Source organism: Clostridium sp. ZBS15 (assembly GCF_023845705.1).
GTDB classification, from domain to species: domain Bacteria; phylum Bacillota; class Clostridia; order Clostridiales; family Clostridiaceae; genus Clostridium; species Clostridium aquiflavi.
In genome coordinates this window covers 174,337-232,007 of sequence record NZ_JAMQHY010000009.1, presented here as the reverse complement: position 1 = coordinate 232,007, position 57,671 = coordinate 174,337, and the positions used below count along the sequence as shown (strand labels likewise).

The 57,671-nt window shown below is 28.2% G+C and carries 49 protein-coding genes and 1 other RNA gene (1 of these 50 running past the window's edge); 47 read left to right on the top strand and 3 right to left on the bottom strand.

Annotation, left to right across the window (positions count from 1 at the left end; genetic code table 11):
- The 25 genes from NG904_RS04905 to ppdK all read left to right on the top strand — a co-directional run.
- A protein-coding gene (locus tag NG904_RS04905; RefSeq protein WP_252230240.1) for a sporulation-related protein NgaS crosses the window boundary here: on the top strand, window positions 1-380 show its 3' portion. Its footprint begins 1 nt before the window's first position; only the last 380 of its 381 coding nucleotides appear in the window; its start codon straddles the left edge of the window (only 2 of its three bases are visible, at window positions 1-2); its stop codon occupies window positions 378-380.
- Between the two features lie 143 nt (window positions 381-523).
- Entirely contained in the window at window positions 524-2,326 is a 1,803-nt protein-coding gene (lepA, locus tag NG904_RS04900; RefSeq protein WP_252212605.1) for a translation elongation factor 4, read from the top strand.
- A 261-nt stretch (window positions 2,327-2,587) separates the two neighbouring features.
- Window positions 2,588-3,727, top strand: coding sequence for a radical SAM family heme chaperone HemW (gene hemW / locus NG904_RS04895; RefSeq protein ID WP_252212604.1), 1,140 nt, complete (start codon window positions 2,588-2,590; stop codon window positions 3,725-3,727).
- 184 nt (window positions 3,728-3,911) lie between these two features.
- Entirely contained in the window at window positions 3,912-4,943 is a 1,032-nt protein-coding gene (gene hrcA / locus NG904_RS04890) for a heat-inducible transcriptional repressor HrcA (protein WP_252230238.1), read from the top strand.
- A 38-nt stretch (window positions 4,944-4,981) separates the two neighbouring features.
- On the top strand, window positions 4,982-5,602 hold the full coding sequence (grpE, locus tag NG904_RS04885) for a nucleotide exchange factor GrpE (protein WP_252230236.1): 621 nt from the start codon (window positions 4,982-4,984) through the stop codon (window positions 5,600-5,602).
- 78 nt (window positions 5,603-5,680) lie between these two features.
- A complete protein-coding gene (gene dnaK, locus NG904_RS04880; protein WP_252230234.1) occupies window positions 5,681-7,531 on the top strand; it encodes a molecular chaperone DnaK in 1,851 nt (616 codons plus the stop codon).
- A gap of 103 nt (window positions 7,532-7,634) precedes the next feature.
- Window positions 7,635-8,753: a molecular chaperone DnaJ gene (dnaJ, locus tag NG904_RS04875; protein WP_252230232.1), complete on the top strand. Its 1,119-nt coding sequence runs from the start codon at window positions 7,635-7,637 to the stop codon at window positions 8,751-8,753.
- A gap of 219 nt (window positions 8,754-8,972) precedes the next feature.
- Window positions 8,973-10,523 (top strand): nitrite/sulfite reductase, encoded by a 1,551-nt coding sequence (locus tag NG904_RS04870; protein ID WP_252230230.1) that lies wholly within the window; start codon window positions 8,973-8,975, stop codon window positions 10,521-10,523.
- Window positions 10,524-10,783: 260 nt separating this feature from the next.
- A complete protein-coding gene (gene trmB / locus NG904_RS04865; RefSeq protein ID WP_252230228.1) occupies window positions 10,784-11,443 on the top strand; it encodes a tRNA (guanosine(46)-N7)-methyltransferase TrmB in 660 nt (219 codons plus the stop codon).
- Between the two features lie 31 nt (window positions 11,444-11,474).
- On the top strand, window positions 11,475-12,416 hold the full coding sequence (prmA, locus tag NG904_RS04860) for a 50S ribosomal protein L11 methyltransferase (RefSeq protein WP_252230226.1): 942 nt from the start codon (window positions 11,475-11,477) through the stop codon (window positions 12,414-12,416).
- 80 nt (window positions 12,417-12,496) lie between these two features.
- Window positions 12,497-13,261, top strand: a complete 765-nt coding sequence (locus NG904_RS04855; RefSeq protein WP_252230224.1) for a 16S rRNA (uracil(1498)-N(3))-methyltransferase — start codon at window positions 12,497-12,499, stop codon at window positions 13,259-13,261.
- Complete coding sequence (gene mtaB / locus NG904_RS04850) at window positions 13,261-14,565, top strand: tRNA (N(6)-L-threonylcarbamoyladenosine(37)-C(2))-methylthiotransferase MtaB (protein ID WP_252230222.1); 1,305 nt, start codon at window positions 13,261-13,263, stop codon at window positions 14,563-14,565. The genes NG904_RS04855 and mtaB overlap by 1 nt, the downstream gene beginning before the upstream one ends.
- A gap of 217 nt (window positions 14,566-14,782) precedes the next feature.
- Complete coding sequence (locus NG904_RS04845) at window positions 14,783-15,127, top strand: histidine triad nucleotide-binding protein (RefSeq protein ID WP_252212593.1); 345 nt, start codon at window positions 14,783-14,785, stop codon at window positions 15,125-15,127.
- A 136-nt stretch (window positions 15,128-15,263) separates the two neighbouring features.
- Window positions 15,264-15,440, top strand: coding sequence for a 30S ribosomal protein S21 (gene rpsU, locus NG904_RS04840; protein ID WP_003371500.1), 177 nt, complete (start codon window positions 15,264-15,266; stop codon window positions 15,438-15,440).
- Window positions 15,441-15,469: 29 nt separating this feature from the next.
- Entirely contained in the window at window positions 15,470-15,919 is a 450-nt protein-coding gene (locus NG904_RS04835; protein WP_035784011.1) for a GatB/YqeY domain-containing protein, read from the top strand.
- A 336-nt stretch (window positions 15,920-16,255) separates the two neighbouring features.
- On the top strand, window positions 16,256-16,534 hold the full coding sequence (gene yqfC / locus NG904_RS04830) for a sporulation protein YqfC (RefSeq protein WP_252212592.1): 279 nt from the start codon (window positions 16,256-16,258) through the stop codon (window positions 16,532-16,534).
- A 2-nt stretch (window positions 16,535-16,536) separates the two neighbouring features.
- Complete coding sequence (yqfD, locus tag NG904_RS04825; protein ID WP_252230220.1) at window positions 16,537-17,667, top strand: sporulation protein YqfD; 1,131 nt, start codon at window positions 16,537-16,539, stop codon at window positions 17,665-17,667.
- A 34-nt stretch (window positions 17,668-17,701) separates the two neighbouring features.
- Window positions 17,702-19,762 carry an HD family phosphohydrolase gene (locus NG904_RS04820; protein ID WP_252230218.1) on the top strand — a complete coding sequence of 687 codons (2,061 nt, stop codon included), beginning with the start codon at window positions 17,702-17,704 and terminating at the stop codon, window positions 19,760-19,762.
- A gap of 12 nt (window positions 19,763-19,774) precedes the next feature.
- On the top strand, window positions 19,775-20,275 hold the full coding sequence (gene ybeY / locus NG904_RS04815) for an rRNA maturation RNase YbeY (protein ID WP_252230216.1): 501 nt from the start codon (window positions 19,775-19,777) through the stop codon (window positions 20,273-20,275).
- 24 nt (window positions 20,276-20,299) lie between these two features.
- Window positions 20,300-21,001 carry a diacylglycerol kinase gene (locus tag NG904_RS04810; RefSeq protein WP_252212587.1) on the top strand — a complete coding sequence of 234 codons (702 nt, stop codon included), beginning with the start codon at window positions 20,300-20,302 and terminating at the stop codon, window positions 20,999-21,001.
- Window positions 21,002-21,436: 435 nt separating this feature from the next.
- Complete coding sequence (gene era, locus NG904_RS04805; protein ID WP_012425102.1) at window positions 21,437-22,324, top strand: GTPase Era; 888 nt, start codon at window positions 21,437-21,439, stop codon at window positions 22,322-22,324.
- Between the two features lie 24 nt (window positions 22,325-22,348).
- A complete protein-coding gene (recO, locus tag NG904_RS04800; RefSeq protein WP_252230207.1) occupies window positions 22,349-23,098 on the top strand; it encodes a DNA repair protein RecO in 750 nt (249 codons plus the stop codon).
- A 6-nt stretch (window positions 23,099-23,104) separates the two neighbouring features.
- The gene (locus NG904_RS04795) at window positions 23,105-23,722 is read left to right on the top strand and encodes a DUF4342 domain-containing protein (protein WP_252212584.1); all 618 of its coding nucleotides are present in this window, start codon (window positions 23,105-23,107) and stop codon (window positions 23,720-23,722) included.
- Between the two features lie 42 nt (window positions 23,723-23,764).
- The gene (ccpN, locus tag NG904_RS04790; protein WP_252226220.1) at window positions 23,765-24,397 is read left to right on the top strand and encodes a transcriptional regulator CcpN; all 633 of its coding nucleotides are present in this window, start codon (window positions 23,765-23,767) and stop codon (window positions 24,395-24,397) included.
- An 88-nt stretch (window positions 24,398-24,485) separates the two neighbouring features.
- Window positions 24,486-27,113, top strand: a complete 2,628-nt coding sequence (ppdK, locus tag NG904_RS04785; RefSeq protein WP_252230200.1) for a pyruvate, phosphate dikinase — start codon at window positions 24,486-24,488, stop codon at window positions 27,111-27,113.
- Window positions 27,114-27,302: 189 nt separating this feature from the next.
- Here ppdK and NG904_RS04780 read toward each other — a convergent pair whose 3' ends face one another.
- The gene (locus tag NG904_RS04780) at window positions 27,303-28,370 is read right to left on the bottom strand and encodes a CotS family spore coat protein (RefSeq protein ID WP_252230197.1); all 1,068 of its coding nucleotides are present in this window, start codon (window positions 28,368-28,370) and stop codon (window positions 27,303-27,305) included.
- 186 nt (window positions 28,371-28,556) lie between these two features.
- Here NG904_RS04780 and NG904_RS04775 point away from each other — a divergent pair, with 186 nt between their 5' ends.
- The 7 genes from NG904_RS04775 (at window position 28,557) to rnpB (ending at window position 35,091) form a co-directional block, all read left to right on the top strand.
- Window positions 28,557-29,585, top strand: a complete 1,029-nt coding sequence (locus tag NG904_RS04775; protein ID WP_252230195.1) for a deoxyguanosinetriphosphate triphosphohydrolase — start codon at window positions 28,557-28,559, stop codon at window positions 29,583-29,585.
- Between the two features lie 250 nt (window positions 29,586-29,835).
- A complete protein-coding gene (dnaG, locus tag NG904_RS04770) occupies window positions 29,836-31,614 on the top strand; it encodes a DNA primase (RefSeq protein ID WP_252230193.1) in 1,779 nt (592 codons plus the stop codon).
- Window positions 31,615-31,619: 5 nt separating this feature from the next.
- Complete coding sequence (gene rpoD, locus NG904_RS04765) at window positions 31,620-32,744, top strand: RNA polymerase sigma factor RpoD (RefSeq protein ID WP_252212571.1); 1,125 nt, start codon at window positions 31,620-31,622, stop codon at window positions 32,742-32,744.
- A gap of 92 nt (window positions 32,745-32,836) precedes the next feature.
- Window positions 32,837-33,523 carry a tRNA (adenine(22)-N(1))-methyltransferase gene (locus tag NG904_RS04760; protein WP_252230191.1) on the top strand — a complete coding sequence of 229 codons (687 nt, stop codon included), beginning with the start codon at window positions 32,837-32,839 and terminating at the stop codon, window positions 33,521-33,523.
- Window positions 33,524-33,557: 34 nt separating this feature from the next.
- On the top strand, window positions 33,558-34,349 hold the full coding sequence (locus NG904_RS04755) for a Nif3-like dinuclear metal center hexameric protein (RefSeq protein WP_252230189.1): 792 nt from the start codon (window positions 33,558-33,560) through the stop codon (window positions 34,347-34,349).
- 57 nt (window positions 34,350-34,406) lie between these two features.
- Window positions 34,407-34,643 carry a hypothetical protein gene (locus tag NG904_RS04750; RefSeq protein WP_252212568.1) on the top strand — a complete coding sequence of 79 codons (237 nt, stop codon included), beginning with the start codon at window positions 34,407-34,409 and terminating at the stop codon, window positions 34,641-34,643.
- Between the two features lie 103 nt (window positions 34,644-34,746).
- Window positions 34,747-35,091: RNase P RNA component class A (gene rnpB, locus NG904_RS04745), an RNA gene on the top strand.
- Window positions 35,092-35,388: 297 nt separating this feature from the next.
- Here the strand turns inward: rnpB and NG904_RS04740 are convergent.
- Both NG904_RS04740 and NG904_RS04735 read right to left on the bottom strand, forming a co-directional pair.
- Entirely contained in the window at window positions 35,389-35,862 is a 474-nt protein-coding gene (locus NG904_RS04740) for an ImmA/IrrE family metallo-endopeptidase (RefSeq protein ID WP_252230187.1), read from the bottom strand.
- A 5-nt stretch (window positions 35,863-35,867) separates the two neighbouring features.
- On the bottom strand, window positions 35,868-36,236 hold the full coding sequence (locus NG904_RS04735; RefSeq protein WP_252230185.1) for a helix-turn-helix domain-containing protein: 369 nt from the start codon (window positions 36,234-36,236) through the stop codon (window positions 35,868-35,870).
- 137 nt (window positions 36,237-36,373) lie between these two features.
- Here NG904_RS04735 and NG904_RS04730 point away from each other — a divergent pair, with 137 nt between their 5' ends.
- From NG904_RS04730 to NG904_RS04655, 15 genes are all read left to right on the top strand, one after another.
- The gene (locus NG904_RS04730; RefSeq protein WP_252230183.1) at window positions 36,374-37,420 is read left to right on the top strand and encodes an acyltransferase; all 1,047 of its coding nucleotides are present in this window, start codon (window positions 36,374-36,376) and stop codon (window positions 37,418-37,420) included.
- A gap of 565 nt (window positions 37,421-37,985) precedes the next feature.
- On the top strand, window positions 37,986-38,522 hold the full coding sequence (locus NG904_RS04720) for a hypothetical protein (protein WP_252226974.1): 537 nt from the start codon (window positions 37,986-37,988) through the stop codon (window positions 38,520-38,522).
- A 237-nt stretch (window positions 38,523-38,759) separates the two neighbouring features.
- Window positions 38,760-39,806 (top strand): phosphodiester glycosidase family protein, encoded by a 1,047-nt coding sequence (locus tag NG904_RS04715; protein ID WP_252230181.1) that lies wholly within the window; start codon window positions 38,760-38,762, stop codon window positions 39,804-39,806.
- Between the two features lie 18 nt (window positions 39,807-39,824).
- Window positions 39,825-40,862, top strand: a complete 1,038-nt coding sequence (locus NG904_RS04710) for a hypothetical protein (RefSeq protein WP_252212542.1) — start codon at window positions 39,825-39,827, stop codon at window positions 40,860-40,862.
- A 152-nt stretch (window positions 40,863-41,014) separates the two neighbouring features.
- Window positions 41,015-42,124: an ABC transporter ATP-binding protein gene (locus tag NG904_RS04705; protein ID WP_252212541.1), complete on the top strand. Its 1,110-nt coding sequence runs from the start codon at window positions 41,015-41,017 to the stop codon at window positions 42,122-42,124.
- A gap of 21 nt (window positions 42,125-42,145) precedes the next feature.
- Window positions 42,146-43,087: a PucR family transcriptional regulator gene (locus NG904_RS04700; protein WP_252230178.1), complete on the top strand. Its 942-nt coding sequence runs from the start codon at window positions 42,146-42,148 to the stop codon at window positions 43,085-43,087.
- A gap of 161 nt (window positions 43,088-43,248) precedes the next feature.
- Entirely contained in the window at window positions 43,249-44,268 is a 1,020-nt protein-coding gene (locus NG904_RS04695) for a LacI family DNA-binding transcriptional regulator (protein ID WP_252212539.1), read from the top strand.
- A 146-nt stretch (window positions 44,269-44,414) separates the two neighbouring features.
- A complete protein-coding gene (gene malQ, locus NG904_RS04690; protein WP_252230177.1) occupies window positions 44,415-45,902 on the top strand; it encodes a 4-alpha-glucanotransferase in 1,488 nt (495 codons plus the stop codon).
- Entirely contained in the window at window positions 45,902-48,262 is a 2,361-nt protein-coding gene (locus NG904_RS04685) for a glycogen/starch/alpha-glucan phosphorylase (protein ID WP_252230175.1), read from the top strand. The genes malQ and NG904_RS04685 overlap by 1 nt, the downstream gene beginning before the upstream one ends.
- A gap of 452 nt (window positions 48,263-48,714) precedes the next feature.
- Complete coding sequence (gene kdpA, locus NG904_RS04680; protein WP_252230173.1) at window positions 48,715-50,454, top strand: potassium-transporting ATPase subunit KdpA; 1,740 nt, start codon at window positions 48,715-48,717, stop codon at window positions 50,452-50,454.
- A 15-nt stretch (window positions 50,455-50,469) separates the two neighbouring features.
- Window positions 50,470-52,536: a potassium-transporting ATPase subunit KdpB gene (gene kdpB / locus NG904_RS04675; protein WP_252230171.1), complete on the top strand. Its 2,067-nt coding sequence runs from the start codon at window positions 50,470-50,472 to the stop codon at window positions 52,534-52,536.
- A gap of 17 nt (window positions 52,537-52,553) precedes the next feature.
- Window positions 52,554-53,159, top strand: coding sequence for a potassium-transporting ATPase subunit KdpC (gene kdpC, locus NG904_RS04670; RefSeq protein WP_252230169.1), 606 nt, complete (start codon window positions 52,554-52,556; stop codon window positions 53,157-53,159).
- 21 nt (window positions 53,160-53,180) lie between these two features.
- A complete protein-coding gene (locus NG904_RS04665) occupies window positions 53,181-54,071 on the top strand; it encodes a hypothetical protein (protein ID WP_252230167.1) in 891 nt (296 codons plus the stop codon).
- 108 nt (window positions 54,072-54,179) lie between these two features.
- Window positions 54,180-56,882 carry an ATP-binding protein gene (locus tag NG904_RS04660; protein ID WP_252230165.1) on the top strand — a complete coding sequence of 901 codons (2,703 nt, stop codon included), beginning with the start codon at window positions 54,180-54,182 and terminating at the stop codon, window positions 56,880-56,882.
- The gene (locus NG904_RS04655; protein ID WP_252230163.1) at window positions 56,875-57,582 is read left to right on the top strand and encodes a response regulator; all 708 of its coding nucleotides are present in this window, start codon (window positions 56,875-56,877) and stop codon (window positions 57,580-57,582) included. The genes NG904_RS04660 and NG904_RS04655 overlap by 8 nt, the downstream gene beginning before the upstream one ends.
- The last annotated feature ends 89 nt before the right edge of the window (window positions 57,583-57,671 follow it).

The window sequence follows — 57,671 nt, the reverse complement described above, 5'->3', positions numbered from 1 at the left end:
TGAGAGAAAAAAAACACGGGATATTTAGAAGAATGTTACCAGTAATTATGCTGATCTTAATTGTATTAGGTGGACTTATAAAAGTGAATATCATTAATACAAAATCATTATCTCCACTTGGAAATACAAAGCAAAATTACGAATTAGTTAGTGAAGAGTTTGGAGAAGACTTTTCAAATTTTATAAAAGACAATTCAACAATTAAAATTTATAAAGAAGAAGATAAACAATTGTTGATCAGAATAGGTAATAAGGACTTAAGAATTAATGAAGAATCTATTTTTACACAGAAGTTAAAAAATTTATATAACAAAATTAGTATTAATTTTACTGGTTTAAAAGAAAATGCGTATAATTTTACTCATAAATCTAAAGAATAATATTTAGATAAAAGGGTTTGAAAAAGTTTTATATAGAAATATTAAATACATGTATGATATAATTTAGGCACTTGAAAAAAATAAAAGGTTTTATTTAAATACAATGGGGGTGACTAAACTGCCTTATTAAGGTAGTTATATATATGAGTGAAAGACAAAAATATATACGAAATTTTTCAATAGTAGCACATATCGATCACGGTAAGTCAACACTTGCAGATAGATTGTTAGAAACAACAGGAACATTAACTAAGAGAGAAATGGAAGAACAAATCTTAGATAATATGGAGATTGAAAGAGAAAGAGGCATAACAATAAAGTCTCAAGCAGCTAGATTAGTCTATAGGAGAGAGAATGGAGAAGAGTATATATTTAATCTTATAGATACTCCAGGACATGTGGATTTTACATATGAAGTCTCTAGAAGTTTAGCAGCATGTGAAGGTGCTTTATTAGTAGTTGATGCAACTCAAGGGATTCAAGCTCAAACTTTAGCAAATTGCTATTTAGCTTTAGATAATGACTTAGAAATTTCACCAGTTATAAATAAAATTGATTTACCTTCAGCTAGACCAGAAGAAGTAAAACAAGAAATTGAAGATGTAATAGGAATAGATGCAGGAAGTGCACCTATGATTTCAGCAAAAACAGGTTTAAATATAGAACAGGTTTTAGAAAGTATAGTTGAAACTTTACCTCCACCTGATGGAGATGAAGAAGCACCTTTAAAGGCTTTGATTTTTGATTCTTATTATGATAGTTATAAGGGTGTTGTATCTATTGTAAGAGTACTTGATGGTAAAGTAAAACCAGGTGATAAAATAAAACTTATGGCAACTAACAAAGTTTATGATGTAACTGAAGTAGGTGTGTTTATTCCAAGCGCGCTTGCAGTTCCAGAATTAAGCGCAGGAGACGTTGGTTACATAACAGCATCAATAAAGAATGTTAGAGATGCAAGAGTTGGTGATACTATAACAGAAGCTAGTAGACCAACAGGAAAGGCATTACCAGGATATAAACCAGCAATACCTATGGTTTATTCAGGAATATATCCAGTAGATGGAGCAAAGTACGATGAATTAAAAGAAGCATTAGAAAAATTACAAATAAATGATGCAGCATTAAACTTTGAACCTGAAACATCTATCGCATTAGGTTTTGGTTTCAGATGTGGATTCCTAGGATTATTGCATATGGAAATAATTCAAGAAAGAGTTGAAAGAGAATTTAATTTAGATATAATTACTACAGCACCATCAGTTATATATAAGGTTACTAAGACAAATGGTGAAGTATTGGATATTACTAATCCAACTAATTTGCCACCAATGACAGAAATAGATTTTATGGAAGAACCAGTGGTAAAAGCATCTATAATTACACCAACTGATTATGTTGGAGCTGTTATGGAATTATGTCAAGAACGTCGTGGAATTTATATAGACATGCAATATATAGAAGAAACAAGAGCGGTAATAACTTATGATATGCCGCTAAATGAAATAGTTTATGACTTTTTCGATACATTAAAATCTAGAACTAGAGGATACGCATCTTTAGATTATGAATTTAAAGGATACAAGACAACTAAGTTAGTTAAGCTTGATATTTTATTAAATGGAGATGTAGTTGATGCATTATCAATGATAGTTCCAGATGAAAGAGCTTATAGCAAAGGAAGAGGCATAGCTGAGAAGTTAAAAGAAATAATTCCAAGACAAATGTTTGAAGTTCCAATTCAAGCTGCAATTGGCTCAAAAATTATAGCAAGAGAAACAGTAAAAGCTATGAGAAAAGATGTATTGGCTAAATGTTATGGTGGAGATATTTCAAGAAAGAAGAAATTACTTGAAAAGCAAAAAGAAGGTAAGAAGAGAATGAGACAGGTTGGTTCTGTTGAAGTACCACAAGAAGCATTTATGGCAGTATTAAAAGTAGATTAAAAAATTAGGCTCTGTTTTAAATGTGTGTTGATATATACAATAGGTAAAAGTTCAATTACTCCGCCCACTTTGCTTATGCATATATCAACACCCTGCTAAAACAGAGCCAAAAATTAACATAAGAAAAAAGCTGACAAATACGTCAGCTTTTTTTGTCTAAAGGCTATGTTTTAAATATTTGTTGATATATGCATATATCAACATTCTGTTAAAATATAGCCTATCTAAAAGTATTAAAAGTGTTAATTAGGAGGAGAAAAGATGAAAGAACTATTTTTAAAAGAAATATCTTTATATATACATATTCCGTTTTGTAAGCAAAAATGCTTATATTGTGATTTTCCCTCATATTCAGGAAAAGAAAAATTTATTAGTGAGTATGTAAATGCACTTAATAAGGAGATTAGAACTAAATCTAGCAATTATAAAATTAAAAGTATATTTATTGGAGGTGGTACGCCCTCTTATTTAAATGAAATAGAATTAGAGAAGCTTTTAAAATGCATTAATACTTTAAGATTAGAAGAAAATTTAGAATTTACTATGGAATGTAATCCTGGTAGTTTAAGTGAAGATAAGCTAAAAATTATGAAAAAATATAATGTAAATAGAATAAGTATGGGACTTCAATCTACAAAATCATCTCTTTTAAAAGAAATCGGGAGAATTCATACTCTTGAAGAATTTGAAAATAATTATTTATTGGCAAGAAAAGTAGGATTTACAAATATAAATATAGACTTAATGTTTGGATTGCCAAATCAAAGTGTAGAAGATTGGAGAAGAACATTAGAGAAAATAATAGAATTTAATCCAGAACACATATCTGCATATAGTCTAATAATTGAAGAGGGAACTTGTTTTTATAATTTATATAATAAAGATAAATTAAATTTACCATCTGAAGAAGAAGAAAGAGAAATGTATTTGCTCACAAAAGAATTTTTGAAAGATAATGGATATAATCAATATGAGATTTCTAATTTTGCAAAAGATGAAAAAGAATGTTACCATAATACAGTTTATTGGAAATTAAATGAATATTTAGGACTAGGAGCTTCAGCAAGTTCTTATATTGATGGGAAAAGAATAAAAAACATAGATGATATAGAACTTTATATTAAAAATATAAATAATAATAAAAATGTTGAAAATGAAATTTATAAAAATAATATAAATGATAACATGGAAGAATTCATGTTTATGGGGCTTAGAATGATCAGCGGAATAGAAGAAAGCGAATTTAAAGAGAGGTTTAAAAAAGATATAGACGAGGTATATGGAACCATAATTGATAAAAATATTAAACAAGAATTATTAGTTCGTAATGGGGGTAGAATATATTTGACATCTCGTGGAATAGAAGTATCAAATAGTGTTATGAGTGATTTTATAATATAACTTTTATAGTAAATTAGAGTAAAAATGAGAAAAATGGAGAAAAGTCAATAAAAAATCAAATAAAAGAAGTGAAGATCTTTATATTAAATATAAATAGAATTGACAAAAAACATGATAAATACTATATTAAAAACATAGTCATTAGCACTCGAACATAGTGAGTGCTAACAAAAGAGGTGAGATTATGACTATTGATGATAGAAAAATAAAAATACTTCAAGCTATTATCAATGATTATATTCATACTGGAGATCCAGTTGGCTCTAGAACTATTGCTAAAAAGTATAACTTAGGGGTAGGGTCTGCAACTATTAGAAATGAGATGGCAGATCTTGAAGATATGGGTTATTTAGAACAACCTCATGCTTCGTCAGGAAGAGTTCCATCTAGTAAGGGATATAGATTATATGTTGATAATTTGATGGAAAATCAATTGCTAACACCTGAAGAAAATTTGAGAATAAAGCAATATATTATAGATACGGCTATGTTAGAAGTAGATAAAATAGTTAGACAAACAAGTTCTTTATTATCAGAACTTACTAATTTAACTTGTGTAGTTCAAACTCCATCAGTAAATAAAAGTTTTATTAAATCACTTCAGTTGATGAAAGTAGATAGTACTACATTAGTATCAGTAATAATAACAGATGCTGGAGTAATGAAAAATCATATAATAAGAGTTAATTCAACGCCTACAATTGAGGAATTGAATAAGATAAATGCAGTTATTAATAGGAGACTCGTAAATCTTTGTATAGAACAAATAAATTTACAAGTTATCAATCAATTAAAAGAAGATTTACAAGGATACGATGAATTATTTAATGCTCTGTTAACTCCATTATATGAAACGTTAAAAAATGCAGCAGATTCACCTGATTTAATTATGGAGGGCACTACTAATATATTTAACTATCCAGAATACAACGATATTGAAAAAGCTAAGGAAATGTTATCTCTTTTTAATGATAAAGAGTCATTAAGAGATTTACTTAAAACAAATGAAGATATAACTATTAGAATAGGTGAGGAAAATTATAAGCCACAAGCCAAAGAATGTAGCATAATAGCTGCAGAATATTCTTTTGGAAATAGACCAATTGGAACCATTGGATTAATAGGCCCTAGAAGAATAGATTATTCTAAAGTAATAGCAATAATGGCTGAAATTGTAAAAGAATTAAACAATATGTTAAATAATCAGAATAAATAATTTTTATAATCAATAAGAGAAGAGGTGTAATTTCAGAAATGGAATATAATGGTGAAACTTTAAAAAATGAAGAAGTAGAAGAGGTAATTGAAGATGTTATCGAAGAAAATGAAAAAAAAGAAGATGACATTGAAAATAATGATAAGGAAAATCTAAATGATGAAACTTCTGAAGAATCTTTAAATGAAGAAGAGGATGAACTTAGCATGATGAAAAAGTATAAAGAAGAAAATGAAAAATTAAAGCAGGAAATGGAATCTTTAAATGATAGAGTATTAAGAATTACTGCTGAATATGACAACTACAGAAAAAGAACAACTAAAGAAAAACAAGGAATATACTCAGATGCATGTGTAGATGTATTAAAAGAATTAGTTCCTGTTTTAGATAATCTTGAAAGAGCAGTTGCTGCAGAAGGAAGTCTTGAGGACCTAAAAAAAGGTGTAGAGATGACAATAAAATCTTGCCAAGGTTCTTTTGAAAAACTAGGAGTTGAAGAAATAGATGCATCAGCAGATTTTGATCCAAATCTTCATCAAGCAGTAATGCATATAGAAGATGAGAATATGGGAAAAAATCAAATTGCAGAAGTTTTCTTAAAAGGATATAAAAAAGAAGATAAAGTAATTAGATATACAGTTGTTAAAGTAGCTAACTAATTAACTAGCCTATGAAAAGAGGCTAATATTTAAATAAAATATACAAATAAATTAAACCAAATTTAGGAGGAATATATTATGGGAAAAATAATAGGAATTGATTTAGGAACAACTAATTCATGTGTTGCAGTTATGGAAGGTGGAGAACCTGTTGTTATAACAAATTCAGAAGGAGCAAGAACTACTCCATCAGTAGTATCTTTCCAAGCTGGCGGAGAAAGACTAGTAGGTCAAGTAGCTAAAAGACAAGCGATAACAAATCCAGACAAAACTATTATCTCAATAAAGAGACATATGGGAACTTCTTATAAAGTTGACATAGATGGTAAGAACTATTCACCACAAGAAATTTCAGCTATGGTACTTCAAAAAATAAAAGCTGATGCTGAAAGCTATTTAGGTGAAAGTGTAACTCAAGCGGTTATTACAGTACCAGCTTACTTTAATGATAGCGAAAGACAAGCAACAAAAGATGCAGGTAAAATTGCTGGTTTAGAAGTATTAAGAATAATCAATGAACCAACAGCAGCAGCTTTAGCTTATGGATTAGATAAAATGGATTCAAATCATAAAATATTAGTTTATGATTTAGGTGGTGGTACTTTTGATGTATCTATCTTAGAATTAGGAGATGGAGTATTTGAAGTATTATCTACTAATGGTGATACAAAACTTGGTGGAGATGACTTCGACCAAAAAGTTATGGATTATATAGCAGAAACATTTAAGGCAGAAAATGGAATTGATTTAAGACAAGATAAAATGGCTCTTCAAAGATTAAAAGAAGCAGCAGAAAAAGCAAAGATTGAATTATCTTCATCAATGCAAACAAACATCAATTTACCATTTATAACAGCTGATGCAACAGGTCCAAAACATATAGACCTAAACTTAACAAGAGCTAAATTCAATGAAATTACTAATGACTTAGTTAAAAGAAGTATTGAACCTATGAAAAAAGCATTAAGTGATGCTGCAATTTCTATAGATGAAATTGAAAAAATAATCTTAGTTGGTGGATCAACAAGAATACCTGCTGTTGTAGAAGCAGTTAAAAACTTTACAGGAAAAGATCCATCAAAGGGAGTTAATCCGGATGAATGTGTAGCAGTAGGAGCTGCAGTTCAAGCAGGAGTATTAACAGGAGAAGTTAAAGATGTATTATTATTAGATGTTACACCATTAACTTTAGGAATAGAAACAGCTGGTGGAATAGCAACTCCATTAATTGAAAGAAATACAACTATTCCAACTAAAAAGAGTCAAATATTCTCAACAGCAGCAGATAGTCAAACATCAGTTGAAATAAATGTAGTTCAAGGTGAAAGACAAATGGCTATGGATAATAAATCATTAGGAAGATTTACTTTATCAGGAATAGCTCCAGCACCAAGAGGAATTCCTCAAATTGAAGTTACTTTTGATATTGATGCTAATGGTATTGTTAAAGTATCAGCATTAGATAAAGGAACAGGAAAAGAAGCTAATATAACTATTACTGCATCTACTAACTTAAATGATGAAGAAATAGATAAGGCTGTAAAAGAAGCAGAAAAATTTGCAGAAGAAGATAAGAAGAGAAAAGAAAAGGTAGAAACTTTAAATAATGCAGATCAATTAATCTATCAAACAGAAAAAGCCTTAACTGAACTTGGAGATAAAGTATCAGCAGAAGACAAAGCTAAAGTTACTGAAAAATTAGAAGCTCTTAAAGCTATAAAAGATGGAGAAGATTTAGAAGCTATAAAGAAAGCTACAGAAGAATTAACTCAAGAATTCTATGCTGTATCTTCTAAAGTTTATGCAGCAGCAGGTGGAGATCCATCTCAAGCTGGTGGATTTGATCCAAATGCAGCAGGTGGAGCAGAGCAAGCACCACATGATGACAATGTTGTAGATGCTGATTTTAAAGTAGATGATGATAAATAATTTTACTATATTCTAGTTATCTAATATAATAATTCAGAGGGAAGGCAATGCTCGTCTTCCCTCTTTAAGGTAGAAAACAAAACTAGGTGGTGAACATTAATAAATGGCAAATAAAGATTATTATGAAGTTCTTGGACTTCAAAAAGGTGCAAGTGATGATGAAATAAAAAAAGCTTTTAGAAAATTAGCTATTAAGTATCATCCCGATAAGAATAAGGGAAATGCAGAAGCAGAAGAAAAATTTAAAGAGATAAATGAAGCGTATCAAGTGCTTTCTGATCCGGAAAAAAAATCTAATTATGATCAGTTTGGAAGTGCTGATTTTAATGGCGGTGGATTTGGATCAGGTGGCTTTGGTGGCTTTGATATGGGCGGCTTTGGAGATATTTTTGATATGTTTACTGGCGGTTCAAGTACACGTAGAAGAAATGGACCAGTTAGAGGAAATGACATTGAATATACATTAACATTAACTTTTGAAGAAGCTGTTTTTGGAGTTGAAAAGGAAATTACAGTTAATAGAAGCGAAAGTTGTGAACACTGTAATGGTTCAGGTGCTGAACCTGGAACTTCTAAGAAGACTTGTCCAACTTGTGGCGGCTCAGGTCAAGTAAGAGTACAAAGACAAACTCCACTTGGAAGTTTTGTATCAACATCAACTTGTGATAGATGTAGTGGTACAGGAAATATAATTGAAAAACCTTGTACACATTGTAGAGGAAATGGAAATGTTAGAAAGACAAGAAAGATAAACGTAAATATTCCTGCGGGAGTTGATACTGGAAATGTTATGCCTCTTAGAGGACAAGGTGAACATGGCTTAAGAGGGGGAAGTCCTGGAGATTTATACATTAGAATAAATGTAGCTCAATCAAAGGAATTCACAAGAAAAGGAAATGATATTTATATAGATACTCATATATCAATGGCTAAAGCAGCTCTTGGTACAGAGATTACAGTTAAAACAGTAGAAGGAAATGTGAAATATACTATTCCTGAAGGAACACAATCAGGAACACTATTTAGATTAAAAGGAAAAGGTGTTGCTAGAGTTAATTCTACTGGAAAAGGTGATCAATATGTAAGAGTTATTGTTGATATACCAAAAGGATTAAATCAAAAGCAAAAAGAAGCGTTATATACGTTTATGGAAGCTTGCGGTGAAGAAATGAATGAAAATACTCATAATTCTAAGAAAACATTTTTCGGAAGAAAAAAATAATTTTTAAATAAAAAATCGTTTCAAATTTTAATATAATTTGAAACGATTTTTTTGCATAATAAAGTGAAATATATATAAAGATAATACTGTAATATAAGCACTATTTTAATTTTAGGGATATTTTAAAGATGGGTTATATTATAATATAAAGCTAGTGAGTAGAGGAATTTATAAATGTTTGTTTATTGTTAATCTTAAAGCAAAGGTAGGTAGGTTTTAATGGATAGGTTGAAAAAAGTTTTGTTAGATGAAATAGAAGATTTCAGAAAAATAGGTCATGATTTTTGTGAAGGTAAAATGTCGGCAATGGATTTTAAGAAAATATCTGGTGGCATGGGAACATATGCTCATCGTGGCGGTGAAAAATTTATGGTGCGTCTTAGAATACCATCAGGAATAACACATGTAGATGAATTAAAATTTATATATGATATGGCTAAAAAGTATAATTTAGAAAAGATACATTTAACTACAAGGCAAGCTGTTCAATTTCATGATATATCTATAGATGATGCATGTGAAATAATGAAAGAAGGATTAGAACATAATATATATACTAGAGGAGCAGGTGGAAATTATCCAAGAAATGTTGCAATGTCTCCACTAGCAGGTGTAGATAGGTATGAAGCTTTTGATGTTACACCTTATGCATTAGCGGTAAATAATCATTTTTTAAGAAAAATAAATACATATAATCTTCCAAGAAAAATTAAGGTTTCATTTTCAAGCAGTAATATGGATTGTGGACATTCTACTGTTACAGACTTAGGATTTTTAGCAGTTGTAGAAAATGGTAAAAAGTATTTTAAGGTATACATAGGCGGAGGGTTAGGAAGAAATCCAAAGTTAGGAATTGTGTATGATGAACTTATAGATCCTAGTGACGTCTTATATCATGTTGAAGCTATGACAAATCTATTTATGGCAGAAGGTGACTATGAGAATAAAAACAAAGCACGTATAAGATATATAATAGATCGAATGGGACCAGAAGAATTTTTAAATTGCTATAAAAAACACTTGAAAGAATTAAAGGACAAAGAAGATTTGACTTTACATTTACATGTATCAGAGTGCAACAAAGAAGGTATAGAAATTGATTTAGAACATAATAGATTGTATGAGCAAAAGCAAAATGGATTATATAGTGTATACTTCCATCCCATAGGAGGTCAATTATATCTTAAAGATTTAAAATTAATTATTGATGAAATTGAAAATATTAAAGATGTAGAAATAAGACTTACTATGACAGAAGGCATGTATATTAGAAATTTAAATGGAGAAGAAGCTAAAAGGCTTTTAGAAGCTACAAAAGATTTAGGTGGAGAAACTACATTAGAACAAAGTATATCTTGTATAGGAGTACCTACATGTCAAATAGGCATATTAAATAGCCAAGGTATATTAGATAATATACTAAAATATTTTAAAGAGAAAAATTATAGAAAGGATGTATTGCCTAGAGTTCATATATCCGGCTGTGGAAATTCATGTGGTATTCATGAAGTCGCTTTGATTGGATTTACAGGAAAGAAGAAGAGAGTAAATGATGAAACTAAAGATGTATTTGAACTTCATATAAATGGATCTTTTGAAGAAGGCAATGCAAGACTTGGTAAAATATATGGAGACATTTTAACAGAAGATATTCCAAAATTTCTTTATGAATTAGCATTATTATTGGAAAAATATAATGTTAATTTTCATGATTATCTAAAGGATCATGAAGAGGAATTTGAAGCATTAGTAAATAAATTTAAAAAATAAGTATAGATTAGCTATTTATTTCTTGATTTTTTGGGAAATAAATAGCTTTTTATATTTTATAAAACCAATTAAATAGAAGTGTTTCAAATTTTATATAATTGCAATATATTTCGATATATGTATAATTATTATGAATGATAAAGTGAATTTTAATGCTAAAATAAGCAAAAGAATTCTTTTTTTATTAAGGAAATACATAGGTCTTATTGGTTTGATATTAAACTTATAAGGCATTAGATAAAAGATGGAGTGAATTAACAATGAGAATGAGAAAAAAGCCATGGGCAAGACCAGAACTTGAAAGTTGTAATTTTTTTATTGTAAATCCTAAAGAAAACAAAGGTAAGTGGAAGGAATCATTTAACAATGAAAATCCTATTTACTTAGAACTTGGATGCGGTAAAGGTGTGTTTGTAGCTGTACATGGTTCTGATAATGAAAATATTAATTATATTGCAATTGATATAAAAGACGAAGTGCTAGGTTTAGCTAAAAGAAATATAGAAAAAGCATATAACGAGAAAAACAAAGAATTAAATAATATTAAATTGATGGCTCAAGAGATTGGTCTTATTAATGAAATGTTAGGTGAAAATGACAACATAAGTAGAATTTATATTAATTTTTGCAATCCTTGGCCTAAAAAGAAACATAAGAAGAGAAGATTAACTCATACAAGACAGTTAACTCAATATAGAAACTTTTTAAAAGAAAATGGAGAGATTTGGTTTAAGACAGATGATGATGAATTATTTGAAGAATCTCTTGAATATTTTAAAGAAGGTAAGTTTAGAATTGAATATATAACTTATGATTTACATACTAGTGGCTTTGAAGGAAATGTTCAAACTGAACATGAAAGAATGTTTACGGAACAAGGAATAAAAACTAAATTTTTAATAGCAATAAAAGAAGACTAAAAAATTAAAATAAGTGTAGGAGTGATTTAATATGAACGGAGTATGGATAGAAGTTAGAGTAATAACAAGTTGCGAAGCAATAGAACCTATATCAGGAATATTTTATGGATTAAACAGTCAAGGGGTTGCTGTAGAAGACCCAAACGATTTATTAACAAGAGATCAAGGCCCATTAACTTGGGATTTTGCAGACATAAACGTATTAGAGCATAAAGGTGAATTTGCAGTAGTTAAAGCTTATTTCTCTGGAGACGATAATTTAGAAGAAATAGTTTCAATTACAAAGGAAAAAATTAAAGAAATTCAAGACATGGGAATAGATATAGGAAAAGGTATAGTTGAATGTGACAAGATAAAAGAAGAAGATTGGGCAAACAACTGGAAGAAGTACTATAAACCATCAAATATTACAGACAGAATAGTTGTAAAACCTATGTGGGAAGAATATGCACCTAAAGATGAAGAGTTAGTCATTGAATTAGATCCAGGAATGGCATTTGGTACAGGAACACATGAAACTACAAGAATGTGTGTTAAAGCACTAGAAAAGTATGTGAAAAAAGATTCAACTGTTTTTGATGTTGGTTGTGGTTCTGGTATTTTAGCTATAGCTGCAGCAAAGCTTGGAGCAAAATTAGCTTTAGGAGTTGATTTAGATCCAGTAGCAGTTGAATCTGCTAAAGAAAATGTAGGATTAAATGATTTAGATAATATTGAAATATTAGAAGGAAATCTTCTTGATGTAATTGATGGTAAAGCTGATATAGTAGTTGCAAATATAATAGCAGAAATTATTTGTATATTAACAGATGATGTTAGTAAAGCTCTAAATAAAGGTGGATTATTTATTACTTCAGGAATAATACATGAAAGAGTAGACATGGTTACTTCAAAGCTTGATGAATGTGGATTTGAGGTTATGGAAGTAAACAAAGATGGAGAATGGAATTGTATAGTTGCTAAATTAAAATAATGTTTTTTAACATTGATTAAAATAGAGCAAAGTAATGAAGCTAAAAATAATTTTGAATTTATTTAATGAAGGAGATTTTTATGCATAAGTTTTTTACTTCAGCATGCAATATCACAGAAAAAGAGGGAAAAATACTTGGTGATGATGTAAAACATATATATAAGGTTTTACGTTTAAATCAGGGTGAAAAAGTAGTTTTAAATAACTGTGAAGGTAAAGAATACTTAGGAGAAATTGAATCTGTTGGAAAACAAGAGGTAATAGTAAATATATTAGAAGAATTAAGTACTAATAATGAAAGTAGAGTAAATATAACTTTATTTCAAGGATTACCTAAAGGGCAAAAGATGGATTTGATAGTTCAAAAAGGAACGGAACTTGGTATAAAAGAATTTGTGCCGATAATAACAGATAGAGTAGATGTTAAATTAAAGGGCGAATTTAAAAAGCTTGAAAGACTAAATAGAATTGCGTTAGAGGCAGCTAAGCAATCAAAAAGAAGTATTATACCAAATGTAAGAGAAGTTGTTGAGTTTGACGAAGCTTTAAATGAACTACAAAGATTAGATCTAATTTTAGTCCCTTATGAAAACGCAGAAAATTTTGGTTTCAAAAGTCTTGTAAAAGAACTAAGTGATAAAAATGTAGATTTAAATTCTATAGAAAATATAGGAGTTGTAATAGGACCAGAAGGTGGATTTGAAGAAAGTGAAATTGAAACTTTAAAACACAAAGGTGCCTATATAATAACTCTAGGCAATAGAATTTTACGTACAGAAACAGCAGGATTTGTAGCTATTTCTTTAATACAATATGAATTAGCAGATTTAGGAGGAAATGTTTAATGAAAGTTGCATTTGCCACATTAGGATGTAGAGTTAATCAATATGAAACTGAAGCGATGACAGAAAAGTTTATAAGAGAAGGTTATAGTGTTACTGACTTTGATGATTTTGCTGATGTTTATGTTATAAATACATGTACAGTTACAAACATGGGGGATAAAAAATCAAGACAAATAATAAGCAAGGCTAGAAGAACTAATAGTGATGCTATAATTGCAGTAGTTGGATGTTATTCTCAAATAGCTCCAGAAGAAGTTTCTAAAATTGAAGGTGTAGATGTTGTTTTAGGAACAAGAAATAAAGGCGATATAGTATATTTTGTTAATAAAGCTAGAGATGAAAAAGCAATACAAGTAAGTGTCAATGAAGTTCTTAGAAATAAAGAATTCGAAGAACTTAATATAGAAGAATATCAAGATAAAACTAGAGCATTTTTAAAAATACAAGATGGATGTAATAGATTTTGTACATTTTGTTTGATTCCATATGCAAGAGGTGCTACTTGTTCTAAAAATCCAGAAAAAGTTATTGAAGAAGTAAAGAAATTAGCAGAGCATGGATTTAAGGAAGTTATCTTATCTGGTATACATACAGCTTCTTATGGAGTGGATCTAGGCTCAGACATTACGCTAATAAGCTTACTGGAAGACATAGAAAAGATAGACGGAATAGATAGAGTTAGAATTGGTTCTATAGAACCAGCATTTTTTACTGATGAAGTAATAAATAAAATAAAAAACATGAAAAAATTATGTCCTCATTTTCATTTATCACTTCAAAGTGGTTCTAATGATACTTTAAAGAGAATGAATAGAAGATATACTGCAGAAGAATATGCTAAAACAGTTCAAACACTAAGAGAGAATATTGAAGATGTATCAATTACAACTGATTTAATAGTAGGTTTCCCTGGTGAAACTGAAGAAGAGTTTAATGAGACATATGAATATTTAAAGAATTTAAAATTAACTAAAGTTCATTTATTTAAATATAGTCCTAGAAAGGGAACTAAAGCAGCAGAAATGCCAAATCAAATAGATGGAACTATTAAAGATAAAAGAAGTAAAATATTATCAGAGTTAAATAAAGAAAATGAAATAGAATTTATTAAGAAACTAGTTGGCAGAGATATGGGTGTTTTAATAGAAAGAGAATGTCCGCATAAAGCAGGAAAGTTTGAAGGATATACAAAAAACTATGTAAAAGCTGAGATTTCTGATGCAAATGAAAAGATGATAGGCAAAATTATGAATTGCAATATAGAAGATTACGAAGATAATTATATTATTGGGAAAATAAAGTAAAGATTTGGTATAATAAATGTGTAAAAATAAGAAAATATAATTATATATAAAATTATATTTTCTAATAGGCTATGTTTTAAATATATATTTATATATGCAATAGATGAAGTGACATTGTGATTGGAATTTTAGAATTATGATAAGAGTTTTGATTATGCATATATCAATATTGTATTAGAACGGAACATTTTGATAATATTTTTTAGGAGGTGAATTTATGGTAGATTGTATATTTTGTAAAATTATAAAAGGTGATATTCCAAGCAAAAAGTTATACGAAGATGAACTTGTATATGCTTTTTATGATATAAATCCAGAAGCACCAGTTCATTTTTTAATTATTCCTAAGGAACATATAAAAAGTGCAAATGAATTAAATGAAAAAAATATTAATGTAGTTTCACACATCTTTAAAGTAATTAATAAACTAGTAGTAGAGCTTGGTATTGCTGAAAGTGGATATAGAATAGTGAACAATTGTGGAGAAGATGGTGGCCAAACGGTAAATCATATGCATTTTCATATTTTAGCTGGTAGAAACTTGCAATGGCCACCAGGTTAAAATTTACAATATAATTAGTCAGACATTTTATTCTAAGTTGTTGACATTAATCATTGTAATATTGTATAATATACCGTGTGTTATAAAGCCCATAGCTGAGTTAATTAATTTAAGCTAGCGGAGGGAGGGATAGTAAATGTCAGAAATTAAAGTTGGAGAAAACGAGACACTTGAAAGTGCTTTAAGAAGATTTAAAAAGAAGTGTGCTAGAGCTGGGGTTCTTTCAGAAGTAAGAAAGAGAGAACATTATGAAAAGCCAAGCGTTAAGAAAAAGAAAAAATCAGAAGCTGCTAGAAAGAGAAAGTTTAAATAAAATGGTTTCTTTTGAAAGAAGGTATAACAATGCCAACAATTAAGGAAAAACTTCAAGAAGACTGGAAAGCCGCTTTAAAGGCTAAAGATAAATTTAAAGCTAATACAATTAGTACAGCTAGATCTGCTATATTATTAGTTGAGAAAACTGATAATGTTAAGCTTGAGGATGATGAAGTTATCAATATTTTAGCAAAAGAAGTTAAGCAAAGAAGAGAATCTATGCTTGAATTCGAAAAAGGAAATAGACAAGATTTAGTGGATCAGTGTAATGCTGAGCTAGAAATTTTGTTGGAATACCTTCCTCAGCAGTTAAGCGAAGAAGAAATAAAACAAATAGTAAAAGATTCAGCTGAAGAAATGGGTGCAAGTAGCATTAAAGATATGGGTAAAGTTATGTCGGCTATAAGACCTAAAATTGTAGGCAGAGCTGATGGTAAACTTGTAAGTCAGATTGTTAAGGAATATTTAAATAAATAATAAAAGAACTCTTTTTTTGAGTTCTTTTATTATTTATAAGCTATACAAAAAATCCTTATGTTTAATATATTGTTAAACATAAGGATTTTTTTGTTGTCCAAGTAATTATGAAAAAATTCTCAAAGAAGCTACATCATCTGAAATTAAGAGTTTTATTACACTATAATTTAAATAATATTTTAATATATAGTATTTTTAGTAAGCACTAACTTGAACTTTAATTTTCAAAAACTGTTTTATATACAAAATACAATGTATGGTAAATTTTAATGAATTAATTTAATTATTTAATCATAGATTACAATAGCAGAGTATTTGGGTATAGAGGAGGAGAATATGGAAGATAAGTTTCAAAGAGGGCGAGAAAAAGTATTTGATAAATTAGAGTTTCCCACAGATGTTGTTTTAGATTTGCCAAAGATCATTGTTGTAGGAAATAAGGAAATAACAATTGAAAATCATAAGGGTATTATGACTTTTGACAATAACATGATAAAAATAAACTCTAGAATTGGTGCAGTTATAGTAGAAGGTGAAAAATTTGAAATACTTTTTATAGGAGATAATACCATTACTATAAGTGGAATTTTTAGAGGAATATCTTATGAGGGATAAATATGATATTAGATAAGTTTAAAGTAGGAAAAATAACAATAGAAGTTAACAGTCTAATACCTGAAAAGACATTGAACATACTTTGGCAAAAAGGAATAAATGTATCAAAAATAGTTAAACTTAATATAACTACAGTAAGGTTTCAGATACCTTTTGATTCATATAAAGAAGTGGAAGAGGTAGTTAAAAGGACTAAAGGAAAAGTCAGAATTGTTGGGAAAAGTGGTATAATAGTTTTACTATTATCAATAAAAAGAAAATTATCATTATGTATTGGAGCAGGAGTATTTTTATTGGTTTTATACTTATTATCTAATTATATCTGGGCCATAGATATACAAACTAGAAATAATTTATCACCATTTGAGGTTAGAAAGGAACTTACATCTATAGGCATAAAACCAGGATTAAAAAAATCTGATATAAATGTATATAATATAGAAAAAAAGATGGAAGATTTAGATTCAGAAGTTATGTGGGTAAGAGCTAGAATAGAAGGATCCACATTAAGAGTAATTGTAGCAGAAAAAGTTAATCCACCAGTTACAGAAAAAGTATTACCAGAGCAAGTGCTAGCTAAGATGGATGGAGAAATTAAAAGGGTATTTACTTTTTCAGGAAATCCAGCAGTAAAACCTGGAGATATAGTAAAAACAGGTAATGTTTTAATTTTGCCAATACAAGGCAAAGAAGGCTTTGAAAAAGAAGTTAAGCCAAGTGGCAGTGTAATAGCTAACACTTTTTACGAAAAGTCAATGGAAGTACAAATAAGTGGGGAAAAAATCCAAAGAACTGGGGAAAAAGATAGAGAAATTTATGTAAACTTTTCGGATAAGAAAATTTATCTAAAAAAAGCTATAAATGATTTTAAATATTATGATAAAATAGAGGAAACTGGTGGTTTATTAAATCAAGTAATATATTTTAGAAAAGAAGGAAAAAGTGTTAATTTAGATAAGGATAAAGCTGTAGAAGATGCAGTAGAAAAATTAAGAAAATCATTACAAAAGGATTTAACTAATGATGCTAAAATAATAGACAATAAAGTAAATATAGAAAATATTTCTAAAGATACAATATGTATAAAGGTGATTTTTACGGTTGAACAAGATATAGCTGAAAATATATCTTAATACTTTCAATGTTAGCGATGAGAAGGTGATTAACATGAAATCAAAAAATAATAAGAAACTACAGAATTTGAAGTCAAAAAAATCAAAGTATTTGGCTTTGTTTGGTACTGTATTTATTGTGTCATATCTTTTACTTTTAACAGCAATAGCACCTAAACAGTTTGATTTGCAAGAGGGCGACATAGCTAGAGTTGATATAAAAGCACCAAGAGATACAATAGATCAAAAAGCAACAAAAGAAAAAGAAAGTGAAGCTATAGAAAAAGTTGATAAGCAGTATACAGTAAAAAATGAAGTTAAAGTTCAAGCAGAAGATAATATAAAGTCTTTATTTGATGAAGTATTAAATTTAAATGCAACAAATATGGATGAAGCAAGTAAAATAACTGAATTAAGAAAAATAACGCAATTTAAATTAACAGATAGTGAATACAAAGAATTAATAAATACACCTAAAGAAACATTAATTGACTTAGAAGGAAAAATAGTCAATATAATTGATAAGATTTATAAGAAAGATATTCAAGAAAATAATGAAAGTTCACTTGAAAATGCAAAAAAAGAAGGAATAAATGCTATTGAAGAATTTAATATAGCAACTCCGTTAAAAGAAATATTAGTTAATATAACAAAATCACAAATAAATCCAAATTTATTTTATGATAGTGAAAAAACTGAAGAAATGCAAAAAGAAGCCCAAAAAAGTACTTCTAAAGTTATAATAAAGAAAAATCAAATTATAATAAAAGAAGGAGAACCTGTAACAGCAGAACAAATTGCTATAATAAACGAATTAGGACTTCTTGATAATGGAATAACAGGCAAATATGTATATGTATATTTATCTTTAGCACTATTTTTATTTGTTATATTATTTTTGCAATATAGTTATATATATTTAAACTATAAGGAAATATTTTTTAATGCTAAAAGATTAATTCTTATTAGTTTAATTAATATACTTTCTCTTATTTTAGCTAGAAGCATTGGAGCTGTTTCGGCATTTTTAATTCCCTTTGCATTTGGATCTATGTTGCTCACATTACTTTTAAATTATAAAATTTCAATTATAATAAGTATTTTTAATTCAGCCGTAATTAGTGCACTGGTTGAATTTGATCCACAAGTGATGTTATTAGTATTTATAAATGCTATTTTAGGTGCTGTTATGCTAAAGAAAATGCAACAGAGGAATGAACTTATATATGCAACATTATATATATCAGTAGTTAGCTCAATATTAACATTAGCTACAGGAGTTATTATATCTAGTAATTTAAAGGAAATTTTCATAGTAAGTTTATTCTCTATAATTGGAGGAGTGTTATCAGGAATCTTTGCATTAGGAGTACTACCATTTTTAGAAGGTACCTTTAATGAAGTTACTACGATTAAGTTATTAGAATTATCAAATCCTAATAATCCACTATTAAAAAAGTTACTCATGGAGGCACCAGGGACATATCATCATAGTATGTTAGTTGCAAACCTTGCAGAGATGGCAGCAGAAGAAGTTGGAGCAAATCCAGTAGTAGCTAGAATTGGAGCTTATTATCATGATGTAGGTAAGACTGAAAGACCTTATTTCTTTGGGGAAAATCAAATTGGTAGAGAAAATCCACATGATAAGATAAGCGCTAAACTTAGTACACACATTATAATATCACATGTTAAAGATGGATTAAGATTAGCTAAAGAACATAAGTTGCCTCCTATAATTCAAGATATTATAGCAGAACACCATGGAACTACCTTGGTAAAATATTTTTATTATACTATGAAAAATAATGCTGAAAATCCAGATGATATAAAGGAAAAAGATTATAGGTATTCAGGACCTATTCCAAGTAGCAAAGAAGCTGGTATAGTAATGCTTGCAGATGGAATAGAAGCAGCGGTTAGATCGATAAAAGAGCCTAACAAAGAAAAAATAGAGGAAATGGTTAATAACATAATAAAGGATAAGTTAAATTCCAATCAATTAATCAATTGTGATTTAACACTTAAGGATATTGAAAAGATAAGATTATGCTTTTTAAATGCATTAAATGGTATATATCATCAAAGAATTGAATATCCAAAAGAAAAATTGTAGGGAGAGTGTAAGATGATTTACGTTGATAATAGACAAGAAAAAATGGAAGTAAGTGATGAGTTTACAAATCATCTAGAAAAGGTAATAGAATTTGCTTTGAAGGAAGAAGAAGTTAATATTTCAAGTGAAATCTCTTTATTATTCGTTGATAATGAAGAGATTAGAGAAATTAATAATGAAACAAGAAATATAGACAGAGCTACAGATGTTTTATCTTTTCCTATGCTGGATTATCCAGAAAAGAAAGTATTTAAAGAAGTTTATACAGAAAATGATTTTTCTAAAGCAGATTTTGATGGAGATGATTTAGTACTTGGAGACATTGTATTGTCTTTAGAGAGAGCTTTAGAACAAAGTAAAGAGTATAATCATTCTTATGAAAGAGAAGCATCTTATCTAGTAGTACATTCAGTGTTACATCTTCTAGGATACGATCATATGGAGGAAGATGATAAGGTGAAAATGAGAAAAAGAGAGGAAGAAATATTAACTGCACTTGATATAAGAAGATAGTAGAAAAGCAGGTGAAAAATAACGATGAAATTTAAAAAAGTTTTAGATAGTTTTAATAATGCTATAAATGGAATCATAGAAACTGTAAGAACAGAGCGTAATATGAAAATACATTTAATAGTGGCGTTATTAATATTGATAGCATGTTTTTTCTTTGATGTAACAAAATATGAATTTCTTATATTAGCCATAACAATTACTATGGTTATAAGTGCAGAAATAATTAATACAGCTATAGAAGCTGTAATAGATCTAAAAGCAAATTATTATCATCCATTAGCTAAAATAGCTAAAAATGCAGCTGCCGGAGCTGTTTTAGTTACTGCAATAAATGCTGTATTAGTAGGATATATAATATTTTGGGATAAATTATCGTATTTTTCATATAACTTAATTAATAAAGTTAAAAAATCAGAGCCATACACAATTTTTATTGTACTTGTAATAGTATGTATAGCTACAATAATAGTAAAAGCTATATTTGGAGAGGGAACACCATTAAAAGGTGGAATGCCAAGTGGACATAGTGCTTTAGCATTTTCAATTGCCACAGCAATTTCATTAATTACAGAAGAGCCTATATGTGTTATGTTAAGCTATTTAATGGCTCTTATAACCGCTCAAAGTAGAGTTGACTCTGAAGTACATACGATTTTAGAAGTTATTGTAGGAGCACTCTTTGGAATTTTATTAACTATGCTTATATTTGTAGTATTTAGGATATAAACAGTAAAATTAATACTTAGAAAAGCCTGAAATTTTTTAATTAGTGTTAGCAATTGATAAACTATGTAGTTAGTTTATTCTTTTAAAGATAAATTTCTTTCAAATAAATAATAAGTGCTCGTAAAATATCATTAGAAAATTTTACGAGCATTTGTAATTTAGGCATAATCAAAAAGTTTTAATTATTATCATAGAAATATTAATTAATAATTTTTTATATATATTCTTATTTCATAAACGTTGTTAATTATTATTTATAATATACATAATAGAATAAATAGAGTATACTATTTGTAAACTATATTATGATTAGAGAAGATATAGTTATTTTCTAGTTAGGGAAATAAACTTTATCTAAAGATGAATTTTAATTTATAATTAACGTATAACTTAATTACAGTATTTGAGTATGGTTAAGTTATAGAAGGAGGAAAAATGTTTAAATCAGGATTCGTTACAATAGTTGGTAGACCTAATGTGGGAAAATCAACTTTATTAAATTATATAATGGGGGAGAAACTATCAATAGTTTCTAATAAGCCTCAAACCACTAGAAATAATATTCAAACAATATTAACAGGTGAGGACTATCAAATTGTCTTTGTTGATACACCAGGAATTCATAAGCCAAAACATAAGCTTGGAGAATATATGGTCAATTCTGCGAAGGATTCGACTAATGATGTTGATTTAGTTTTATTTTTAACTAATCCAGACGAAGAAATCGGAAAAGGAGATAAGTTTATCTTAGAATCTTTAAAAGATAAAAAATGTCCTGTATACCTTGTTTTAAATAAGATAGATGAAAGCACACCTGAAAGAGTAGCTAAAAGTTTAGAAATGTATTCAAGCGAATTCAACTTTAAAGAAATAGTTCCTATAGCTGCAATAAAGGGAAAAAATGTAGACACATTAGTTGACTTAATGAAAACTGAGTTACCAGAAGGTCCTAAATATTATCCAGAAGATATGATAACAGACGTTCCAGAGAGATTTGTTGTTTCTGAAATTGTAAGAGAAAAAGCTTTAAGATGTTTACGTGATGAAGTACCTCATGGTATTGCTGTTGACATAATTCAAATGAAGCAAAGTGACAATGGAACATATCATATAGAAGTTGATTTAATTTGTGAAAAAGATTCCCATAAAGGAATAATAATAGGTAAAAACGGACAAATGCTTAAAAAAATAGGTGAAACTTCAAGATATGAGTTAGAAAGATTCTTGAGAACAAAAGTTAATGTTAAAATATGGGTTAAAGTAAGAAAAGAGTGGAGAGATAATCAAAATCTGTTAAAAGAATTAGGATATAAGAAAAAATAGATATATTTATTCTAAAATTAGGAGATGATCTTTCTGGCACTTTTTGAAAGTAAAGCTGTTATTATAAAATCACAGGATTTTAAAGAAAATGATAAATTAGTTTGGCTTTATACAGAAGAGTTGGGTAAGATTGCTGCTATAGCAAAAGGGGCAAAGAAAAGTAAAAATAAAACTTTTTCTATTACTTTGCCTTTGTGCTATGGTGAGTACATGTTATATAAAGGTAAGAATTTGTATACGATTCAAGAAGGGAAAATTATAAATTCTTTTCAAGGATTGTTAGAAAACTTAGATAAGCTTACTTACTCATCTTATTTATGTGAACTCATAGATATATGTACACCTGATGATGAAAAAAATAAACAGATTTTTATAGATTTAGTTACTACTTTTTATCTTTTAGATACAAATGCTTTAGAGTATGAACTATTAGTAAGAGCATTTGAATTGAAATTATTAAAAAACACAGGATATTCTTTAGAATTAGAGAATTGCTGTATGTGTAAAAAGAAAATTCCCTCATCTAATTATATAAGTTTATCTAATTACGGTGGGGTATGTGATGAATGTCCTAAAGAATATGGATTGTATATTTCAAAAGCTACTTATAATGCTTTGAAATTTTTATTAAAGATGAGAATAGATAAGGTATATAGACTTAATTTAACTGATAAAATCAAAGAAGAATTAGAGAAAATATCTAGCTATTTGATATCAAATAATTATTCTAAAAAGCCTAAAAGCTTAGAAATGTTAAAATTTATTAAGGAGTGATAAATAATGACTAATATTACATTAGAAAAAGTAGATATGATAATAGAAAGAACAGGAGTTAGCTATGCAATAGCTAAACATGCGTTAGAAGAATGTAATGGAGATGTTTTAGAAGCATTAATTTATTTAGAAGAAGAAATTAAAGATGATGAAAATGTAGACTATAATATTTATGATGATAAAGAAGATAAACAAAATATGACTATAGAAGAATTAAAAAATTTTATTAAAGATTTAATTCATAAAGGGAATATAACAAGAATAAAGATTAAGAAGGAGGATACTGAATTAATAGATATTCCTGTAAATGCAGGAATAGCCGCTGGAGTTATTGCAGTATTAATTCCACCAATATTGGTAGCAGGTATAATTGCAGCAGTTGCAACAAAAATAACAATAGAAATAACTAAAAAAGATGGTTCAGTCGAAGTTATAAATAAATATGTATGTAAAGTTTCAAATGATGTGAAAGACAAAGCCGTTGATATTGCAGATAAAATGAAATCTAAAGTAGATGAAGTAAAGAATAAAGTAAAAACAAATAATGGTGAAGATAAATCAAAAGTATATACTGGAAATGAAACAGTTTATACATATAAAGTTGATTTTGATGACCAAGATTAAAAGTTTAAGTAATTCTTTTATTTCAGGGAAAGAGGGAGAATTTTGAAGTTATCAAATAGGCAAGAAGAAATAATTAAGTTAGTAAAAGAGCATCAACCAATCACAAGTGAGGCTTTAGCAGAAAAGTTAGGTTTAACAAGAGCTGCAATTAGAGCAGATTTATCAATACTTACAATGATAGGCATTTTAGATGCTAGACCTAAGGTAGGATATATATATTCGGGCAAATCTTCTAGTGGTATGTTACATGACTATATAACTGAAATTAAAGCTAATGCAATTATGTCTAAGCCAATTACAGTTAGTGAAGAAACTATGGTATATGATGCAATTGTATTTTTATTCCTTAATGATGTAGGTACATTATTTGTAGAAAATGAAGGCGTTTTAACTGGAGCTGTTTCAAGAAAGGATTTTCTTAAAATTGCTATAGGCGGAACGGATATCCACAAGGTACCAATTGGAGTAATAATGACTCGTATGCCAAATATTATATGTGGTAATAAAGATGATAATGCATATGATTTAGCTAAAAAAATAATAGAGCATGAAATTGACAGTATCCCCATTGTAGAATCGTTAGAAAAGATAGGTGATAAGGAACAATTTAAGATAATAGGAAAAGTTTCCAAGACTAATGTTACAAAATTGTTTGTTAAATTAGGAAAACAATAATAATAAGGTTAATCAGTGCTAACTACGAGATATTTTTTCTCGATAGTAAATATATGGTATAAAAATTTGAGAATGGGGGAGTATTGATATGACCAAAAAGTATGTTTATCTTTTCAATGAGGGAAATGCTTCAATGAGAAATTTACTAGGAGGTAAAGGTGCAAATTTAGCAGAAATGACTAATTTAGGCATTCCTGTACCTTATGGGTTCACAGTTACAACTGAAGCATGTAACAAGTACTATGAAGATGGTAAAGCTATTTCAGATGAAATTATAAATGAAATTTATAATAGTTTACAAAAACTTGAAAGTGTTAGTGGAAAAGAATTTGGAAACAATAAAAATCCACTATTAGTATCAGTAAGATCTGGAGCAAGAACATCAATGCCAGGAATGATGGATACTATTTTAAATTTAGGATTAAATGATGAAGTAGTAGAAAGCATGGCTAAATTAACTAATAATCCTAGATTTGCGTATGATTCTTACAGAAGATTTGTTCAAATGTTTTCAGATGTTGTTATGGGTATAGAAAACAGATTATTTGAAAATAAAATTGAAGAAATTAAAGATAAAAAAGGGGTAGAATTTGATACAGATTTAGATGAAAATGATTTAAAAGTATTGGTATCTGAATTTAAAGCAATATATAAAAAGGAAAAAGGGGAAGATTTCCCGCAAAATCCTAAAACTCAGCTAATTGAAGCTGTAACTGCAGTATTTAGATCATGGAATAATCCTAGAGCTATTGTTTATAGAAGACTTAATGATATTCCAGGTGAATGGGGTACAGCAGTAAATGTACAAGAAATGGTTTTTGGAAATAAGGGTGAAACATCTGGAACAGGTGTTGTATTTTCAAGAAATCCAGCAACAGGAGAAAACGTTATTTATGGTGAATACTTAATGAATGCACAAGGTGAAGATGTTGTAGCAGGTATAAGAACACCACTTCCAATATCAAAGTTAAAAGAACAAGATCCTAAGATTTATGAGGAATTTGTTAATATTGTAAGTAAATTAGAAAATCATTATAAAGATATGCAAGATATGGAGATAACTATAGAAGAAGGAAAGTTGTATTTCTTACAAACCAGAAATGGTAAGAGAACAGCTCAAGCAGCATTAAAAATAGCTGTTGATTTGCTTAATGATGGAATGATAACTAAAGAAGAGGCTGTATTAAAAGTTGAACCTAAACAATTAGATACATTGCTTCATCCTACATTCTATACTGAGGCATTAAAAAAGGCCAATCCTATTGCTAAAGGCTTACCAGCATCTCCAGGAGCAGCTTGTGGTAAAATTGCATTTACAGCTGAAGAAGCTAAAGATAGAGCTGCTTTAGATGAAGATGTTATTCTAGTAAGGCTTGAAACATCTCCAGAAGATATAGAAGGTATGGTTGCCGCTAAAGGTATATTAACAGTAAGAGGAGGAATGACTTCTCATGCAGCTGTAGTTGCTAGAGGAATGGGAACTTGCTGCGTAGCAGGCTGTGGAACTATTAAGGTAGATGAAATTAAGAGAACTCTTAGAGTTGGAGATAAAGTATATACATCTAATGATTTTATTTCCATAGATGGTACTTCAGGAAATGTATATGGAGAAAAAATAAAAACTGTTATACCAGAAATATCAGGTTATTTTGCAACATTTATGTGTTGGGCTGATGAAATAAGAAAATTAAAAGTTAGAGCTAATGCAGATACACCAAAGGATGCCAAACAAGCGGTTGAATTTGGTGCAGAAGGAATCGGACTTTGCAGAACTGAGCATATGTTCTTTGCAGAAGATAGAATAATGGCAGTAAGACAAATGATTACATCTAAAGATGAAGAACAAAGAAGAGTTGCACTTGACAAAATATTACCAATGCAAAGAGGAGATTTTATAGGGATATATGAAGCTTTAGAAGAAAGACCTGTTACTATAAGATTGTTAGATCCACCTTTACATGAATTTTTACCAAGTACAGAGCAAGATATAATGACATTATCTAAGGAAATTGGATTAACTTTTGAAGAGTTAAAGCTTACAGTTGATAATTTACATGAATTTAATCCAATGATGGGTCATAGAGGTTGCCGTCTTGCGGTATCATATCCAGAAATAGCAGAGATGCAAACAAGAGCTATTATAGAAGCTGCTATAGAAGTTAAAACTAATAAAGGATATAATATTATTCCAGAAATAATGATACCTTTAATAGGTGATTTAAAAGAATTAAAATACGTAAAAGATGTAATAAAAAATACTGCAGAATCAGTATTAAAAGAAAAAAATATTGATTTAGAATATAAAATAGGAACAATGATAGAGATACCAAGAGCAGCATTAACAGCTGATGAAGTTGCAAAAGAAGCTGAATTCTTCTCATTTGGTACTAATGATTTAACTCAAATGACATTCGGTTTCTCAAGAGATGATGCTTCTAAGTTCTTATCTGATTATTATGATAAGAAGATATATGAACAAGATCCATTTGCTAAATTAGATAGAAGTGGTGTTGGAGCTTTAATTAAAATCGCAGTAGAAAAGGGCAGAGAAACAAGACCTGATATTAAATTAGGTATATGTGGAGAACATGGTGGAGATCCATCATCAATCGAATTCTGTCATGATTTGGGACTTAATTATGTTTCTTGTTCACCTTTTAGAGTACCACTTGCTAGACTTGCAGCAGCACAAGCTCAAGTCAGAAATAACAGGTAATAGCAGAAAACAAATTATATATTAAATTAAAAAATAAAAAGCACGTAATGGTAAATTCCATTGCGTGTTTTTTATTGTACATAAAATTATAAAATTTTTATTTGATTAAGTTTAATAATATCAATGGTCTTAGGAATATTGAATAGTAAAAATACTAACCATGAAGTAAAAGTGGCACAGTCACTTTTTTTATATTAAAAGTATATTAAATTCATTTTTTATATTCATCAGTAATTCTAATGCAAAATTATATTGAGTAGTACTCTTTGATGTTGTATTTTTTAAGAGTGTTAAAAAGGCAGTTTTATTGCATTTTGATATATTTCTATAATAATCCCTTGAAATTCTCCAATATTTTTGGGGAAAACAAATATAGGATAATAAATATCTTAAATCAGAAGGTGTTAATTTAAAGATTTCATTATAGGTTTTTATTATAGATAAAGCTAAATCAACATTCCAATTTGTATTTTCACGTTTAAGAAGTCTACGCATAAAGTAAGCTAAGTCTTTAGCGCAATAATCGATTTTACATTTATCAAAATCTATTATGCATGTTTCTAAATCTTTAGTGAAAATTATATTCTTATTTACATAATCACCATGACATAATGAAGTGCTTAATTCTTCATTATCAATATTGTAAGCTATATCTAAAGAGAGTTTTGCAAGATATAAATTAACATCAAAATTAGATATAAATTCTTTAGAAAAATCATCCTTATATTTGAAAGCTTGATTAGATATCGTTAATAATTGTTCAAAATGTTTTAAGGTTGATATGTAGTAATCATCAAGACCTACCTTATATGAACTTCCTAGAATAGGTTGAAAATCTGTTGAAATTAGATGCATATTAGCAAGTTTTTTTATAGAAAGTATAACGTGGTTTAGATCATCAAAATTACATTTTACACCGTCAATCCAAGGTGTTAGTATAAAGAGCATGTCTGAATAAGATACAAATCTATTATTATCAGTAGTGGGAATAAATTTTGGAACTTGTATACCATATCTGTAAACCCATTCATTAGCAGAATATACATATAGTAAATCGGGTAAATCATAATAAACTTTTTTTAAACAATAGCATTTATTATTAGCTTCTACTTTATATACAGCTCTTTGTTTAGCAGTATCTTTAAATTTAACTACGTCTACCTTAGCATTTTGTAAATTATAATGTTTTAAAACAGTGTTTTTTATTATATCAGGTGATAGATTTGATTTTTCTAATAAATTTAATTCTGGTTCCATAAAATACTTCTCCTTATAAATTTATTCATTACTATGATATTAATAAAAAACTATAAATATACATAAAAAAGGAAATAAAAAATTAAAGTATAACAATAATTAATGAGGTTTTGGTAAATAATAATTTTATGAATTTATAAAGGATTTTAATGATATATATAGAATAGATAAGAAGAGGTGAAGTATATGAATATAAGGAAAAAAATTGAGTATTTTGAAAACTTGACATTTATTAAGGAAGCCTCTTTTTCCTCTCACTCTTTAGGAAGGAATAAACAAGAAGATGATGATGATATTAGAACTTGCTATATGATTGATAGAGACAGAATTATTCATAGTAAGTCATTTAGAAGATTAAAACATAAAACTCAGGTATATATAAAAACATTTGGTGATCATTATAGAACCAGATTAACTCATACCTTAGAAGTTGCACAAGTAGCTAGGAACATAGGCGTTGGTATCGGATTAAATGAAAATTTAATTGAAGCTATAGCGTTAGGACATGATTTAGGGCATGTTGCATTTGCACATAACGGAGAAGAGGTTTTAAATGAATACTTAGAAGAAGGCTTTAGGCATAATGAGCAAAGTGTTAGAGTTGTAAATGAGTTGGAAAATGATGGAGAAGGACTTAATTTAAGTAAAGAAGTTCTTGATGGAATACTAAATCATAGTGGATTTGGTGGGAAAAGTAATAAATCATTAACATTAGAAGGTACTGTAGTAAAGTATAGTGATAAAATTGCTTATTTAAATCATGATATAGATGATTCCATAAGAGCTGGTTTATTAAAAGAAAGTGATATTCCAAGTGATATAAAAAAAGTATTAGGTAATTCTTCAGATGAGAGAATGGAAAAATTAATTAAAAATTTTATAAAAACATCAAACAATAATATTGAAAATGGAATCAAGAAAGTTTCCTTAGATGAAGAAACTGAAGAAATAATGATTAAACTTAGAAAATTTATGTTTGAAAATATATATTTAGGAGATACATTAAAGGTAGAAAGAGATAAGGCGAAATTTATATTAAGGCAACTTTTAAATTACTATAGTAATAAACCGGAAGAAATGCCGGAATTATATAAGGATATAGTAGAAAAAGAAGGTTTAGAAAGAGGTGTTGCAGATTATATAGCTGGAATGAGCGATGATTACTGTTTATCTTTGTTTAATAGATTGTATGTTCCTAAATTAGTAATATATTAGCTGTTTAAATAAATTTATAATGGTAAAGCTAGAATCAAGAATATCTAATGTATTCTTGTAGTATAAAATACCAATAAATTGGGCAAACAAATTTTGTAATGAAAAAAGAGGATTATAAGGTAAAAAAAAGAATTATTAATTCAATGACATAATATAAAAAAATTTTTTTGGATAATTAAGAAGGAAAAGTGAGTATGATGTCGAATATTATATAATTGTTGAAAAATTAAGTAAGGAGGGAGATGTCTCCTTGCAAATTCCACAAGAAATTATTGAAAAAGTAAAAGAACAAACTGATATAGTGGATATTATATCAGAAAGTGTAAGATTAAAGAGAACAGGAAAAAATTATATAGGGTTATGTCCGTTTCATAGTGATAAAACACCATCATTTAGCGTTTCGCAAGAAAAGCAAATATATAAATGTTTTGCATGTGGAGAAGCTGGTAATGTTTTAACTTTTATTATGAAACAAAAAAATCTTACATTTGTAGAAGCAGTAAAGTATTTAGCTAATAAAGCTAATATTCCTATAAATCTACATTCTAACGAAACGCCTCAGTTTATTAAAAAGAGGGAGATATTATATAAAATTAATGTAGAAACTGGAAGATATTACTTTACTAATTTGCAAAAAATACATTTAGCAAAAGATTATTTTCTTAACAGAGGAATAAAAGAAGCAACTATAAAGAAGTTTGGACTTGGATATTCTAAGAATAGTTGGAGAGATCTGATTACTTATTTAAGAACTAAGGGATATAAAGATGACTTTTTAATAGAAGCAGGATTGGTTTCAAAAAATCAAGAGAAAGGAAATATATATGACAGATTTAGAAATCGAGTTATGTTTCCTGTTTTTGATGTGAAAGGTAGAGTCATTGGGTTTGGAGGAAGAGTATTAGATGATTCAAAACCTAAGTATTTAAATTCACCTGAAACTACAATATTTCAAAAAGGAATTAATCTTTATGGATTAAATTTTGCAGTCAAAAACAAGCTTAAAGAGGATTATATGATAATTGTTGAAGGGTATATGGACTTAATAACGCTTCATCAGTATGGGGTAACAAATGTTGTTGCGTCATTGGGAACAGCTCTAACTAACAATCAAGCTAAACTCTTAAAGCGATATACGAACAATGTTATTATATCATATGATGCAGATATTGCAGGGCAAACAGCTACTTTAAGAGGTCTTGAGATACTTAGAAATTCTGGTTTTGAAGTTAAGGTACTTGTAATTCCACAAGGAAAAGATCCAGATGAGTTTGTAAGAAGTAATGGAAAAGATGCTTTTTTAAAACTAGCAAGGGAAGCACTACCTTTAATTGAATACAGAATTAAAAGAATAAAAGAAGGCATAAATTTAAAGGACAGAAATAATTTAATTAGGTATGGAGAAAAAGTAGCAGAAATTTTAGCAGACTTAAATCCAGTAGAAAAAGATGTATATATAAAGAAAATTTCAGAAGATACTGGTATAAAAGAACAGGCACTATATGATTTACTTTCACAAGTAATGTCAAAAAACCAAAAAGAAGATAATTATGTGAATAAAAAGGAATATTTTGGAACAAAATTATATATAGAGCCTGCATATTTAAAAGCGGAAAGAGCTTTACTTAAATTAATGTTAAACGAAGAAATCTATGACCAAATTAAAGATAGTATGAGCTTAGAGGATTTTATATTAGATTCTCATAAAAGAATATATTCTTTAATATTAGAAGCTAAAAATGAAAATTCTAATAATGTAGAATCATATGTGGAAAATAGATGTGATGAAATTGAAAGTTCAAAAGAATGGATTGAGATAAAAGAACTTGAGATTCTAGACTTAAGTAACAAAGATAAGTTAATCAATGATTATTTAAATGAAGTAAAGTGTTTTAAACTACAATTAGAAATCAATGATTTAAAAAATGAACAAAAAAGATTGGAAGATAAGGGAATGATTGAGGAGTCTATAAAACTTGCAGTTAAGTTAACAAATTTAGAAATATTGAAAAAAAGAAAGAGAGGTTAATGGTCATGGCAGAAGGAGGTAAAGAAAGTATGGAGCAAAAAGTTAAGAATAAGACCGAAAAAGGAAAAGAAGATAAAAGTGCTAAAATGGCCATGGTAAAAGGTCTGATTGATAAAGGTAAGAAAAATGGTTCTTTGACTTATAAAGAAATTATGGATGAAATAGATCATATAGATTTAAGTCCAGAGCAAATAGAAAAAATTTATGAAGTACTTGAAATGATGGGAATTGAAGTAATCGGTGGTGCAACTGATGCACCAGAAGTTGAAGAAGAGATAGATTTAACAGTTTTAGAAGGAATTGCAATAGATGACCCTGTTAGAATGTACTTGAAGGAAATCGGTAAAGTACCTTTATTATCATCAGAACAAGAAATAGATTATGCTAAGAGAATTGAAGAAGGCGATCCAGTAGCTAAGAAGAAACTTGCAGAAGCTAATTTAAGATTAGTAGTAAGTATAGCTAAAAGATATGTTGGTAGAGGTATGTTATTCTTAGACTTAATTCAAGAAGGGAACTTAGGTCTTATAAAAGCAGTAGAGAAATTTGACTATAGAAAGGGTTTTAAATTTTCTACTTATGCAACATGGTGGATTAGACAGGCAATAACTAGAGCCATTGCGGATCAAGCTAGAACTATTAGAATACCAGTTCATATGGTAGAAACTATCAATAAGTTAATAAGAGTTCAAAGACAATTATTACAAGAATTGGGTAGAGATCCTTTCCCAGAAGAAATTTCAAAGGTAATGGAATTACCAGTAGATAAAGTACGTGAAATTCAAAAAATCGCTCAAGAGCCAGTATCATTAGAAACACCTATTGGTGAAGAAGAAGATTCTCACTTAGGTGACTTTATACCAGACGATGAAGCTCCAGCTCCAGCAGAAGCAGCAGCATTTACAATGCTGAAAGAACAATTAATAAATGTATTAGATACTTTAACTCCAAGAGAAGAAAAAGTTCTAAGACTAAGGTTTGGACTAGATGATGGAAGAGCTAGAACCCTTGAAGAAGTAGGAAAAGAGTTTAATGTAACAAGAGAAAGAATTAGACAAATTGAAGCTAAAGCATTAAGAAAGCTTAGACATCCATCAAGAAGTAAGAAATTAAAAGATTATCTAGATTAAAAAGCACCTTTACAGGTGCTCTTTTTTATAGTATAAGAAATTATAGAATTTTTTGAAATTTAAATAATGATAAATAGAAGAGGAGATAAATTATGGATTTAAGCAAAAGATTAAATTGGATATTAGAATATGTTGATAAATGTGATGCTGTAATGGACGTAGGAACTGATCATGGATATATACCAATTTACTTAGTAAAAAATAAAATGGTAGAAAAAGTAATTGCAAGTGATATAAATAAAGATCCACTTCAAAAAGCAAAGATTAATGCTTCATTAGATGGAGTTATAGATAAAATAGATTTACGTTTAGGGGGAGGTCTTTCACCTTTAAAGAAGAATGAAGTACAAGGTGTGATAATAGCTGGAATGGGTGGAAATCTAATAAGAGATATATTAGAAGAAGATATTAATAAAGTTAAAAAATTAGATTATTTAATTCTTCAACCAGCTCAAAATCCAGAAGTATTAAGAGAATACTTATATAATAACAATTATGAGATTTTAAATGAAGACTTATGTTTTGATGAAGGTCAATTTTATGAATTATTTAAGGTGAAATATAAAATGCGAGAAAAAACCAAATTAGAGCCTATATTTTATGAAATAAGTCCAATAATGTTAAAAGAGAATAATAAGTTAATAAAAGAATATATAAATAGCAAAATTGAAAAATATAATAAAATTTTATGCTTCATAAAAGAAGAAACTGAATCTGCTAAATTAAGAAAAGAAGAACTACATAATAAAATAAAAATGCTAGAAAATTTTATAAAATAATAGCTATTGAAAAAAATACAATGGAGGGATTTATATGGTTTTAGTAAAAGATATTGCAAATATCATTGAGGAAAAAGCTCCTAAATTTTTAAAAGAGGATTTTGATAATGTTGGATTAATGGTTGGAGATGAAAATAAAGAAGTAAAAACAGTTTTATTAGCTTTAGACTGTACTAAAAAAGTTATAAAAGAAGCTATTGATAATAATGTTGACTTAATAATAACTCATCATCCTCTAATATTTAAAAAGCCTAAAAGTATAATTAATGGAGATTTATTAGGTGATAAAGTTATAGATTTAATAAAAAATGATATAAGTTTATATTCATGTCATACTAATTTAGATTCTGCTAAGGATGGAATTAATGATGCATTACTTGAATTATTAGATTTGAAATATAGTAAAATAATTGAAAGTTCTAATATTAAAGGATTTGAAGAATGTGGACTAGGCAGAATTGTAGAATTAGAAAAAAATATTAATATTGAAGAAATAGTAAGTAATCTTAAAGAAAAACTAAATATTAAAAATATGAGAGTTGTAAAAGGTGATAATCATATAAATAAATTAGCAATAATTAATGGTAGTGGTCAAGATTTTTTCTATATGTGTAAAGAACTTGGAGTAAATTGCATAATAACTGGTGATACAACTTATCATTTTGCTTCCGATTTTAAAGAATATGGGATCAATATAATAGATGCGGGACATTTTTCAACTGAATGGTTAGCATTTATAAAAAGTTTAGAATTCTTAAAAAATAAATTTAAAGAAATAAAGTTTATAGTTTCAAAAAAATGTCAAGATCCATATGATTTTATTTAACTAAATTAAGTAATATCTGCATATATTAATTGTGAGAGCAATTTATAGGTGGGTATTATGGGAGATGACAATAATAAAAGTTTTAAACATATGTGCAAAAATATGAGGAGATGTTTTAGGGGTGGTAGAAGAAGAGGTGGATGGTTTCCATTCTTTCAAGGTCCTTGTCCTTGGTACTTTTGTCCTAAAGCTGTAGTAGGAGCAATGATACTTGCATCACTACTTTTATGTGGGGTTAATATTTATGGTGTATTAATAATAACTTTATTAATATTATTATTTATTTTGGTGTGAAATAACAATATTTAGTAACTTTATCACTTAGCTTAATAATTACCAAAAAAATTATTAAATTTTTATTTGTAAAATTATAAGATGTGTGATAATATAAATCTTGCGAGCAAAACGTGCAATCGCTGCTGGGCTTGACCCAGGAGAGGAAAGTCGGGGCTCCATAGGGCAGGGTGCTGGATAACGTCCAGTCAAGGCGACTTGAAGGATAGTGCAACAGAGATATACCGCCTAAGTTTACTTAGGTAAGGGTGGAAAGGCGAGGTAAGAGCTCACCAGCGTGATGGTGACATCACGGCTATGTAAACCCCACTTGGAGCAAGACCGAATAGAGAGGCATTAAGGGATTGCCCGTCCCGCCTCCGGGTGCGTCGCTTGAGCTCATTGGCAACAATGAGCCTAGATAGATGATTGCTTAATACAGAACCCCGCTTACGGCTTGTCTCGTACAAATATGAAGAACACTAGGTTAACGTCTAGTGTTCTTTTTATTCTTTAGAAAATTATATTATTGAATGGCTATGTTTTAAAACAGTGTTGATATTGTAGTATAAAGCTCATGGACAGAGGAATTTACTTTAAGAACACTAAAATAAAGCTTAGTCCAATTAATGCATGCTCCCAATCAAAGATTGCTGACAAGCAATTAATTGTACAAATCTTCATTAAGAGTTCTAAAAAGCAAATTCCAATGCCAGTTCGCCCTTATACTAAAATATCAACACTCTGCTAAAACATAGCCTTTTATTTAAACTAATTTCAATATTCCTAAGTTTGGTTCAAAATATATTAAATAAGAATCTATTTTATAGCAAATACCATATTTTTTTCTGTAGTTAATAATGGTATCATTTAAGAATTCTTCAGTTACCCAAAAAAAATCAGTTAATTCATATTTATTTTTTACACCATAATTATAAGCACAAATTAGATCTTTTATTTCAATAAGTTTTTCATTTGCCCATCTCCGAGCTCTCAATTCTTGTTTTTTACTGTTAAGATTATTATAGTCAATTATATTCCCGAAGGATGTTTCATGATGTCCTATCTCTTCAATTAGAATACATTTACGTTCGATATCTGTGTCAATATCAGAATTAATAAGTATTCGGCTATTCTTATATAATCCCTTAAAATTAAATTTTAATTTTTTTTCTTTAATATTTAACCCCTTATTTTGAGCATATATAAGCAAATCTTCATATGTCATTAAATTACTCATGTAAGTTACCAATTTTCATCATCAAATAAAGCATCTATGTAATCTTTTAGTAATTTGACTTTTTTTGGAGTTAAATGTTTATCTTCTAAATGTGCTGCAACTGTATCAATTTGTTTTTGTTTTTCAATATCTACATTTTTTATTAAATTTTCATCTATAATATCAATTTTTGTTTCTTCAAAAAAATCATTTACGGATATATCAAGAGAAGAAGCTAGTTTTTGAAGTGTTATCATTCGAGGATTTAAGGTCTTACCAGTTTCTATATCTGAAATTGTACTTGGTCCAACACCACTCAAATCTGATAGGTCTTTTAATGTGAATTTTTTTTCAATTCTTTTATTTTTTAAAAAGTTACCTAAAAATAGATCCAACAATAGTGGTTGCAAATTTTTGTCGATGTTAAGTGGATTACAGAGGAACAAAAAAAAGAAATAATAGTTGGCAAATAGAGTGTTTTGTTTGAGTATAGATATATCATATGATATCCTTACATAGAGGGGGAGTATTAATGAATCAAAAATCAAGAGATTCGAATTTTGAATTATTTAGGATTGTTTTGATGATAATGGTAATATCAATTCATTATTTATTACATGGTGGAGTTTTAAAAAATTTGACACCAGACGATACAAATTATTATATAGTAAACATAATATATAGCTGTATTAGAGTAGCTGTTAATTGTTTTGTTCTTATATCAGGATATTTTGGAATAAAATTTAGCATAAAAAAATTAATAAAATTTGAATTACAAATATTATTCTACTCAATTTCAATATTTATTATTTTTACTTATAGTGGAGTAATGGAATTTAATATAGTTGAATTAAAGAAGAGCTTAACACCAATGATATCAAGGGAATGGTGGTTTATCACTACATATTTATTACTTTATATAATAAGTCCATATGTAAATATTGTACGAGATAAATTATCAAAAGAAAATTATATTAAATTACTACTTATAGGTTTATTTTTTTGTATAATAGCACCAACTTTTAGATTTAATCCATTACTTACTAATAGAGGATTTAGCCTGTATAATTTTATTTTTTTATATTTAATAGGAGGATATATACGAAAATATTATGATAAAAATATATCAAAATATAAATTTCTTTTTAGTTATATTATATTTTCAGGATTAACATTTTATTATAACCTATTAATAAATGATATTAAAAATACAGTAGCATATGATTATGATAGTATATTTATATTTGGTGCAACTATATCGTTAACTATGTTTTTTAAATCAGTAAAATTAAAATCGGGTATAATTAATAGTATATCACCAATGGTTTTTGGAATATATTTAATTCACGATCACGAATATGTTAGAAAGTTTATTTATACTCAAATATTTAATACAAATAAATATTATACTAGTAATTTGCTTTTAATTAATGCTATTAAAACGATAGGTTGTATATTTGTAGTGTGTTTAATAATAGAATTTATTAGATTGAAAATATTAGCAAAGTTAGAAAATATTATTACTGAAAAAATAACAAATACTTATAAATTAATAGAAAAAAAATTATTTTATAATTAGAGATAGAAATGAACTGTTGCTTCAATATTAAGAGTAGTAGTTATTTTAATTGATGTTGCAGTTCGTTCACAATAGCAATATTAAATATAGTATTTTAAATATAGGATAGATAGTTTAATATGATTATTAATTATAGATAGTTTTATATATTTTATAGTTATTAAAGGTAGGTATTATAAATAAAAACATAAAGGCAATACCAATCACCACGTTAGGTGATTGGTATTGCCTTTTATAATAATATAAAAGACAAGGAGAATGATTTAAAACTTTGTTTAGATATAGAAGTAAGCAATTTTAATGTAATGGATTATGCTCTAAAATTTATAAAAAAGTTTGAAAGTTTATGTGAATAGTTATTATTAATAACAATGTAATAAAATCATGCATATAATATTGTATGAAGTTATAAAGTTTATAATTTCATGAGTTATAGTAATCAGAGTTACTTTTGCTTTTGAGATTTGTTTGGTGATATTCCTATAATAAGAAATGTAATGTTTGCTAAAAGAATAAGTATCTATCTATTAAATGTTAAAACTAGATTACACAAGGAGGATGTAATATGAGTAAATTATATTATAAGGAAGAAATAGCTGCAAATGATGAAATAATTGAGAAGTTAAATGTAGATGATAAAGAAGAAGATAAAAATTTAAATATAGATATGGAGACAACTGAGGAAATAAATAAAGAAATAGATATAGCTAATGAAGAAGAGAGAAAAAGATGGCATTTTGGAAAACATGTTGATCTTTCAGCAAATTGCAATTTCGAAATGCATGTTAATTCTGAAAATAAGATGATTTATGTATGTCCAGGAAAGGCTCAATACTTTTTAGCTAGTTCATCAAAATGTTGTGGACCAATTAGTGTTAAATATTTAGGCCATAATTATGATGAAAGATGTAAAAAAATATATGGATGTCTTGGAACGTATTTTGTATTTGATTCAGGAATAGTTATTATTCCTAAAAAACAATTACACCCTGGCGCTATAGATGTTTTACCATTCTTAGCATATGATGGATGCAATTATTATAAATTTGAAGTAATATTCACTTATTCTCCATGTGAATGCTGTAAATGTTGTAGTAAGTAGTTTTTTAAAATAAATGTAAATATATTTTAATATAAACAAAAGAGTTGATCTAAANNTTTAGATCAACTCTTTTGTTATCTTAAGTTCTATAAGCAATTTTAATAGGGAAGTTTAAGAAAGAATATAATACTTTTCCAAAATATGTTGACAATTTAACTTTTTTGTAATATTTATACAAAGAGATATATGATAAAATCTTATGTAGAGCATTAACGCTTTTCAAGGTAAGGAGAAATTATGAATAAAAAAGTTAAAAAAAAACCAACAAGAAAAAAAGCGAGGCGTGAGAAGAAAAAGAAAAAATCATTTTCGGTATTTGTGGGATTAATATATGTTATTACTTTTTTAGTAATAACAACACCTTTAGTATTAATTTACGGCCCATATGACAAGACAAGGAAAACTTTAATTTCAACAGTGTTAGCTACTCGCCATGCCTATTTAGTAAATGATTTTATACCACAAAAAACATTAGATAAAATATTGGGAAAAAGTGAAATTGAAGAAGAAAGTGTTCCAACTAATACATCTATAGATTTAAACAAAATAGATGTTAAATATGATTCTGGAAATAATGTAACTAAATATGATATACATACAGAAAGATATGATGGTTATATGTTAGAAATAGAAAATCCACATAAAGTTAAAGTAGCTATGACTAAATATCTTGGAAAATTAGGTCAGAAGACAAGCGAAATGGCAGAAGAACATAATGCAATAGCAGCTATAAATGGTGGAGCATTCTCAGATACATCTTCAGATGGAGTAATACGTGCTGGCACAGGGGGAAAACCAGAGGGGTTTGTGATTTCTAATGGAAATGTTATATATCCTACTACAAAATGTGATGAGCATTTTATTGCGAATGTAATTGCATTTACTAAAAAGGGTCAATTAATTGTAGGAAATCATACCCTAGCAGAATTAAAAAAACTTGATGTGCAGGAAGCAATGTGCTTTAGGGAACCTAACGTAATAATAAATGGAGTTAGACAGCATAAAAAAGAAGACTATGTAGATGGAATTAATCCTAGAACTGCAGTTGGACAAAAAGAAGATGGAACAGTACTATTTTTAACTTTAGATGGTAGAAAATTATCTAAACCAGGAGCTACAATATATGAAGTTCAAGAAATAATGAAAAATCGTGGAGCTATAAATGCAGGTATGCTTGATGGTGGATATTCAACGACTATGTATTATAAAGGTGATGTAATAAATTCTCCTAATTCGTGGGATGGAGAAAGAACTGTTGCTACAGCATTTTATGTTGAACAGTAAGTTAGGAGATGAAATATTATGAAAGTTTTAAATAAATTATTAATTTTTACATTTGTAGCATTTATAATTCAACAAGGAATATTTTTATATATTGAAAATATATATTTATCATCAAACATGGATATTAAAATAGAAAAATCTGATGACAGTGAAGTTAGTAAAAATGAACAAAAAGAAGTTGAATTAAAAGAAAATGTAGATGATTTAAAAGTATCTTCTAATGGTAGATATATTGCAGGGCTTCAAGATGGAAGATTAAAAGTATTAGATAGTGATGAAAATAAATATAAAGACGTTAAAAATAATGTTAATAGTAATATTGTATTTTACAAATGGGTTACAAATTCAGATCGTATAATTGCCATACAAAAAATAAAAGAAAAAGGAAGAAATTATTTTGAGCCAATAGCATTTAATGCTAAAAATGGGGAACAAATTGAACTTGCAGACTTTGATTTTAACAAATTAAGAGTGAGAATTGAAAATAGTGAGGATAAAGTAGAAGATATTCCTTTTTCAATAGGAACCCATAGTTTATATATTAAAATTAAAAAGAGTAATGAAAAAAGTGATTTATATTATGCAAACACTATGAATCAATTAGAGAAAAAGAGAAGTAATAAAGAGATAGGTAATATTGTTATCCCGACTACAGGAGCTAATGCAATAATGGAGATGGGAACTCAAGTAACAATATTAGATAAACCAGATAATTTATTGATACCTAATACAAAAAATCCAAAGTTACTAGGAGCAGATATAAACGATAATGTATATTTTGCTTCAGAAGTAGATAATAAGGTTGTAAAAATATATTATGCAATTTCATCTGACAATTATAAAGATTGGAAAGAATTCAAATTAGATAATCCAGTAAATAAAGAAGATGTATTAGTTGATTATAGTGGGAAAGTTTATATTAATGATAATGAAAAGAAATCCGTAACAGAACTTACAAGTAAAAAAACAATTAAGTATAAAGGTGAGTTAATCCAAACATATTCTAAAGGAGTTATATCGAAGAATGGTAATAAACTAATAAAGAACAGTATATAAGAAAGTAAAAATGCTACTAAATTTAACTTTAGTAGCATTTCACAAAAAAAATAATCTAGTTTTGTGAGTTTTTCATATAGAGTTTAAAGGATTACAATTGTACAATATAACCATGATAAACAATTAATTAGACTTAAATGGGAGGGGTTAACATGGCAGATTTGTCATTAAGACACATTTATAAAATATATTCAGGTGATGTAACAGCAGTAAACGATTTTAATTTAGAAATAGAAGATAAAGAATTTATAGTATTTGTTGGACCATCAGGTTGTGGTAAATCAACAACTTTAAGAATGATAGCAGGTTTAGAAGAAATATCTAAAGGTGAATTATATATAGGTGGAAAATTAGTAAATGATGTTGAGCCAAAAGAAAGAGATATAGCAATGGTATTTCAAAACTATGCATTATATCCTCATATGAGTGTTTATGATAATATGGCTTTTGCATTAAAGCTTAGAAAAGTACCTAAAGAGGAAATTGATGAAAAGGTAACTGAGGCTGCAAAGGTATTAGGCATAGAACATTTATTAACAAGAAAACCAAAGGCTTTATCTGGAGGACAAAGACAAAGAGTTGCATTAGGAAGAGCCATAGTTAGAGAACCTAAAGTGTTCTTAATGGATGAACCATTATCAAATCTTGATGCAAAATTAAGAGTTCAAATGAGAACTGAGATATCTAAACTTTATAATAAATTACAAACAACTTTCATATATGTTACTCATGACCAAGTTGAAGCAATGACTATGGGAACTAGAATAGTTGTAATGAAAGACGGTATAATACAACAAGTAGATACTCCACAAAACATATATAATAACCCAGTAAATATTTTTGTAGCTGGATTTATAGGAAGTCCTCAAATGAACTTCATAGATGGTAAAATAATAGAAAAAGAAGGCAATCTATATTGTAGCTTCGAAGAAAATAATATATTATTACCAGAACAACAAGCTAAGGAATTAAAAACCAAAGGTTATGTGAATAAAGAAGTTACATTTGGAATAAGACCAGAACATTTAGATGATAATATGGAAGTTGTAAAAGAAAATCCATCATCAATTATAAATGGAAAAGTAGAAGTAGTTGAGCTTATGGGAGCTGAAAGTTATATTTACTTTGTAGCATCTAACAATAATATGACAGCAAGAGTAAATGGAACTACTAATGTAAAAACTGGAGATTCAATAAAATTATACGTTGAAAGTGAAAAAATACACGTATTTGATAAAGAAAGTGAATTAAGAGTAATATAAATTTTATTTTGAGGTGAAGAGATGTACGGATTAGTTGAATATTTAAATGAATTATATAAAAAATGTGAAATACCTTTTGAATTATGTATTGATAATAAAATGGTTTTTAAAACTAATCCTTTTCTTTACACTGATAAAGAAATAATAGAAGCTAGATTTAATATAAATAATAAAATATTTATATTAAGAACTTATAGCAATTTTAAAGACTCACTAAAGCTTATTAAATTTTGTATTGAAAATAGATGCAAAGATGAGCACGATGTTAGAGAAAATACAATAATTTCTTTATTAAAAAATGAATATGTATCAAGTGATAAATTAAATGATATTATGATTGAGTTAAATGAGGTCTATTTAATATCTATTAATTTAGAAGAAAAAATAAGTGAAGCTATAGAGATTTTAAAGACAATATATATAGATACTGAAGTGTCTATATTAGAATATAATGAATATATTATTTTATTAGGGACATTTGAAGATATTGAAGATCATATATCAAGCATAACTGAAACTATACACAATAATTTATATAAAAGATGTTATATAAGTTACTATGCTGTAGAAGATTATAATAATATAAGTTCATTATATAAAGATGGGATATATAAAATTAACTTAGCTAAAAAATACAATATTTCAAATAGAATATTTAATGAAAAAAGTCTATTATTTGAAAGTATTGTAGATAGTTTAAGTGAAGAAAAGAAAGTAAAAATATTATCTAAATTTAATTATGGATTTAATAAATTAGATGATGATACAATAAATACAATAGAAGTATTTTTTAATTGCGATTTAAATTTGAGTGAATCAGCTAAAAATTTATATGTACATAGAAATACTTTGATTTATAGGTTAGATAAGATTAAGAAATGTACGTCTTATGATATTAGAAACTTTAATGAAGCAATACTATTTAAAATAGCATTTTTCATATGGAAAGAGAGTAATATATAAATTCATATTTGATATTCCGGTAACGATACCGAGTTCTGAATTCAATAGGGTAAATTTATTAGTTTATTGATATAATAATTGAAATGGGTGTATAATAAAATTATTGCGGAAACGTTACCATTATTTTTATTAGATTTTACATATATATTAGGAGGAATATCATGAATATAGGAGATATAGCAAGACTTGCAGGTGTAGGGGTAAGTACTGTTTCAAGAGTTATAAATAATCATCCAGATGTAAAAGAGAGTACAAGAGAACGAGTTTTGGAAATTATAAAACAAAACAATTACATACCTAATAATAGTGCACGAATATTAAAGCAAAACAATACTAAAAATATAGGTGTACTAGTAAAAGGAGTGTTTAATCCATTTTTTTCACAGATGATAAATGTTATAGGTAACATCATAGATAGATCAGGATATACAATGATATTAGAGCAGAATGATTACAACTTTTATCAGGATGTAGAAAATCTTATGGGATTTATAAAAGAAAAGAAATTACAAGGAGTTATTTGTCTAGGTGGAAACTTTATTGATATAAAAGAAGATAGTTTTTCAGATATAGAAACTCCAATAGTTTTAACATCAGTTAATACTATATCTAAAAAAGGCAAGAAACATTATTCTTCAATAGGAATAGATAATATTAAAGCTTCTTATGATGCAACTAAATATTTAATAGAAAAAGGCCATAAAAAAATAGCACTTATTTTAGGTGATGAAAATGATTTGGGAATTAGTTGGTGGAGACTTAAGGGATATAGAAGTGCTTTAGAAGACAATAATATTGAAATTGATGACGAACTTGAATTAATCGGAGATTATTCTTGCGAAAAAGCATATAACGAAACTATAAATCTTATAAAAAATAGAAAAGATGTAAGTGCTATTTTTGCACTTTCAGATATTATGGCTACAGGAGTAGCAAAGGCAGTTGTAGATAGTGGGTTGAAAATTGGTGATGATATTTCAATCATTGGTTTTGATGGGATGGATGAAAGCAAGTATTATAATCCAGGACTTACTACAGTAAATCAACCAAAAAGATTAATGGCTGAAACGAGTATATCATTATTATTTTCATTAATTAATGGAACTGAGGAAAATAAGCAAATATTACTAGATACTAAATTAATCGAAAGAGAATCATGTAAGGACTTATTGAAAAAATAATAGACTATGTTTTAAATATGTGTTGATATATGCAATATGAAAAGTGGTGTTCTAAGTTTAATTACTGAGTCCACTTTGCTTATTCATATATCAGTGCTTTATTAAAACATAGCAAATGATAAAAAAGGCATAAGGGGGAGAAAAAAATGAGAAGAAGCAGTGGAATTATAATGCATATTGCATCTTTGCCGGGGGAATTTGGAATAGGAACATTTGGGAAAGAGGCATATGAGTTTGCAGATTTTTTGAAAGAATCACATCAAAAATATTGGCAAATACTTCCTATAGGACCGACTAGTTATGGAGATTCACCATATCAATCTTTTTCAGCATTTGCAGGAAATCCTTATTTTATAGATTTTAAACTATTAGAAGATGATGGGTTATTGGAAAGTAAAGATTATTTAAATTTAAACTTTGGAAAAGATGAAGAAGATATTGATTATGGATTAATATTTGTAGAAAAAATGAAGGTTCTAAGAAAAGCGTATGAGAGGTTTAAGCGTAATTTACCAACAGACTTAAAAGAATTTGAAGAAGAAAATCAGTGGTTATATGATTATTCTTTATATATGGCACTTAAATCAAAATTTGAATTAAAGAGTTGGCAAAAATGGGATATAGATATTAAACTTAGAAAAAAAGAAGTTTTAAATAAATATAGAGAAGAATTAAAAGATGAAATAAACTTTTGGACCTTTATACAATATAAATTCTTTGAACAATGGACTAATTTAAAGAAATATGTAAATGATTTGGGTATTGAAATCATAGGAGATATTCCAATATATGTAGCTGAAGATAGTGCAGATATATGGGCAAATCCAAAAGCATTTTTATTAGATGAAGAAACGTTAGTACCATTAAAAGTTTCAGGATGCCCACCAGACAATTTTGCTGTAACAGGTCAATTATGGGGAAATCCAATTTATAATTGGGACTATATTGATAAGACTAATTATAAATGGTGGATAGACAGAATGAAACAAAGTTCAAAATTATATGATGTTATAAGAATAGATCATTTTAGAGGGTTTGAATCTTATTGGTCAATACCTTATGGGGATCCTACAGCAGAAAATGGAGAATGGGTAAAGGGTCCAGGAATGAAATTATTCAATGCAATAAAGAAAGAACTTGGAGATATAAAAATAATAGCAGAAGACTTAGGATTTTTAACTGATGAAGTTGTAAAATTTAGAGAAGAATCAGGATTTCCAGGAATGAGAGTACTTCAATTTGCATTTGTAGGAGATGCTGCAAACAGAGACCTACCTCATAATTATGAAGAAAATTGTATAGCTTATACAGGCACTCATGATAATAATACATTTAGAGGATGGCTTGAAAAAACAGGAACTGAAGAAGAAATTGAAGCGTCTATTAAATATCTGGGATTAAATAAAGAAGAAGGATATAACTGGGGATTTATAAGAGGGGTATGGAGTAGTAAAGCTTATTTATCAATAGCTTTAATACAAGATTTCTTAAATTTAGGGAATGAATCTAGAATTAATGTTCCTTCAACACTAGGACAAAATTGGCGTTGGAGAGCTAAAAAAGATGTATTTACAGATGAACTAGCAGAAAAAATTCATGATATAACGAAAATATATGGAAGGTGCGAAGAATAATGAATAAAGAAAATATAAAAAAAGGTATTGATAGATATTTAAAAGTAAAATATGGAATAAAGTTAGAAGATGCTAAGGAATATCAAATATTTAATGCTCTTTCATTAACTATATTAGAAGAAGTCGTGGATGATTGGAATGATACAACTAAAGCATATAATTCTAAGAGAAGTGCAAATTATTTTTCAGCAGAATATTTAATGGGTAGGGCACTTGGAAATAATTTAATAAACTTAGGCTTGTATGAGGATGTAAAAGAAGTATTATCAGAATTAAATATAGATATTAACAAAGTAGAAGAAATAGAAGAAGATGCTGGCCTTGGTAATGGGGGACTTGGAAGACTTGCAGCATGTTTTATGGAATCAGCAGCTACAATAGATATGCCGTTAAATGGTTATGGAATTAGATATAATAATGGGCTATTTAAACAAAATATAGATGAAGGATTTCAAACTGAAAGTGAAGATAGCTGGTTAAAGTATGGTGATCCCTGGAGTATAAGAAAAGATAACGAAACTCAAATTGTAGAATTTGAAGATATGAAAGTTAAAGCTATACCATATGATACACCTATCATAGGTTATGGAACTAAAAATATAAATACATTAAGATTATGGAAATGTGAACCGATAAAAGAATTTGATTTCTATTTATTTAATGAACAAAAATATGATGAATCAGTAGAATTAAAGAATAGAGCAGAGGATATATCTAGAGTTTTATATCCAAATGACTCAAACGATGAAGGAAAGATATTAAGATTACGTCAACAATATTTCTTAGTAAGCGCTTCACTAAAAGATATTATTAAAAAACACATAGAAAAATTCGGTACCGATTTCGAAAAGATAAGTGAATATAATTTTGTACAATTAAATGACACTCATCCAACACTTGCAATACCAGAATTTATAAGAATATTAGTTGATGAAGAAAAGGTTACATTTAAAAAAGCATTAGGATATGCTAATAAATTCTTTGGATATACAAATCATACTATATTAGCAGAAGCATTAGAAAAATGGGATGTTGAATTAATAGAAAAATTATTCCCTAGAATATTAGAAATTACTAAGCAAATTGATAAAGAATTAATAAAAGAATTAAAAGCTAAGAAGTATACAGAAAAAGAAATTGAAAAACTTAGAATAATTTCTGATGATCAAATGAGAATGGCTAATTTAGCTATATTTGTATCAAAAGCAGTAAATGGAGTTGCTCAGTTGCATACGGATATATTAAAGGATAAAGAATTAAATGATTGGTATAAATTATATCCAGCAAAATTCCAAAATAAAACAAACGGAATTACTCCAAGAAGATGGTTAAGACTATGTAATCAAGAATTATCAGAATTTATAACTAAGTTACTAGGAACTGAAGATTGGGTTAAAAACTTATCTTTATTAAGGGATTTAAAGAAGTTTGAAAATGATGATAAAGTTTTAGAAGAACTTATGAATATAAAGCTTCAAAAGAAAAAGCAATTATCAGAATATATTAAAGATGAAGAAGGAATAGAATTAGATCCAAATTCAATATTTGATATTCAAATTAAGAGATTACATGAATACAAGAGACAATTATTAAATGCAATGTATATCCTTGATTTATACTATAGAATAAAAGAAAATCCATCTTTAGATATACCAAAAGTAAGTTTTATCTTTGGAGCTAAGGCCTTCCCAGGATATGTTAGAGCTAAAGCAATAGTTAAATTTATAAATGAAATAGCAGAACTTATAAATAATGATAAAGATGTAAATGGAAAAATAAAAGTAGTATTTGTTCATAATTATAGAGTTTCATATGCTCAAAAGTTATTCCCAGCAGCAGATTTATCTAAACAAATTTCTACAGCTGGAAAAGAAGCATCAGGAACAGGAAACATGAAGTTCATGTTGAATGCTACTCCTACATTTGGAACTTATGATGGAGCTAATATAGAAATAGTTCAAGAATCAGGAGAAGAGAATAATTACATCTTTGGATTAAGAGTTGAAGATATAGATGATATTAAAGAAGAGTATGATCCAATGACTTATTATAAGAAGAATAAGAGCATTAAGAGAGTTCTAGATACTCTAATTGATGGAACTTTTGATGATGGTAATACTGATGATTTTAAAGACCTATATAATTCATTATTAGAAGAAGGAGATCAATATTATCTTCTAGCAGATTTTGAGAGTTTTAAAGAAGCTCAAGATAAAGTATTTAAAGATTACAAGGACACTAAAAAGTGGGCTAAAAAATGTTTTGCTAATCTTTATAGTGCAGGAATATTCTCAAGTGATAGAACTATAAAACAATACTGTGATGAAATTTGGGATATAAAAGAGACTCCTATAAAATAAATGCCTATGTTCCAGTAAAATGTTTATATATGCCACTTTACCTATTGCATATATAAACATATATTAGAACATAGCAAAATAAATAATATAAATAAGGCTGTATAGAATGATTTTCGTTATAAGCCAATGAAAGAGGATTCATTAATTTGAGTCCTTTTTTATTTTTTAGAAAATTATATTGTTAAAAATTTGTGGATAACTCAAATTATAAATTAAATAAAGTTTAAGAAATCGTATATAAAGAATAAAAAATAATATCAATATAAAAATCTTAACACAATCTTAATTCTAAATAAGAAAACCCTAACACCACTATAATTTTTTCCATGTTAAACTTGTCCTATCAAAACCAAGGGGGTAATAAAAATGCATGTGATGGTTGGGCTTATAGGAATAATTTCACTTATATATTTTATTTATTTAGCAAATATTTTATTAAGAGGTGACAAATAATGATGAATTTAGTATTACAATATGGATTGTATATTTTGATATTAGTAGTATTGGCAATTCCATTAGGGAATTATATAGGTAAGATTATGAATGGAGAAAAAGTGTTTTTATCTAAGATATTAACACCATGTGAAAATTTTATTTATAAAATGCTTCATATTGATAAAGATGAAGATATGAGTTGGAAAAAATATTCTTTTTCTGTTTTAGCATTTTCAATTATAAGTTTAATAGTATTATTTTTACTACACATTTTCCAAGGCTTTTTGCCATTAAATCCAGAAAAAGTTTCAGGTACAAGCTGGGATCTTGCATTTAATAATGCGGTAAGTTTTGTTACTAATACTAATTGGCAAGGTTATTCAGGTGAAAGTTCATTAAGTTATTTCACACAAATGATGGGACTAACTGTACAAAATTTTGTTTCGGCAGCAGTTGGTATTTCAGTATTATTCGCACTAATTAGAGGATTTATTAGAGTTAAGCAAAAAGGTATAGGAAATTTTTGGATAGACATTACTAGAGCTGTACTTTATATATTAATTCCTCTTTCAATAGTAGTATCTTTAGCATTAGTGTCTCAAGGTGTTGTACAAAATTTTAAACAATATGAAACAGTTTCTTTATTAGAGCCTATTACACTTGAAGATGGAACCGTAGTAACGGAAGAAGTTGTTCCATTAGGACCTGCAGCAAGCCAAATAGCAATAAAGCAACTTGGTACAAATGGTGGAGGATTTATGGGGACTAATTCAGCGCACCCAATTGAAAATCCAACTATATTATCTAATTTATTTGAAATGATTTCATTATTATTAATCCCAGTAGCATTATGTTTTACTTTTGGGAGAAATATAAAGGATAGAAGACAAGGCATAGCTATATTTATAGCAATGGGTATAATGCTAGTTGTAGCAATGGGCATTGTTGGAATAAATGAACAAATTGCTACACCACAAATGGCGTTAAATGGTCAAGTTGATTTATCAACAATTAATCAATCCGGTGGAAATATGGAAGGAAAAGAAGCTAGATTTGGTATTGCAACTTCTTCAACATGGGCAACATTTACTACTGCTGCGTCTAATGGATCAGTAAATTCAATGCATGATAGCTATACTCCAATTGGTGGAATGATACCTATGCTACTTATGCAACTTGGAGAGGTTATATTTGGAGGCGTTGGATGTGGGCTTTATGGAATGATAGGTTTTGCAATACTTGCAGTATTTATGGCAGGACTTATGGTAGGAAGAACACCAGAATATTTAGGTAAAAAAATAGAGCCTTTTGAAATGAAAATGGCAGTTTTAGTTTGTTTAGCAACACCGATAGCTATTTTAATTGGTAGTGGTATTGCAAGTATATTACCTGAGACTGTTAATAGTTTGAATAATTCAGGGGCTCATGGATTTTCAGAAGTATTATATGCTTACACTTCAGCTGGAGGTAATAATGGTTCAGCATTTGCTGGTTTTGCAGCGAATACACCATTTATAAATATAAGTATTGGGTTAAGTATGCTATTTGCACGTTTTGTTCCTATGATGGGTACTTTGGCTATAGCAGGAAGCATGGTTAAAAAGAAAAAAGTTGCAGAAAGTGTTGGTACATTACCTACACATAATGCTATGTTTATAGGACTTTTAATTTTTGTTGTATTGCTTATTGGTGCATTAAGTTTCTTCCCAGCATTGGCACTTGGACCAATTGCTGAATTCTTTCAAATGTTAGGTTAAATGGGGTGACAAAATATGAATGAAAATAAAGGTAATTTTGCAAATAAAAAAATGATTAAAAGAGCTGTTAAAGATTCTTTTATAAAACTTTCACCAAAAACTCAAATGGAAAATCCAGTTATGTTTCTAGTATATATTTCATCTATATTAACAACTGTATTATATGCAGTTTCATTAGTTGGAATTAGAGATTCAAAATCTAGTTTTATATTAGGTATTACTATAATTCTTTGGATTACTGTATTGTTTGCTAATTTTGCAGAAGCAATAGCAGAAGGGCGTGGTAAAGCACAAGCTGATTCTTTACGTGCAGCAAAGAAAGATGTGGAAGCGCATAAAATTCCATCTATAGAGAAAAGAGATGAGATAACTAAAGTTTCATCAGCACTGCTTAAAAAAGGAGATATAGTAATTGTTGTTGCTGGAGAGCAAGTTCCAGCGGATGGAGAAGTAATAGATGGAGCAGCTTCAGTTGATGAAAGTGCAATAACAGGAGAATCAGCACCTGTTATTAGAGAAAGTGGTGGTGATAGAAGTGCTGTGACTGGCGGAACAACAGTAATTTCAGATTGGTTAATTATTCAGGTTACAAGTGAGGCTGGAGAAAGTTTTCTTGATAAGATGATTTCTATGGTTGAAGGTGCAGCGCGTAAGAAAACACCAAATGAAATTGCATTACAAATTTTATTAATTTCACTAACTATTATATTTTTATTGGTTACAGTTTCACTATATTCATATTCTATTTTTTCAGCTAATCAGGCTGGTGTGGTAAATCCTATTTCAGTTACATCACTAGTGGCACTTTTAGTATGTCTTGCACCAACAACTATAGGTGCATTACTTTCATCTATTGGTATTGCAGGTATGAGTCGTTTAAATCAAGCTAATGTTTTAGCAATGAGTGGACGTGCTATTGAAGCTGCAGGAGATGTTGATATTTTGATGTTAGATAAAACAGGCACAATCACTTTAGGTAATCGTGAAGCTTGTGAATTTATACCAGTAAATGGAGTTGATGAAAATGAGTTGGCAGATGCTGCACAGCTTTCATCTTTAGCAGATGAAACTCCAGAGGGACGTAGTATAGTGGTTCTTGCTAAAGAGAAATTTGGAATAAGAGGAAGGAATATTAGAGAATCTAATATGGAATTTATTCCATTCACAGCTAAAACTCGTATGAGTGGTGTTAATTATAATAATAGTGAAATTCGTAAGGGAGCAGCAGAAACTGTTAAAGACTATGTAATTTCAAGAGGTGGATGTTATAGCAAAGAATGTGATGAGATTGTAGCTAGAATATCAAATAAAGGCGGTACTCCTCTTGTTGTAGCTAAAGATAATAAAGTTCTTGGAGTAGTTTATTTAAAAGATATTATTAAGCAAGGCGTACAAGAAAAGTTTGCAGATTTAAGAAAAATGGGTATTAAAACAATCATGATAACTGGAGATAATCCATTGACAGCAGCAGCTATTGCAGCAGAAGCTGGTGTTGATGACTTTTTAGCTGAAGCTACTCCAGAAGGTAAGCTAGAAATGATACGTGATTTTCAAGCAAAAGGCCATCTTGTTGCAATGACAGGCGATGGAACTAATGACGCACCAGCACTTGCACAAGCAGATGTAGCAGTTGCTATGAATACAGGAACACAAGCAGCTAAAGAAGCTGGAAACATGGTTGACTTAGATTCTTCTCCAACAAAATTAATTGATATAGTTAGAATTGGTAAACAATTATTAATGACACGCGGCAGTTTAACAACATTTAGTATAGCTAATGACTTAGCTAAATATTTTGCAATAATCCCAGCATTATTTATTGGATTATATCCAGGGTTATCTGCATTAAATATTATGAATTTACACAGTGCGGAAAGTGCAATATTTTCAGCAATAATATACAATGCATTAATTATTGTAGCTTTAATTCCATTAGCACTTAAAGGTGTAAAATATCGCGAAGTTTCAGCCGGTAAGTTATTATCAAGAAATCTTTTGGTTTATGGCTTAGGGGGAATAATTGTACCATTTATAGCTATAAAAGTAATTGATGTTTTAATTACTGCAATTGGTATTGTATAAAGAAAGGATGATTAGTAATGAAGGAATTTAAAGCAGTATTTCCTAAAGCTTTAATAATATTTATAATATTTACTATTTTGTGTGGAGGTATATATACAATATTTATAACAGGAATTTCTCAAATAATATTTCCTAAACAAGCCAATGGAAGTATTATAGAGGTAAATGGAAAGAAATATGGCAGTGTATTATTAGCACAACAATATAATGATGAAAAACATTTATGGGGAAGAATTATGAATATTGATACAAAAACTTTTCTTGATGATAGTGGAAGAAAATTGGCTTATTCAGCACCATCTAATTTAAGTCCTGCAAGTAAAGAATACGAAGTTCTTGTTCAAGAAAGAGTTGATAAAATAAAAGAAAATCATCCAGAACAAGATGAGCAAGCAATTCCTGTAGATTTAGTGACTTGTTCAGGAAGCGGTTTAGATCCTCATATTTCAGTTGCGGCCGCTAAATATCAAGTAAATCGCATTGCTAAGAATAATAATATGGAAATAAAAGATGTAGAAAAGATTATTGATAAATACACTTCAGGAAAACTTTTTGGTGTATTAGGAGAAAAAACAGTAAATGTATTAGAAGTTAATCTTGCTATTGATGGAATTTTGAAGTAGATGCTGAGGAGATATGATGTTATGCAAAAAATAGTGAGTGTATCGGATGAAATAATAGGTAGTAAAGCTCATATAAAATTAGATATTTCAAATGTAGAATTAATATCTATACTTGTTCATGAATTGAGTAAGGAAATTGGCATAAATCCTGAAGTTCAATGTATTTCTAAAGAAAAACTTATATGGGTTATTTTTTCGGATTCGTGTTTTGAATGTGATTTTCTTATTGATAATTATTCATTAATTATTGCTGAAGTATCAGAAAAGTATCCGATTGTAATTAATGGAATAATTAATGATTTCGAAGAAGGTGAAATTAAGGTTTTTTATGAAGAAGATCAGTTAAAGTTAAATAAAAGTAATGCTTCTGGAAAAGATTTCTTGAGTCTTTCTGATTTATGTCTTAAAATAAATGTAGAAAAAAATGAGGAAATAGAAATTTTGAATGAAGCCTTATCAAATATAAAATATAATAAAAACTGTATTGCAATTAGACGAAAATGGGATAAGTATTTTTCAAATTATAGTATTAACGATAATCAAAAAGTTATGAAATATATTTATATTCCTTTAGAGACATTAGATAATGAAGAGGAAGAATATTTGAATTCTTTGAGTATTTTACAAATGAAAGAATTATGGTTAGATTTTCTATTAGATCATCATACTGCTTTAGAATTTGAATTATTATATAATATGTTTCAAAAAAGAAGTATGGAAAAAATGCATTTATGGGAATTAGCTTTAAGAATAGCATTATCTCAATGTGAATTTAGTATAGAATATCATGATAAAGAATTTAATATTGTAGATAAGAGTGGAAAGCGTGTATATTATAATTTTGAATCATCTTCATCAGCAGAAAAACTGTTATTAAAAATCTTATTTCCAATAAAGACAAACTTGTATTAAATAAAATATTAACACAATCTTTATACTATAGTTAAAATAATTATGAAATATTTATTTTGGCTATAGTATAATTTCTTTATAAGTAGATTATATTTTGAGGTGACATATATGATAGATGAACGTCCAGATCCTGATGAGATTTTAAAGAAAATATCCCCAGATGAAAATAACAAACAAGGAAAATTAAAGATATTTTTTGGATATGCAGCTGGTGTAGGGAAAACCTATGCAATGCTTGAAGCGGCTCATATAGCTAAGAATTCAGGTATTGATGTAGTAGCAGGGTATATAGAACCTCATACTAGAGTAGAAACCCTTGCTCTTTTAGATGGGTTAGAAATGTTGCCTAATTTAAAAGTTAAATATAAAGGAATAACTTTAAATGAATTTGATCTTGATTCTGCAATTAAGCGAAAACCACAGCTAATTTTAGTAGATGAATTGGCACATAGTAATGCTTATGGATGCAGGCATATGAAAAGGTATCAAGATATACAAGAATTACTAAATAATGGGGTAGATGTGTATACCACTATCAATGTACAACATATAGAAAGTTTAAATGACATTGTAGCATCTATAACAGGAATAGTTGTAAGAGAGAGAATTCCTGATAGTGTATTTGACAATGCTAATCAAGTTGAATTGGTTGATATTGAGCCAGATGATTTAATTGCACGATTAAATAAAGGGAAGATATATAAAACCGCTCAAGCTAAGAGAGCATTAATTAACTTTTTTACAAAAGAAAAATTAGTTGCATTAAGAGAAATAGCACTTAGGCGTACAGCAGATGCAGTTAATAAAAAAATTGAGGATAATAGAGAAGAAACTAAAAATACGTATTATACAGAAGAACACATTTTGATTTGCTTATCAAGCTCCCCAAGTAACTCAAAGGTAATTAGAACAGCTGCAAGAATGGCATTTGCATTTCATGGATTGTTTACAGCATTATTTGTAGAAACTTCTAATAATAAAGAAATTAGTATGGAAAATAAAAAAATATTAGAAAAAAATTTAAAACTTGCTGAACAATTAGGTGCTAAAATAGCTACTGTCTATGGTGATGATGTGGCAAATCAAATTTCTCAGTATGCGAAGATAAGTGGTGTTTCTAAAATTGTTATTGGAAGATCAAACAATAAAAAAAAGTGGTTTAGTAGCAAAAAAACATTGGTTGATAAATTAACAGAGTTTGCACCTAATATAGATGTTTACATTATTCCAGACAATTCTAAGGCTTATAAAAGAACTTCAAAAGAGAAGCTGAAAAAAAGCAATTTACCACATTTTACTGTAATGGACTTAATAAAAACAACAGTAATATTAGGAGTTGTCACAGTAATGGGGTTAATATTCTATAATTTAGGATATAGTGAAGCTAATATTATAAATATATATATATTAGGAGTATTACTAACATCTATAACTACAACTGGAAAAAGCTGTGGGCTTTTAGTATCAATACTAGGAGTATTAGTATTTAATTTTTTATTTACTGATCCTAGATTTACATTCCAAGCTTATGATAAAAGTTATCCAATAACATTTTTGGTTATGTTTATATCATCAATAATATCAAGTAGATTAGCAACTAGAGTAAAAATGGAGGCTAAATATGCTGCTGAAAAAGCTTATAGAACTGAAGTCTTATTAGAGACAAGCCAAAAGTTACAGATGGCTAAAAATAAAGAAGAAATTTTTAACAAGATACTTATTCAAATAGAGAAATTATTAGATAAAACAGTGATATTATATCCAGAAGATAATGATATACTCTTAGAACCAATAATTTTCAAAAAAAAGAGGACAAGTGATATAAGTGAATTTATTACTGAAGATGAACAAGCTGTGGCCCAATGGGTATTTAAGAATAAAAAACATGCAGGGGCGACAACCAATACTTTACCAGGAGCAAGATGCCTTTATTTAGCTATACGAAATCACGAAAAATCATTTGCAGTAGTAGCAATTCCATTTGATAGAAATGAAACTTTGGATTCTTTTAAAAAGAATCTGCTAATTGCAATTTTAGCTGAAAGTGCTTTATCTTTAGAAAAAGAATATATAAATGAAACTAAAAATGAAATTTATATGAAAGCAGAACAAGAAAAACTAAGGTCTAATTTATTAAGAGCTATTTCACATGATTTACGTACACCTCTTACAAGTATATCTGGGAATGCTGGAATTTTAATGGGAAATTCTAGAATATTAGATGAAGATAGAAAACAGAGGTTGTATACAGATATTTATGATGATTCTATGTGGCTTATTAATTTAGTAGAAAATTTATTGTCTGTAACTCGTATTGAAAATGGTACAATGAATATAAAATTACAACCAGAATTAATAGATGAAGTCATACAAGAAGCACTTCAACATATTAATAGAGAAAGCTCAGACTATAATATTGAAGTTGAAGTAGATGATGAATTATTGATGGCTAAAATGGATTCTAGATTAATTATTCAAGTAATAATTAATATTGTAAATAATGCTGTGAAATATACTCAGAAAGGTTCAAATATTAAAATACTTGGGAAAAAGCAAGGCAAAAGTGTAGTGATTGAAATAAGTGATGATGGATGTGGAATTGAAGATTCAATGAAAGGAAAATTATTTGATATGTTTTTTACATTAAATAGCACTAGTGCAGATGGAAGAAGAGGACTTGGACTTGGACTATCTTTATGTAAGTCCATAATAAATGCTCATGGTGGAGAAGTTTATGTAAGAGACAACGAACCTAAAGGAACTATATTTGGTTTTACGTTACAATATGAGGAGGTTATATATAGTGAATAAACCACAAATTTTAGTTGTAGAAGATGATAAAGCAGTTAGAAATTTAATTACCATAACATTGGAAACAGAAAATTATAAATATCATGTTGCTGAAAATGGTGAGGCTGCAATTAGAGAAGATATTTCATATGTACCAGATATCATTATATTAGATTTGGGTTTACCAGATATGGATGGAGTAGAAATTATCAAGAAAATACGTACATGGTCAAATGTTCCAATCATAGTAGTTAGTGCGCGTAGTGAAGATAGGGATAAAATTGAAGCTCTTGATTGTGGAGCTGATGATTATTTAACTAAGCCTTTTAGTGTTGAAGAATTGTTAGCAAGACTACGTGTTAGTTTAAGAAGAATTAATTATGTTAATGGTGTACAAGGAGAAAATAATAATTTATTTGTTAATGGAGATTTGAAGATTGATTATGCGGCAAGATGTGTATTTATTAAAGATGAGGAAATTCATTTAACGCCAATTGAATATAGATTAATATGTCTTTTAGCTAAAAATGTAGGAAGAGTACTTACTCATAATTTTATATTAAAAGAAGTATGGGGAAATACTTTACCTAATGATACACCATCATTACGTGTTTTTATGGCAACTTTAAGAAAGAAAATAGAAGAAAAACCTTCAAAACCCAAATATATACAAACTCATATAGGAATAGGATATAGGATGCTAAGAATTACAGAGGATTAAGGAATATATTTTTAGGCTCTGTTTTAGCAGAGTGTTGATATATGCATAAGAAAAGTGAGCGGAGTAATTGAACTTAGGAATGCTAAAAT

Coding starts and splice junctions, on each gene's coding strand:
- dnaK (WP_252230234.1), top strand. CDS start 5,681: ATGGGAAAAATAATAGGAATTGATTTAGGAACAACTAATTCATGTGTT.
- NG904_RS04870 (WP_252230230.1), top strand. CDS start 8,973: ATGGATAGGTTGAAAAAAGTTTTGTTAGATGAAATAGAAGATTTCAGA.
- kdpA (WP_252230173.1), top strand. CDS start 48,715: ATGATGAATTTAGTATTACAATATGGATTGTATATTTTGATATTAGTA.
- NG904_RS04775 (WP_252230195.1), top strand. CDS start 28,557: ATGAATATAAGGAAAAAAATTGAGTATTTTGAAAACTTGACATTTATT.
- NG904_RS04660 (WP_252230165.1), top strand. CDS start 54,180: ATGATAGATGAACGTCCAGATCCTGATGAGATTTTAAAGAAAATATCC.
- NG904_RS04700 (WP_252230178.1), top strand. CDS start 42,146: ATGTACGGATTAGTTGAATATTTAAATGAATTATATAAAAAATGTGAA.
- ybeY (WP_252230216.1), top strand. CDS start 19,775: ATGATTTACGTTGATAATAGACAAGAAAAAATGGAAGTAAGTGATGAG.
- prmA (WP_252230226.1), top strand. CDS start 11,475: ATGAACGGAGTATGGATAGAAGTTAGAGTAATAACAAGTTGCGAAGCA.
- NG904_RS04720 (WP_252226974.1), top strand. CDS start 37,986: ATGAGTAAATTATATTATAAGGAAGAAATAGCTGCAAATGATGAAATA.
- NG904_RS04740 (WP_252230187.1), bottom strand. CDS start 35,862: ATGAGTAATTTAATGACATATGAAGATTTGCTTATATATGCTCAAAAT.
- ppdK (WP_252230200.1), top strand. CDS start 24,486: ATGACCAAAAAGTATGTTTATCTTTTCAATGAGGGAAATGCTTCAATG.
- NG904_RS04835 (WP_035784011.1), top strand. CDS start 15,470: ATGCCAACAATTAAGGAAAAACTTCAAGAAGACTGGAAAGCCGCTTTA.
- NG904_RS04855 (WP_252230224.1), top strand. CDS start 12,497: ATGCATAAGTTTTTTACTTCAGCATGCAATATCACAGAAAAAGAGGGA.
- NG904_RS04845 (WP_252212593.1), top strand. CDS start 14,783: ATGGTAGATTGTATATTTTGTAAAATTATAAAAGGTGATATTCCAAGC.
- NG904_RS04730 (WP_252230183.1), top strand. CDS start 36,374: ATGAATCAAAAATCAAGAGATTCGAATTTTGAATTATTTAGGATTGTT.
- malQ (WP_252230177.1), top strand. CDS start 44,415: ATGAGAAGAAGCAGTGGAATTATAATGCATATTGCATCTTTGCCGGGG.
- hemW (WP_252212604.1), top strand. CDS start 2,588: ATGAAAGAACTATTTTTAAAAGAAATATCTTTATATATACATATTCCG.
- NG904_RS04755 (WP_252230189.1), top strand. CDS start 33,558: ATGGTTTTAGTAAAAGATATTGCAAATATCATTGAGGAAAAAGCTCCT.
- NG904_RS04810 (WP_252212587.1), top strand. CDS start 20,300: ATGAAATTTAAAAAAGTTTTAGATAGTTTTAATAATGCTATAAATGGA.
- NG904_RS04780 (WP_252230197.1), bottom strand. CDS start 28,370: ATGGAACCAGAATTAAATTTATTAGAAAAATCAAATCTATCACCTGAT.
- era (WP_012425102.1), top strand. CDS start 21,437: ATGTTTAAATCAGGATTCGTTACAATAGTTGGTAGACCTAATGTGGGA.
- kdpC (WP_252230169.1), top strand. CDS start 52,554: ATGAAGGAATTTAAAGCAGTATTTCCTAAAGCTTTAATAATATTTATA.
- NG904_RS04820 (WP_252230218.1), top strand. CDS start 17,702: ATGAAATCAAAAAATAATAAGAAACTACAGAATTTGAAGTCAAAAAAA.
- NG904_RS04795 (WP_252212584.1), top strand. CDS start 23,105: ATGACTAATATTACATTAGAAAAAGTAGATATGATAATAGAAAGAACA.
- NG904_RS04760 (WP_252230191.1), top strand. CDS start 32,837: ATGGATTTAAGCAAAAGATTAAATTGGATATTAGAATATGTTGATAAA.
- NG904_RS04715 (WP_252230181.1), top strand. CDS start 38,760: ATGAATAAAAAAGTTAAAAAAAAACCAACAAGAAAAAAAGCGAGGCGT.
- NG904_RS04685 (WP_252230175.1), top strand. CDS start 45,902: ATGAATAAAGAAAATATAAAAAAAGGTATTGATAGATATTTAAAAGTA.
- yqfC (WP_252212592.1), top strand. CDS start 16,256: ATGGAAGATAAGTTTCAAAGAGGGCGAGAAAAAGTATTTGATAAATTA.
- rpsU (WP_003371500.1), top strand. CDS start 15,264: ATGTCAGAAATTAAAGTTGGAGAAAACGAGACACTTGAAAGTGCTTTA.
- rpoD (WP_252212571.1), top strand. CDS start 31,620: ATGGCAGAAGGAGGTAAAGAAAGTATGGAGCAAAAAGTTAAGAATAAG.
- NG904_RS04665 (WP_252230167.1), top strand. CDS start 53,181: ATGCAAAAAATAGTGAGTGTATCGGATGAAATAATAGGTAGTAAAGCT.
- kdpB (WP_252230171.1), top strand. CDS start 50,470: ATGAATGAAAATAAAGGTAATTTTGCAAATAAAAAAATGATTAAAAGA.
- mtaB (WP_252230222.1), top strand. CDS start 13,261: ATGAAAGTTGCATTTGCCACATTAGGATGTAGAGTTAATCAATATGAA.
- NG904_RS04710 (WP_252212542.1), top strand. CDS start 39,825: ATGAAAGTTTTAAATAAATTATTAATTTTTACATTTGTAGCATTTATA.
- hrcA (WP_252230238.1), top strand. CDS start 3,912: ATGACTATTGATGATAGAAAAATAAAAATACTTCAAGCTATTATCAAT.
- NG904_RS04695 (WP_252212539.1), top strand. CDS start 43,249: ATGAATATAGGAGATATAGCAAGACTTGCAGGTGTAGGGGTAAGTACT.
- yqfD (WP_252230220.1), top strand. CDS start 16,537: ATGATATTAGATAAGTTTAAAGTAGGAAAAATAACAATAGAAGTTAAC.
- NG904_RS04705 (WP_252212541.1), top strand. CDS start 41,015: ATGGCAGATTTGTCATTAAGACACATTTATAAAATATATTCAGGTGAT.
- NG904_RS04750 (WP_252212568.1), top strand. CDS start 34,407: ATGGGAGATGACAATAATAAAAGTTTTAAACATATGTGCAAAAATATG.
- recO (WP_252230207.1), top strand. CDS start 22,349: ATGATCTTTCTGGCACTTTTTGAAAGTAAAGCTGTTATTATAAAATCA.
- trmB (WP_252230228.1), top strand. CDS start 10,784: ATGAGAATGAGAAAAAAGCCATGGGCAAGACCAGAACTTGAAAGTTGT.
- dnaJ (WP_252230232.1), top strand. CDS start 7,635: ATGGCAAATAAAGATTATTATGAAGTTCTTGGACTTCAAAAAGGTGCA.
- grpE (WP_252230236.1), top strand. CDS start 4,982: ATGGAATATAATGGTGAAACTTTAAAAAATGAAGAAGTAGAAGAGGTA.
- lepA (WP_252212605.1), top strand. CDS start 524: ATGAGTGAAAGACAAAAATATATACGAAATTTTTCAATAGTAGCACAT.